The organism is Escherichia sp. MOD1-EC5433 (assembly GCF_002966005.1).
GTDB classification, from domain to species: domain Bacteria; phylum Pseudomonadota; class Gammaproteobacteria; order Enterobacterales; family Enterobacteriaceae; genus Escherichia; species Escherichia ruysiae.
In genome coordinates, this window is record NZ_PTRL01000003.1 from 115,343 (window position 1) to 172,278 (window position 56,936).

Genomic DNA, 56,936 nt, shown 5'->3' on the forward strand with positions numbered 1-56,936 from the left:
TTATCTTTTTCTTTAGTGGCCTGCTCGCGCCGTTGCTGGTGGCTATTGTGTTGGCCTATTTGCTGGAATGGCCAACCGTGCGCCTGCAATCTATTGGCTGTTCCCGTCGTTGGGCGACGTCGATTGTGCTGGTTCTGTTTGTTGGCATTCTGCTACTGATGGCATTCGTGGTACTGCCTATCGCGTGGCAGCAGGGTATTTACTTAATCCGCGATATGCCGGGGATGCTCAATAAACTGTCTGATTTTGCCGCCACGTTGCCGCGCCGTTATCCGGCGTTAATGGATGCGGGCATTATTGATGCGATGGCCGACAATATGCGCAGCCGGATGCTCACCATGGGCGATTCGGTGGTGAAAATCTCTCTCGCCTCGCTGGTGGGCCTGCTGACCATTGCCGTCTATCTGGTGCTGGTGCCGCTGATGGTCTTTTTCCTTCTGAAAGATAAAGAGCAAATGTTGAATGCTGTCCGTCGGGTGCTTCCGCGTAACCGTGGGCTGGCAGGCCAGGTCTGGAAGGAGATGAATCAGCAAATCACCAACTACATCCGTGGCAAGGTGCTGGAGATGATTGTGGTGGGGATCGCCACCTGGCTGGGGTTCTTGCTTTTCGGACTGAACTATTCGCTGCTGCTGGCGGTGCTGGTCGGCTTCTCAGTGCTTATTCCGTACATTGGCGCATTTGTGGTGACTATTCCGGTGGTCGGCGTGGCACTATTCCAGTTTGGTGCTGGCACTGAATTCTGGAGCTGTTTCGCGGTATATCTGATTATCCAGGCGCTGGATGGCAACCTGTTAGTACCGGTGTTGTTCTCCGAAGCGGTTAACCTGCATCCGCTGGTGATTATTTTATCGGTGGTGATCTTCGGTGGGTTGTGGGGATTCTGGGGCGTGTTCTTTGCCATTCCTCTGGCTACGCTAATTAAAGCGGTAATCCATGCCTGGCCCGATGGCCAAATCGCGCAAGATTAACCTTCATTCCGCTACATCGCCGGATGTGAGGTGTGCTGGCCGCAAGCGCAGCCAGCACGGAATGGAGCAAAGTAATCAGGCGTGTTCTTTCAGCCAGTTAATCACTACGTCGTGGTGATTGCTGGTTTTGAAATCGTCAAATACATGTTCGATTTTGCCGTCAGCATCGATCAAGAAGCTGATGCGGTGAATACCATCGTAAGTTTTGCCCATGAAGGACTTCTCTCCCCAGACGCCGAATTGTTCGCACACCTGGTGGTCCTCATCAGACAGAAGCGTAAAGTTGAGCAGCTCTTTTTCCGCAAAACGGAAGAGTTTTTCGGGTTTATCGGTGCTAATACCCAGTACATCAACACCGGCTTTTTTCAACTCATCCATGTTATCGCGTAAGCCACAAGCTTGTACGGTACAGCCGGGGGTCATGGCTTTCGGGTAGAAATAAACCAGAACACGCTGTCCCTGGAAGTCGGTCAAATTAACTTGTTCTCCGTCTTGATCCGGCAAGCTAAATTTCGGTGCGATGTCACCGGCTTTCAGTGGATTCATTACTTAACTCCATCCTGTTCATCATGTTGGGAATAATTGACGACGCTAATACTGCCTTGCGCATTGAGTTCTGTACATAGTGCTTTGAAGGCTTGTTCAATATTTGCTGAGTCCGCAGACGCCGGGCTGTGGGCGGTTATCTGAATATGTAGTTGCGCAGCTCGTTCGTTTTCAGCAGGTTGCGTGCGAGATACTAGCTCCGCAATGTTCATATGGTGCGCGTCAAAAAGTGCGGTAAAGCGTTCAATTAAATGCGGTGAATCTGCCACATCGATCTGAACCCAGACAGATGCGGGCATCGGCGGACGCGGACGAGCCGTCGTGCGCTTCATCACGATTAAAAGATCCAGTTCGGCACCTTTCAACGGTAACGTTGATTCGATCAAGGTGATTGCGTTCCATGAACCGGAAAGCAGCATGATAAAGGTGAACTCTTCTCCCAGCATCGCCAGGCGACTGTCTTCAATATTACAGCCGCAACTACTGACATGACGGGTGATAGTGTTCACAATTCCTGGGCGATCGGCACCCAGCGCAGTGATCACCAGATAATGTTGCGATGACAGTGTCAAACCGGTTATTCCTTCAAGGGGGAGAGTAGCTCTTAAGGAAAGCATAAAAAAAACATGCATACAACAATCAGAACGGTTCTGTCTGCTTGCTTTTAATGCCATACCAAACGTACCATTGAGACACTTGTTTGCACAGAGGATGGCCCATGTTCACGGGAAGTATTGTCGCGATTGTTACTCCGATGGATGAAAAAGGTAATGTCTGTCGGGCTAGCTTAAAAAAACTGATTGATTATCATGTCGCCAGCGGTACTTCGGCGATTGTTTCTGTTGGCACCACTGGTGAGTCCGCTACCCTGAATCATGACGAACATGTTGATGTGGTGATGATGACCCTGGAGCTGGCTGATGGGCGTATTCCGGTAATTGCCGGAACTGGCGCTAACGCTACTGCGGAAGCCATTAGCCTGACACAGCGTTTCAATGACAGTGGCATTGTTGGCTGCCTGACGGTGACCCCTTATTACAACCGCCCGTCGCAGGAAGGTCTGTATCAGCATTTCAAAGCCATCGCTGAACATACTGACCTGCCGCAAATCCTGTATAATGTGCCGTCCCGTACTGGCTGCGATCTGCTACCAGAAACGGTGGGCCGTCTGGCGAAAGTAAAAAATATTATCGGAATCAAAGAGGCAACAGGGAACTTAACGCGTGTTAACCAGATCAAAGAGCTGGTTTCAGACGATTTTGTTCTGCTGAGCGGCGATGATGCGAGCACGCTGGACTTCATGCAGTTAGGTGGTCATGGCGTTATTTCCGTTACGGCTAACGTCGCAGCGCGTGATATGGCTCAGATGTGCAAACTGGCGGCAGAAGGGCATTTTGCCGAGGCACGCGTTATTAACCAGCGTCTGATGCCATTACACAACAAACTATTTGTCGAACCCAATCCAATCCCGGTGAAATGGGCATGTAAGGAACTGGGTCTTGTGGCGACCGATACGCTGCGCCTGCCAATGACTCCAATCACCGACAGTGGTCGTGAGACGGTCAGAGCGGCGCTTAAGTATGCCGGTTTGCTGTAAAGTTTAGGGAGATTTGATGGCTTACTCTGTTCAAAAGTCGCGCCTGGCAAAGGTTGCGGGTGTATCGCTTGTTCTGTTACTCGCAGCCTGTAGTTCTGACTCACGCTATAAGCGTCAGGTGAGTGGTGATGAAGCCTATCTGGAAGCGGCACCGCTTGCGGAGCTTCATGCCCCGGCAGGAATGATTTTGCCGGTGACCTCCGGTGATTATGCAATACCGGTGACCAACGGTAGCGGTGCTGTCGGTAAGGCGCTGGACATTCGTCCACCTGCCCAGCCGTTGGCGCTGATTTCCGGCGCACGTACCCAGTTTACGGGCGACACCGCCTCGCTGCTGGTAGAAAATGGTCGTGGCAATACTTTGTGGCCGCAGGTTGTTAGCGTGTTGCAGGCGAAAAACTACACCATTACCCAACGCGATGATGCTGGTCAGACGCTGACTACCGATTGGGTGCAATGGAACCGTCTTGACGAAGACGAGCAGTATCGCGGTCGTTATCAAATCTCTGTTAAACCGCAGGGTTATCAGCAGGCGGTAACGGTGAAACTGCTGAACCTGGAGCAGGCGGGCAAACCGGTTGCAGACGCGGCTTCCATGCAGCGTTACAGCACGGAGATGATGAACGTCATTTCTGCCGGTCTGGATAAATCCGTGACCGACGCGGCTAATGCGGCGCAAAACCGTGCTTCCACCACCATGGACGTACAAAGTGCTGCTGATGACACAGGCTTACCAATGCTGGTCGTTCGCGGGCCGTTCAACGTGGTTTGGCAACGTCTGCCAGCGGCGCTGGAAAAAGTGGGCATGAAAGTGACCGACAGCACCCGTTCGCAGGGCAGTATGGCCGTGACCTATAAGCCGTTGTCTGACAACGGCTGGCAGGAACTGGGCGCGAGCGATCCAGGTCTTGCATCCGGTGACTATAAACTGCAGGTCGGTGATTTAGATAACCGCAGCAGCTTGCAGTTCATCGATCCGAAAGGTCATACGCTGACTCAAAGCCAAAACGACGCACTGGTATCTGTCTTCCAGGCAGCGTTTAGCAAGTAAAAATACAGGGCTGGAGTAATCCGGCCCTTTTTTCTGATATGATACGCAAACGTGTGCGTCGACAGAAAAACGCGATTTTAGCGTTAATTCGCACGAAATTTGTTTGTCGGACACAGGTCGGGTAAGGCGTTCGCGCCGCATTCGGCAAAACTTCCGGCACACCAGACAGCAAAAGATTTTAAAACGTTAATTCACACCCAGGAGTGATAAAGATGCAAAAGCAAGCTGAGTTGTATCGTGGTAAAGCGAAAACCGTATACAGCACGGAAAACCCGGATCTGTTGGTGCTCGAATTCCGCAATGATACGTCAGCAGGTGATGGCGCGCGCATTGAGCAGTTTGATCGCAAAGGTATGGTGAACAACAAGTTCAACTACTTCATTATGAGCAAACTGGCTGAAGCGGGTATCCCGACTCAAATGGAGCGTCTGCTCTCCGATACCGAATGTCTGGTGAAAAAGCTGGATATGGTGCCGGTTGAGTGTGTCGTACGTAACCGTGCTGCTGGCTCTCTGGTGAAACGTCTTGGAATTGAAGAAGGTATTGAGCTGAACCCGCCGCTGTTCGATCTGTTCCTGAAAAACGACGCCATGCATGACCCGATGGTTAACGAATCTTATTGCGAAACTTTTGGCTGGGTAAGCAAAGAGAATCTGGCGCGTATGAAAGAGCTGACTTACAAAGCGAACGACGTGCTGAAAAAACTGTTCGATGATGCCGGTCTGATTCTGGTCGACTTCAAGCTGGAGTTTGGTCTGTACAAAGGCGAAGTCGTGCTGGGCGATGAGTTCTCCCCGGACGGTAGCCGCCTGTGGGACAAAGAAACGCTGGAGAAAATGGACAAAGACCGTTTCCGCCAGAGCCTCGGTGGCCTGATTGAAGCCTATGAAGCCGTCGCCCGCCGCTTGGGTGTACAGCTGGACTGATTTTTCTGATTGCTTATTTTTCAGCCGGAGGATGCTCCGGCTAAATGTCTTCGTTACTCCCGCTACAATAATTCGCATTATCTCCCTTTGACAGAAAAGTAATACCAAGCCAATATGTATATACATAACGTATATCCCAAAGAGGGGGGGCTATGGAAACTACTGTATTTTTAAGTAATCGCAGTCAGGCTGTCAGATTACCTAAAGCGGTCGCTCTGCCAGAAGACGTTAAGAAAGTAGAAATTATTGCGATTGGTCGTACAAGAATCATTACTCCCGTTGGTGAGTCCTGGGACAGTTGGTTTGATGGCGAAAATGTGAGTGCGGATTTTATGGATATCCGTGATCAACCCGCAATGCAGGAAAGGGAATCATTCTGATGCTGAAATTCATGCTGGATACCAATATCTGTATTTTCACTATTAAGAATAAACCAATACATGTCAGGGATCGCTTTAACCTGAATTCTGGCCGGATGTGTATAAGTTCTGTAACATTGATGGAGCTTATCTATGGGGCAGAAAAAAGTCAGATGCCAGAACGCAATTTAGCGGTGATTGAAGGTTTCGTATCTCGTTTGGAAGTGCTTGATTATGATAGTGCTGCTGCGACGCATACTGGGCAAATCAGAGCCGAGCTTGCCCGGCAGGGAAGGCCCGTTGGACCTTTTGACCAGATGATAGCGGGACATGCTCGCAGTCGCGGTTTGATTGTGGTTACCAACAATACCCGAGAGTTTGAGCGAGTAGCGGGAATCAGACTAGAAGACTGGAGCTAACATTCTCTTTTACTTCTAACATTCGTAAATTATATAACGAGGAATGAAGCCTTAATTCCTCCATCATTTCCTCCCGTTTTTCTGTGGTAATCTTCCTCTGAAGCACCTACGATCATCACTATAATGAATATATTGTTGAGGTATCTATGCGCTGGCAAGGGCGTCGTGAAAGTGACAATGTTGAAGACAGGCGAAACAGCTCTGGTGGTCCGTCAATGGGCGGTCCCGGTTTCCGTCTGCCAAGCGGTAAAGGTGGGCTGATTTTACTGGTAGTGGTGCTGGTCGCTGGCTACTATGGTGTTGATTTAACTGGGTTGATGACCGGACAGCCGATTTCCCAACAGCAATCAACGCGCTCAATTAGCCCAAATGAAGACGAAGCGGCAAAATTCACCTCGGTAATTCTGGCAACCACGGAAGACACCTGGGGGCAGCAATTCGAGAAAATGGGTAAGACTTATCAGCAACCGAAGCTGGTGATGTATCGCGGAATGACGCGCACCGGTTGCGGCGCCGGACAGTCCATTATGGGGCCGTTCTATTGCCCGGCGGATGGTACGGTCTATATCGATCTCTCTTTCTATGATGACATGAAAGACAAACTGGGCGCGGATGGTGATTTCGCTCAGGGATACGTTATCGCCCATGAAGTCGGTCATCATGTGCAGAAACTGTTAGGCATTGAGCCGAAAGTTCGTCAATTGCAACAAAACGCGACGCAAGCGGAAGTGAACCGCTTGTCTGTGCGTATGGAACTCCAGGCTGATTGCTTTGCCGGTGTCTGGGGGCACAGTATGCAGCAACAAGGCGTTCTGGAAACTGGCGATCTGGAAGAGGCGCTGAATGCGGCACAAGCCATCGGCGATGACCGCTTACAGCAGCAAAGTCAGGGGCGGGTAGTGCCGGACAGCTTTACTCATGGTACATCCCAACAACGCTATAGCTGGTTTAAACGTGGTTTCGACAGCGGCGATCCGGCACAATGCAATACTTTCGGTAAAAGCATTTAACTTTCGGGGCAGGGATGGCTGAACTGACCGCGCTACACACATTAACAGCGCAAATGAAACGCGAAGGGATTCGCCGCCTGTTGGTGTTGAGCGGGGATGCGTGCTGGTGTTGTGAACATGCGCTCAAATTGCGTGACGCATTACCTGGCGACTGGCTGTGGGTATCGCCGCAGCCAACTTCTGAAAACCACTGTACGCCAGCGGCGCTACAAACTTTACTTGGACGCGAGTTCCAGCATTCGGTATTCGATGCCCGCCAGGGCTTTGATGCCGCAGCCTTTGCGGCGCTTGGTGGAACGCTGAAAGCGGGCAGTTGGCTGGTTTTGTTACTTCCTGTATGGGAAGAATGGGAAAACCATCCCGATGCTGATTCGCTGCGCTGGAGTGATTGCGCCAGTCCCATCGCTACACCGCATTTTGTCCAGCATCTCAAACGCGTATTTGCGGCAGATGACGACGCTATTCTCTGGCGACAAGAGCAGCCACTAATGCTGGCGGATTTTGCTCCCCGTTCTGACTGGCAATCCGCTACCGGCGCACCGCAACCGAAACAACAACAGATACTACAGCAGCTTCTGACTATGCCACCGGGCGTGGCAGCGGTAACTGCTGCGCGCGGACGCGGTAAGTCGGCGCTGGCAGGGCAACTCATTTCCCGTATTGCGGGCAGTGCGATAGTCACTGCGCCTGCGAGAGCCGCAACGGATGTGCTGGCCCAGTTTGCCGGAGATAAGTTTCGTTTTGTTGCGCCGGATGCATTGCTGTTCAGTGAAGAAAAAGCCGACTGGCTGGTCATCGATGAAGCTGCTGCAATACCCGCCCCACTATTACATCAACTGGTATCACGCTTTCCGCGTACTTTGTTAACCACTACGGTGCAGGGCTATGAAGGCACCGGACGGGGTTTTTTGCTGAAATTTTGCGCCCGCTTCCCGCATTTGCAGCATTTTGAATTGCAACAGCCGATCCGTTGGGCACAGGGATGCCCGCTGGAAAAAGTGGTTAGCGAGGCACTGGTTTTTGACGATGAAACCTTCACGCGCGTACCCCAAGGCAACATCGTCATTTCTGCATTTGAACAGACTTTATGGCGAAGCGAGCCAGAAACGCCGTTAAAGGTTTACCAGTTATTGTCTGGTGCGCACTACCGGACTTCGCCGCTGGATTTACGACGGATGATGGACGCGCCGGGGCAACATTTTTTACAGGCGGCAGGCGAAAACGAGATTGCCGGGGCGCTGTGGCTGGTGGATGAAGGGGGATTATCTGAAGAACTGAGTCAGGCGGTCTGGGCAGGTTTTCGTCGCCCGCGTGGCAACCTGGTAGCTCAGTCGCTGGCGGCACACGGCAGCAATCCACTGGCGGCGACGTTACGCGGGCGGCGTGTCAGCCGCATTGCAGTCCATCCGGCGCGTCAGCGGGAAGGCACAGGGCAGCAACTTATTGCTGACGCAGTGCAATACATGCATAGCTTCGACTATCTTTCAGTGAGTTTTGGCTACACCGAGGAATTATGGCGTTTCTGGCAACGCTGCGGTTTTGTGCTGGTACGGATGGGCAATCATCGCGAAGCCAGCAGCGGCTGTTATACGGCGATGGCGCTGTTACCAATGAGCGAAGCGGGTAAACAACTGGCACAACGTGAGCATCATCGTTTACGCCGCGACGTGCAAATTCTCATGCAGTGGAATGGTGAAAGCATCCCGGTTGATCCGTTAAACGACATCATGCTTTCTGATGATGACTGGCTTGAACTGACCGGTTTTGCTTTCGCTCATCGTCCCCTTTTAACGTCGTTAGGTTGTTTAACACGCCTGCTGCAAACCAGTGAACTGGCATTACCGGCGCTGCGAGGACGGTTGCAGAAAAACATCAGCGACGCGCAGTTATGTACCACACTTAAACTTTCAGGCCGTAAGGCATTGCTGGTTTGCCAACGCGAAGAAGCCGCGCAGGCGCTATTCGCACTTGATGATGTCCGCACTGAACGCCTGCGCAATCGCATAACACAATGGCAATTTTTCCACTGACTCCTTCAATTTTCTCCCATGGTCATTGTGAGTCAGCGGCGTAAAATTAATGACATCAGTTAAGGAGTTCGCCATGAAACATGACCATTTTGTTGTTCAAAGCCCGGATAAACCTGCCCAACAGTTGTTACTGCTTTTCCACGGTGTCGGGGATAACCCGGTGGCAATGGGGGAAATCGGTAGCTGGTTTGCACCGTTGTTTCCAGATGCGCTGGTGGTAAGTGTCGGTGGTGCTGAGCCGAGCGGTAATCCGGCGGGGCGTCAATGGTTTTCGGTGCAGGGCGTAACGGAAGAGAATCGCCAGGCACGGGTGGATGCCATCATGCCGACGTTTATTGAGACGGTACGCTACTGGCAGAAACAGAGCGGAGTAGGGGCTAACGCTACGGCGCTGATCGGTTTCTCACAAGGCGCGATTATGGCGCTGGAGAGCATTAAAGCCGAACCGGGTCTTGCCTCACGCGTCATCGCCTTTAACGGACGCTATGCCAGCCTGCCGGAAACAGCTTCTACTGCTACAACAATTCACCTGATCCACGGTGGTGAAGATCCGGTTATCGATCTGGCTCATGCGGTCGCGGCACAGGAAGCGTTAATTAACGCCGGTGGAGATGTGACGCTGGATATCGTGGAGGATTTAGGTCATGCGATCGATAATCGCAGTATGCAATTTGCCCTGGATCACTTGCGTTATACCATTCCGAAACATTACTTCGACGAAGCGTTAAGCGGCGGTAAGCCCGGCGATGATGATGTGATTGAAATGATGTAAAAGACAGGTGCCGGATGCGTAGGCCGGATAAGGCGTTCACGCCGCATCCGGCTATGATGCCTGATGCGACGCTGACGCGTCTTATCAGGCCTACGGTTGAGCGCCAGACATTATCCGGCCCCTCCAGCTTACTTCTTCGGTTGATCCTTCTTCGGCCAGTCGTCGTCATCGTCCCATTTATCGTTGAAATCACGATGTGGGGGAAGCTCCGGCTTGTTGGCGAGAAATTTCTTATGGTCGACGCGCTTGAGATCTTTGATCACATTCAGCAGGACGCCTACCAAAAAGACAATCACCAGAATCCACCAATATTTAGCCAGCCAGTCCATGCTTATTTCCTCTTGCAGAACCACTCATCAGGCGACGAGCTGTTCCATGATTCGTTGATACATACGGGCAAGTAGCTGCAGGTCGGCAGCGTTCACACATTCATTAATTTTATGAATAGTGGCATTGACCGGCCCAAGTTCCACCACCTGCGCCCCCATGCGGGCAATAAAGCGCCCATCGGACGTTCCGCCAGTGGTCAGTAGCTGCGGTTTAATTTCATTATAGTGCTCAACCGCGTTGACGACCGCATCCACCAGTTTACCGCGTGCAGTCAAAAATGGCTGCCCGGAAAGCCACCAATCGACCGTATAACGCAGTTGATGTTTTTCCAGCAGGGCAAGCACCTGTGCTTTGATCATCTCATCAGTAAGTTCGGTGCTAAAGCGGAAGTTAAACTGTACAAACAGCTCACCCGGAATGACATTATTACTGCCAGTACCTGCCTGAATATTGGCTATTTGCATACTGGTTGCCGGGAAAAATTCATTGCCCTGATCCCACTCGATAGCCACTAACTCATTGAGGAAAGGGGCTGCACGATGTACAGGGTTATCTGCAAGGTGTGGGTAGGCCACATGCCCCTGCACGCCATGAATAGTAAGGTTACAGGTCAACGATCCGCGACGGCCATTTTTCACTACATCACCGACCACTTCGATACTCGACGGTTCGCCAACCAGGCAGTAATCCAGCCGTTCACGGCGTGCCATTAAGGTTTCCACCACTTTGACCGTGCCGTTGTGGGCGCTGGCTTCTTCGTCTGAGGTGATCAGAAACGCCAGTCGACCTTTATGGTTGGGATGTTGCGCGACAAAGCGTTCTGCTGCTACCACCATCGCCGCCAGCGACCCTTTCATATCTGCCGCGCCGCGCCCGAATAACATACCGTCGCGAATGGTCGGTTCAAATGGTGGATTGATCCAACGGTCGGCATCGCCAGGCGGTACAACGTCGGTATGTCCGGCAAAGGCTAACGTTTCTCCCTGTCCACGCCACGCCCAAAAATTCTGCGTATCCGCAAAGTCCATGCGTTCGATGGTAAAACCGATCGCCTGTAAACGTTCGGTAATGATTGCCTGACATCCTGCGTCATCAGGACTTAAGGATGGGCGGCGAATAAGCTGCTGTGTCAGCTCAATAACCGGACACGACATAGACTACACCTCATAGGAAAAATTGCTGATAACTGGATTCACTGAAAACCAGCAGCATAGGCTTCCCTGGCGCGCAGAGCAATGGGCGTTTGATAATAGCAGGCATTTCAGTCATTAATGCCGCCGCAGAAGCCGCATCGGTGATTTTATTGCGCGTGGTATCATCCAGTTTACGCCAGGTAGTACCACGGGTGTTGAGTAACGCTTCCCAACCTAATTCGTTGATAAAACCGTTCAATAATTCGCTGTCCAGCCCATCAACGCGATAATCATGGAAACGATAGTCGATGTTATTGGTTTCCAGCCAACGGCGAGCCTTTTTAATGGTGTCACAATTTTTAATGCCGTAAAGTGTAACCATAATGAATCCTTTTTCGATTTATAAGAATAAATACTCATTTAACGGTCAATACATTTTCCCGGCAAATGAATATCAGGGAATATAACATTATTAAGGTGTTTCACTTAACAATTATTAAATAACTGTGAGCATTTTGAATGCAATTATTAAGAATATTCCCCTAGGTATCTGTATGTATTTCAAACAGAATTAAGCAAGTATTAGAATCCGTATGAATCTGTTGAAATGTTGCTTTGCATCACATAAAAATCCCTGTCTCAGGGCCATAGTATTTACATAGGTTTTGCCCCGGAGGTAGTAATCACTGCAATCGAATAAATTAGCTTCACCACGGTATATTGTTTCCGTAGAATACCCATAATTATAAGAGAGGTTGTTATGATTGAACGTGAACTGGGGAACTGGAAAGACTTTATCGAAGTTATGCTTCGCAAGTAATTGCCAGGACAGAAGGTAAAATGAAAGAACCTGATGAACAGGTTCTTTATCAGAAAGTTGAAAAAGGCGACACGTTGGCATGTCGCCTTTTTTATTACTTATTCCGGGCGTGGTTTCAGAGGGAAACGACGGCGTACCAGCACAAAGAACAGCGGCACGAAGTAAATCGCCAGAATGGTGGCGGAGATCATTCCCCCCATTACGCCAGTACCCACCGCATGTTGACCACCGGAGCCAGCACCGCTGCTGATTGCCATCGGCAGTACGCCGAAGATAAACGCCAGCGAGGTCATCAGTATCGGGCGTAAACGCTGGCGGCAGGCATAAAGCGTCGCTTCAAACAGGTCGTGACCTTTTTGGTTCATCTCGTTAGCGAACTCGACAATGAGGATGGCGTTTTTCGCCGATAAACCAATGACCGTTAATAGACCCACCTGGAAGTAAACGTCGTTTTCCAGCCCGCGCATCCAGGTTGCCAGCAGCGCGCCGATGACCCCCAGCGGCACGACCAGCATTACGGAGAACGGCACCGACCAGCTTTCATACAGCGCCGCCAGACACAGGAATACCACCAGTAATGAAATGGCGTACAGCGCCGGAGCCTGCGCGCCAGAAAGCCGTTCCTGATACGACATCGCCGTCCACTCCAGGCCAAAGCCGTTTGGCAACTGCTTCACTAACGATTCCATAATATCCATCGCCGTACCGGTACTGACGCCAGGTGCGGCCTCCCCGACAATTTCAACTGCGGAATAGCCGTTATAACGTTCCAGACGGGGCGAACCTGTCTCCCAGCGGGAGGTCGCGAAGGCAGAGAAGGGCACCATCCCACCGTCTTTGTTACGCACATACCACAGGTTGATATCATCCGGCAGCATCCGATACGGCGCGGCGGCCTGCACATAGACTTTCTTCACGCGACCGCGATCCATAAAGTCATTTACATAGCTCGAACCCCACGCGGTTTGCAGCGTGTCGTTAATATCGTCAATAGCAACGCCCAGCGCCTGAGCTTTACGCTGGTCGATATCAATCTGTAACTGCGGACTGTCATCAAGACCGTTATGGCGCACGCGGGTTAATTCCGGATTTTCCGCCGCCAGCGCCAGCAACTGGTTACGTGCAGCCATCAGCGCATCGTGACCCGCTCCGGCGTGATCCTGCAACTCCATATCAAAACCCGCAGAACTGCCAAGACCGCTGATTGCCGGCGGGCTGCTGGCGATAACGCGGGCTTCTTTAATCTTATTAAATTCTTTCGTTGCACGTTCGATAATGGCAAACGAAGTGCCGGTTTTACTGTCGCGCTCACTCCAGTCTTTCAGGCGGATAAACATACGCGCCACGTTTTGCCCGTTGCCGCCAGGGCCTGAACCGACCGTGGCAAATACCGACGTGATGTTGTCTTTCTCATGAGTGAAGTAATACTTCTCGATCTGTTCCACCACTTTCAGCGTCTGTTGCTGGGTCGAACCGCTGGGTAGCTGCACCGAGGTGGTGAACATGCCACGGTCTTCCAGTGGCAGGAAGGACGTCGGCAAACGCAGGAACAGAAACACCATACCGCCAAGCAGCAGGACATAAATCACAATCCAGCGCAGGCTGCGGTGGAGAATTTTCGCCACCCCTTTCTCGTAGCGTTCGGCGTTACGGTTGAACATCTGGTTAAACCAGGCAAAAAAGCCTTTCTGCCCGTGATGCTCACCTTTTTTCAGTGGCTTAAGTAGCGTGGCACACAGCGCCGGAGTGAGGATCATCGCCACCAGCACCGACAGCACCATCGCCGCAACAATGGTAATAGAGAACTGGCGATAGATAGCTCCGGTGGTGCCGCCAAAGAAGGCCATTGGCACAAATACCGCCGACAGCACCATCGCAATACCGACCAGTGCCCCCTGGATCTGCCCCATCGATTTACGTGTAGCTTCGCGAGGAGTGAGTCCTTCCTCACTCATAATACGTTCGACGTTTTCCACCACCACGATGGCGTCATCCACCAGCAGACCGATCGCCAGCACCATCGCAAACATGGTTAAGGTGTTGACGCTGTAACCGAAGGCGTAAAGCACGGAGAAAGTGCCCATTAACACCACCGGCACGGCAATAGTTGGAATCAGCGTAGCGCGGAAGTTTTGCAGGAACAGATACATGACGAGGAAAACCAGCGCGATAGCTTCTAACAGGGTTTTCACCACGTCTTCAATGGAGGCTTTAACAAACGAGGTGGTTTCATACGCCACCTTATATTCCAGCCCGGGAGGGAAGTATTGCGCCAGTTCGTCGAGCCGGTTCAGTACCAGCTTCGCTGTGGCCATTTCGTTCGCGCCGGAAGCCAGTTTTACCCCCAGACCGGAGGCTGGCTTGCCATTAAAGCGGCTAAGATAATCGTATTTCTCCGCCCCCATTTCGACGGTGGCGACATCGCCCAGTTTCACTTCCGAACCGTCCTGATTTACCCGCAAGGTGATATCGCGGAACTGTTCAGGCGTTTGCAACAGCGACTGGGCGTTAATGGTAGCGTTCAATGCCTGTTTATCGACAGAAGGTGTACCGCCAAGCTGTCCGACCGCAATCTGCGCGTTCTGTGATTCAATGGCGTCGGTTACATCTTTAGCCGTCATCTGGAAGCTGTTCAGTTTTGCCGGATCAAGCCAGATACGCATCGAATACTGTGAACCGTAGGCGTCGATATCACCAACGCCGTTAACGCGACTTAACGGGTCCTGAATATTACTGGCAACGTAGTCGGCAATATCCTGCTTATCCATCGAACCATCGGTAGAGACGAAGGCAATGGTCAGGATGTTAGTATCGCCGGTTTTACGTACTGTCACGCCCTGGTTTTGTACTGCCTGTGGGAGTTTACGCATGGCCGATTGCAGCTGGTTTTGCACCTGCTGCACCGCCTCGTCCGGGTCGGTTCCGGCTTTAAAACTTAAGGTGACTGATGCCTGACCAGTGCCGCTGCTTTGTGACGACATATACATCAGGTTGTCGAGGCCAGTCATATTCTGCTCGATAACCTGGGTCACGGTGTTTTCCAGCGTCTGGGCCGATGCGCCGGGATAGTTAGCGGTCACTCGCACGTTCGGAGGCGCGAGATCCGGGTATTGTTCAACGGGCAATGAAAAAATCGCCAGGGTTCCTGTCAGACATAACAGGATTGCCAGTACCCAGGCAAAAATGGGGCGATCAATAAAGAAATTCGCCATTAAAAGAGGACCTCGTGTTTCTGCGTATCGTTGTAGGCTTGACTTGCTTCACTGTAGCGGCAAGGTACGAGCCAATCGTGGAGAAAAAAAGGAGATAATGTAAATTATCATTCCCTTTTATACTGAACCTTAAGTGCCCGTATTCTTTGGTCAACAAGAGGTATTACATCAGTTGACTTTCCTCACCCGCCGCAGAGCGAAAGCTAATACTCACTAACGTGCCGCCACCGGAAGGTTGTGAAAAAGTCAGCGTTCCGCCCAGTCGTTCCGCGCGCTCGCGCATAATATTCAGGCCATAATGGCCTTCAGGTTCTTTCGGTTCACCGATGCCGATCCCGTTATCACGAATATAGACCGTGTGATTGCCGTCCGGCGCAGTGACGCAGCTAACGGCGATTTCGCTGGCATTGGCGTGCTTCATCGCATTCAGCACCGCTTCACGAATAATTTGCAACAAATGCACCTGCATTTGCGCATCCAGCGCCAGGGTTGGCAGACGGCAGTCGAGGGTCAGTTTGGCGCTGGTTTGATTTTGTAACGTATCCAGCATTTCCCGCAGCGCGGAGGGAAGATCCGCCTGCTGCAGCGTCAGGCGGAAAGTGGTCAACAGTTCGCGTAACTGCCGATACGCATCATTCAATGCCTGAGAAAAATCGGCCATGATACTTTGTGCGGTGGCGTTATCTTCCGGTATCGAACGTTTCAGTAATGTTAACTGGATACGCAAATAAGAAAGCACCTGAGCCAGTGAGTCGTGCAATTCGCGGGCGATGGTCGCGCGTTCTTCCATCAGCAGCAACTGCTGAAAATGCTTCTGTGCCTGGTTAAAGTACAAACCGCGCCCCAGCATCGATGAAACGCTATTAAGCAGCGGTTCGGAGGCCGACACGTTGCTGTTTTGCCAGTGCAGCTCGCCGTAAACCGTCTCTTGCATGGTCACCGGTAAAATCTGCATCGGCAGTTGCGGGTTGGGCTTTCCTTCGCTAATCCGCCAGTTTTCACCGACATTTAACTCCAGATATTCAGCCGCTTCATTGTCGCGAACAATCTGCAAAATATGGCGGAAACAATGCACATCAATCTGGCTGGTGTTCAGCGCCTGAGAACACTGATACAACACCTCCAGACGGCGCTTGGCCTCGTGGAGATCGCGGGTTTTTTCTTCTACTGACGCTTCCAGCGAACGGTACAATTTATGCAGTTCGCTCGACATCTGGTTAAAGGTTTTGGCCAGCAGTCCCAGCTCATTGGGCAGGCTGGTATCCAGCGGCGGTGAGCCGAACTGCCCGTGTTCAATACGCTGACTGGCGGTAACCAGCTGATTCAGTGGGGCAACGACCTGATGGCGTATGCGGCGCAGAGTAAAAAAGACCAGTGTGAAAATACCGATGCCGCCAGCCAGCGAAATCGCCACCACCAGCAACATTTTGCGCTCAGCGTAGTGCTGTAAAGCCAGCACGAACAGGTCTATCTGATTGACATAATTATCGATATTGGCCTGATACCACGGCAAATCACCCTTGCTGAGCCGATTATTCATCTCCAGCCAGTTGGCATTCAGATGCGCATAGCGGGTTTTTACTGCCTCTGGCACATACCAGACGTTGAGATTGGTTAATACCGGTGAATGCAGTGCCTGCTGGAACAGCTGACGATGCGCATTGAGTTGTGGACTGCCACTTTGCAAGTCGTAGCCCAGGCGGTAACTCTGCATACGCAGCGATCCGGCAATATTGATCGCCTCAGCGTCGCGCAAACTGCTCGCCAGAGTTAGCAGAGCGATACCCGTGGAAAGAATCGACAGCAGCACAATGTAAAAAAAGGCCCTGGCCAGACTGGCCGAGACGGGTCGTTTAACAATCACACGCGTCTTCTCCACATAAAATCATTAATGTTCCAGATTGTTGAAACGCAATTTAGTCAGTGATGGGATTATTTGATCTGCCACAGTTTATAGCGAAATAGTTACTTGTTCTGGGCACATGGACATTGCCGATTCCCCTGCAAGTCGGGTAATAACAACACTCATATAAAGAATAAGGTTTTTACAACCAAAAAAGAAGGTCGTTATGAATCGTTTTATTATGGCCAACAGTCAGCAATGTCTGGGTTGTCATGCTTGTGAAATCGCCTGTGTCATGGCTCACAATGATGAGCAACATGTCCTGAGCCAACACCATTTTCATCCCCGAATTACGGTTATCAAACATCAGCAGCAACGTAGTGCAGTGACCTGTCACCATTGCGAAGATGCGCCCTGTGCCCGTAGCTGCCCCAATGGCGCTATCAGCCATGTTGATGACAGCATTCAGGTCAATCAGCAAAAGTGTATTGGCTGTAAATCCTGCGTGGTGGCCTGTCCGTTTGGCACCATGCAGATTGTCCTGACACCCGTCACAGCGGGTAAAGTGAAAGCCACGGCACATAAATGCGACCTGTGTGCAGGGCGAGAAAACGGCCCCGCCTGTGTCGAAAACTGCCCTGCGGATGCGCTGCAACTGGTCACCGACGCCGCACTCTCCGGCATAGCGAAATCCCGCCGCTTGCGTACTGCACGTCAGGAACATCAACCGTGGCATACCAGTACAGCGGCACAAGAAATGCCGGTAATGAGTAAAGTCGAGCAAATGCAGGCAACGCCCGCGCGCGGCGAGCCGGATAAACTGGCAATTGAAGCGCGCAAAACCGGCTTTGATGAAATTTATCTGCCGTTTCGCGCCGACCAGGCACAGCGGGAAGCCTCGCGCTGCCTGAAGTGCGGCGAGCACAGCGTTTGTGAATGGACCTGTCCGCTGCATAACCATATTCCGCAGTGGATAGAACTGGTGAAAGGCGGAAATATCGACGCAGCCGTCGAGCTTTCTCACCAGACCAACACCCTGCCGGAAATTACCGGACGCGTTTGTCCGCAAGACCGTTTGTGTGAAGGTGCCTGCACTATTCGCGACGAACACGGTGCGGTGACTATCGGCAATATTGAACGCTACATTTCAGATCAGGCGCTGGCGAAAGGCTGGCGTCCTGACTTAAGCCATGTCACCAAAGTGGACAAGCGAGTGGCGATTATCGGTGCGGGTCCGGCAGGGCTGGCCTGTGCGGACGTCCTGGCACGCAACGGCGTGGAGGTGACGGTATACGATCGCCATCCAGAAATCGGTGGCTTGCTCACCTTTGGCATTCCTTCTTTCAAACTGGATAAATCGCTGATGGCGCGCCGTCGGGAAATCTTCAGCGCAATGGGGATCCACTTCAAACTCAATTGTGAAGTGGGTAAAGATGTCTCTTTGGATTCGCTGCTCGAACAGTACGACGCAGTCTTCGTTGGCGTCGGCACTTACCGTTCCATGAAAGCGGGCTTACCCAATGAAGATGCGCCGGGCGTTTATGACGCTCTGCCGTTCCTTATTGCCAACACCAAACAGGTGATGGGGCTTGAAGAGCTACCGCAAGAGCCGTTTATCAATACAGCCGGGCTAAATGTCGTGGTACTGGGCGGTGGCGACACCGCGATGGACTGTGTGCGCACCGCACTGCGCCACGGCGCAAGTAACGTCACCTGTGCCTATCGTCGTGACGAAGCTAACATGCCCGGTTCGAAAAAAGAGGTGAAGAACGCCCGCGAAGAGGGGGCTAACTTCGAATTTAACGTCCAGCCAGTGGCGCTTGAGCTGAATGAGCAAGGTCACGTCTGCGGGATTCGTTTCCTGCGTACGCGTCTTGGCGAGCCGGATGCACAAGGGCGTCGGCGTCCGGTGCCGGTGGAAGGCAGTGAATTTGTCATGCCAGCCGACGCGGTGATTATGGCGTTTGGTTTTAATCCGCATGATATGCCGTGGCTTCAGTCACACGGTGTAACGGTGGATAAATGGGGGCGCATCGTGGCTGATGTTGAAAGTCAGTACCGTTACCAGACGACGAACCCGAAAATCTTCGCTGGTGGCGATGCCGTGCGCGGTGCGGATCTGGTGGTGACTGCAATGGCGGAAGGGCGCCATGCGGCGCAGGGAATTATTGACTGGCTGGGGATAAAATCAGTCAAATCTCACTAATTCCATCCGCAGACAAACCCGACTTCACAGCGTAAGATACTTGTTCATTTCGCGCTGTGGAGTCGGTATGACGCAACAAATCACCCTCATCAAAGACAAAATTCTCTCCGATAACTATTTCACCCTACACAACATTACCTACGATCTCACCCGCAAAGATGGCGAAGTTATCCGCCATAAACGTGAAGTTTACGATCGCGGCAATGGCGCGACGATCCTCCTGTACAACGCGAAGAAAAAGACTGTAGTTCTGATTCGTCAGTTCCGCGTCGCTACCTGGGTTAATGGCAATGAAAGCGGGCAATTGATTGAAACTTGTGCCGGGTTGCTGGACAACGACGAACCCGAAGTGTGCATTCGCAAAGAAGCGATTGAAGAGACGGGCTATGAGGTTGGCGAAGTACGCAAATTATTTGAACTGTACATGTCGCCTGGTGGTGTGACCGAGCTAATCCACTTTTTTATCGCCGAATACAGTGACAGTCAGCGTGCTAACGCGGGGGGCGGCGTCGAAGATGAAGATATTGAAGTGCTCGAGCTGCCGTTCAGCCAGGCGCTGGAGATGATCAAAACCGGCGAGATACGTGACGGTAAGACGGTGTTATTGCTTAACTATTTGCAATCTTCACATTTAATGGACTGAAAAATAACAATAATATTTCGTTGTTTATTATTGGCTCAATCCGATAAATCCGATTGAGCCGCGCTACCTGCGCAACGAAGATACGACTTGTGCTGTTTGTTTGAACTTCTGGGGTCGTACCGTCCATGCGCTATCGCATTTTCCTTCTCTTTTTTTTCGCTTTGTTGCCGACGTCTTTAGCGTGGGCAGCACCAGCGCAACGGACGTTTTCTGACTGGCAGGTCACCTGTAACAACCAAAATTTCTGCGTAGCGCGCAACACAGGCAATCATAATGGACTGGTGATGACTCTCAGTCGCAGTGCCGGGGCGCATACCGATGCCGTTTTGCGTATTGAGCGCGGCGGGTTGAAGTCGCCGGATGCGTCGGAAGAGGCGATAGCGCCACGACTGCTGTTAGATGGCGAGCCGCTGGCGTTAAGCGGGGACAAGTGGCGGATTTCACCGTGGTTATTAGTGACCGATGATACGGCGACCATCACCGCGTTTTTGCAGATAATTCAGGAAGGGAAGGCAATTACCTTACGCGACGGCGCTCAGACCATTTCTCTTAATGGATTAAAAGCGGCGTTGTTGTTTATTGATGCCCAGCAAAAGCGCGTGGGTAGTGAAACTGCGTGGATCAAGAAAGGAGACGAGCCGCCACTCAGCGTACCGCCTGCGCCTGCGCTGAAAGAGGTTGCGGTAGTTAACCCAACGCCGACACCACTCTCACTCGAAGAACGTAACGATTTGCTGGATTATGGAAACTGGCGGATGAATGGTCTGCGTTGTTCGCTTGATCCGTTGCGTCGTGAGGTGAATGTCACTGCGCTGACCGATGATAAAGCATTGATGATGATTAGCTGTGAGGCGGGCGCCTATAACACCATTGATCTGGCGTGGATAGTGTCGCGTAAAAAGCCGCTGGCCTCGCGTCCGGTACGGTTACGTTTGCCGTTCAACAACGCTCAGGAAACGAATGAACTGGAGCTGATGAACGCGACATTTGATGAAAAATCGCGTGAACTGGTGACGTTAGCGAAAGGCCGTGGATTAAGTGATTGTGGTATTCAGACTCGCTGGCGCTTTGACGGCCAGCGTTTTCGTCTGGTGCGTTACGCCGCCGAACCGACCTGCGATAACTGGCATGGGCCAGACGCCTGGCCCACGCTTTGGATCACGCGTTGAGTGCCATCTGGCGGATGCGGCGTAAACGCCTTATCCGCCCTACGGTCCGGCGCGGTTTGTAGGCCTAATAAGACGCGTTAGCGTCGCATCAGGCAAACCGGCATCAGGCACCTTTCACTCCCAGTACCTTATGCGCTTTTGCCACAATATTCTCGGCGGTAAAGCCAAAGAACGGGAACAATTTATCCGCCGGAGCAGATTCGCCATAACCCGTCATCCCGACAATCGCACCTTTCAGGCCGACGTATTTGTACCAGTAGTCGGCGATGCCTGCTTCCACTGCCACGCGAGCCGCAACGTTAGAAGGCAACACCGACTCCCGATATTCCTCATCCTGGGCGTCGAAAATATCGGTCGAGGGCAGGGAAACCACGCGAACATTGCGACCTTCTCCCGCTAATTTCTCCGCCGCTTGCAGGGTGATTTCCATCTCTGAACCGGTAGCAATCAAAATAATATCCGGCTTGCCGCCGCTGTCTTTCAGCACATAACCGCCACGGGCAATCTCTTTTACCTGATCCGGCGTACGTTCCACCTGCGCCAGATTCTGCCTTGAGAGGATCAGCGCCGTCGGCCCGTTGTGGCGCTCAACCGCCAGCTTCCAGCCCACCGCTGCTTCCACCTGATCGCACGGTCGCCAGGTACTGAAATTCGGTGTTAAGCGCAAACTGGCCAGTTGCTCAACCGCCTGGTGCGTCGGGCCATCTTCGCCCAGACCAATCGAGTCATGGGTATAAACCATAATCTGCCGCGCTTTCATCAGCGCCGCCATCCGCGCGGCGTTGCGGGCGTATTCAACAAACATCAGGAACGTCGCGGTATACGGTACAAATCCACCGTGGTGCGCGATACCGTTGGCGATGGAGGTCATACCAAATTCACGCACTCCGTAGTGAATATAATTCCCTGCCAGATCTTCCTTCAGCGACACAGAACCTTTCCAGATGGTGAGGTTACTGGGCGCCAGATCCGCCGAACCGCCGAGCAGCTCCGGCAGCATAGGGCCGTAAGCGTTAAGCGTATTTTGCGACGCCTTACGGGTAGCGATTTTCGCCGGATTTGCCTGCAACTCATTGATATATTTCTGAGTCGTTTTCTCCCAGTCTTTCGGCAAACCACCACTCATCCGGCGGGTAAACTCTTCTGCCAGTTGCGGATGAGCCTTTTTATACGCGGCAAACTTCTCATTCCAGCTCTGCTGCGCTTTTTCGCCTTTTTCGCGGGCATCCCAGGCGTGATAAATCTCTTTGGGGATCTCAAATGGCGGATGGTGCCAGCCCAGTTTTTGCCGTGCCAGCGCCACTTCTTCTTCACCCAACGGTGCGCCGTGCGCCTCTTCCTTACCCGCTTTATTAGGCGAACCAAAGCCAATTACCGTGCGGCAGATAATCAACGACGGCTTATCTTTCACGCTTTGCGCTTCGAGAATCGCTTCCTTCACCGCCTGCGGATCGTGACCGTCGATTTCATGGATCACATGCCAGTGATAGGCTTCAAAGCGTTTTGCCGTATCGTCGGTAAACCAGCCTTCGGTTTCACCATCAATGGAAATACCGTTGTGGTCGTAAAAGCCAATCAACTTGCCCAGCCCCAGCGTGCCCGCCAGCGAACAGACTTCGTGGGAAATACCTTCCATCAGGCAACCGTCACCCATAAACACATAAGTGAAGTGATCGACAATCTCATGGTTCGGCTGGTTAAACTGCGCCGCCAGCGTACGTTCTGCTATCGCCAGTCCAACCGCGTTCGCCAGCCCTTGCCCCAGCGGTCCCGTGGTGGTTTCAACGCCTGGCGTATAGCCAAGCTCCGGATGTCCAGGGGTTTTCGAATGCAACTGACGGAAGTTCTTCAGCTCTTCCAGCGGCAGGTCGTAACCGGTCAGATGCAGCAAACTGTAGAGCAGCATCGACGCGTGACCGTTGGAGAGAATAAAGCGGTCGCGATCATACCAGGTCGGGTCGGTGGGGTTATGTTTAAGAAAGTCGTTCCACAGCACTTCGGCAATATCGGCCATGCCCATTGGCGCGCCGGGATGACCGGAATTGGCTTTTTGCACCGCATCCATACTGAGTGCGCGAATCGCGTTGGCAAGATCTTTTCGGGACATATAACACTCCATGGCTGGTTTATAGTTTGGCGGCAAGAAGATCTTCCAGTTTGCGTTGATCGACGGCGAACAGGCGGATGCCTTCAGACAGTTTTTCTACTGCCATCGCATCCTGATTGTGCTCCCAACGGAACTCCGCTTCGCTCATGGGGGTAGGGCGTGGGAATGTCTGAGAAGGCGGGATCAATTTGCGGACGACTGGCGAGACTTTTTCCTGCAACTCTTTCAGCAAGTTCGGTGCGATAGTCAGACGATCGCAACCGGTTAAAGCGAGGATTTGCTCGGTACGGCGGAAACTTGCGCCCATCACAATGGTTTCATAGCGGTGCTGCTTGAAATAGTCGTAGATATTACGCACCGATTTGACGCCCGGATCTTCTTCCACCACATACGGGTCCAGCGGCTTGCGCGCCTGATACCAGTCATAAATACGCCCGACAAACGGCGAAATCAGAAAAACGCCAGCTTCTGCACAGGCGCGCGCCTGTGCAAAGGAAAACAGCAGCGTCAAATTGCAATTAATACCTTCTTTTTCCAGCTCTTCTGCCGCGCGAATTCCTTCCCAGGTTGAAGCCAGTTTGATCAGAATGCGTGATTTCTCAACGCCCTGCTGCTGGTACAAATCAACCAGATGACGCGCTTTCTCAATACTCTTTTCTTTATCAAAAGAGAGGCGTGCGTCAACTTCTGTCGATACACGACCGGGTACGATTTTGAGAATTTCTGTACCGAAATTGACCGCCAGCTTATCGCAGGCAGCTACCACTTGTTGTTCCTGCGTTTGACCATTTTTTTTACCCCAGGCGATAGCATCGTCTATTAAATGCTCATATTGTGATAATCCGGCAGCCTTGAGTAATAACGAAGGATTGGTGGTGGCATCCTGAGGATGATAATGGCGAATGGACTCAATATCGCCGCTGTCTGCCACGACAGTGGTGAACTGTTTGATGCCGTCTAACTCGTTCATAGGAAATACTCCTTGAAAAGTAAAGTGTTAGGTGAGTGCGTTAATTCACACTTCTGAGAAATTTCGCTAATCGCATCAAAAAAGCATAGCAGACAGGCATGGTATTGCTGGATTAAGCAGGTAACATCAGTGTTATAGGATTATTGCCAAAATATTATTTTGATGAGGAGAGTTTGGACTTGCTCAAAGTCTGAAAGCTCCGGCAAGGTAATAATGTGCGCCATGTTGTGGGCTGAGGCAGTTGCCCGCTCATTTTTGTGAACGTTACGTGAAAGGAACAACCAAATGGATGACCAGTTAAAACAAAGTGCACTTGATTTCCATGAATTTCCAGTTCCAGGAAAAATCCAGGTTTCTCCTACTAAACCTCTGGCAACGCAGCGCGATCTGGCGCTGGCCTACTCACCTGGCGTCGCCGCGCCTTGTCTTGAAATCGAGAAAGATCCGTTAAAAGCCTACAAATATACTGCGCGCGGTAACCTGGTGGCGGTGATCTCCAACGGTACGGCGGTGCTGGGGTTAGGCAACATTGGCGCGCTGGCAGGCAAACCGGTGATGGAAGGCAAGGGCGTTCTGTTTAAGAAATTCGCCGGGATTGATGTGTTTGACATTGAAGTCGATGAGTTGGACCCGGACAAATTTATCGAAGTGGTCGCTGCGCTGGAACCGACCTTTGGCGGCATCAACCTCGAAGACATTAAAGCGCCAGAATGCTTCTATATTGAGCAAAAACTGCGCCAGCGAATGAACATTCCGGTATTCCACGACGACCAGCACGGAACGGCAATCATCAGCACCGCCGCTATCCTCAACGGATTGCGCGTGGTAGAGAAAAACATCTCCGACGTGCGGATGGTGGTTTCCGGCGCGGGGGCGGCCGCAATCGCCTGTATGAACCTGCTGGTGGCACTGGGGCTGCAAAAACATAACATCGTGGTTTGTGACTCGAAAGGCGTTATCTATCAGGGGCGAGAGCCGAACATGGCGGAAACCAAAGCCGCTTACGCGGTGGTGGATGACGGTAAACGTACCCTCGACGATGTAATTGAAGGCGCGGATATTTTCCTTGGCTGTTCCGGTCCGAAAGTGCTGACACAGGAGATGGTGAAGAAAATGGCTCGCGCGCCGATGATCCTGGCGCTGGCGAATCCGGAACCGGAAATTCTGCCGCCGCTGGCGAAAGAAGTGCGCCCGGATGCCATCATCTGTACTGGTCGTTCCGACTACCCGAACCAGGTTAACAACGTCCTTTGCTTCCCGTTCATTTTCCGTGGCGCACTGGACGTTGGCGCAACCGCTATTAATGAAGAGATGAAACTGGCGGCGGTACGTGCGATTGCTGAACTGGCTCATGCGGAACAGAGCGAAGTGGTTGCTTCTGCCTATGGCGATCAGGATCTGAGCTTTGGCCCGGAATACATCATTCCTAAACCGTTCGATCCGCGTCTGATCGTCAAGATTGCGCCAGCGGTGGCAAAAGCGGCAATGGAGTCTGGTGTGGCGACGCGTCCGATTGCCGATTTTGACGTCTACATCGACAAACTGACCGAGTTCGTTTACAAAACCAACCTGTTTATGAAGCCGATCTTCTCCCAGGCTCGCAAAGCGCCGAAGCGCGTGGTGCTGCCGGAAGGGGAAGAGGCGCGCGTTTTGCACGCGACTCAGGAACTGGTAACGCTGGGACTGGCGAAACCGATTCTTATTGGTCGTCCGAACGTAATCGAAATGCGCATTCAGAAGCTGGGCTTGCAGATCAAAGCAGGCGTTGATTTTGAGATCGTCAATAACGAATCCGATCCGCGCTTTAAAGAGTACTGGAGCGAATACTTCCAGATCATGAAACGTCGTGGGGTCACTCAGGAACAGGCGCAGCGTGCGCTGATCGGTAACCCGACAGTGATCGGCGCGATTATGGTTCAGCGTGGTGAAGCCGATGCGATGATCTGCGGTACGGTGGGGGATTATCACGAACACTTCGGCGTGGTGAAAAATGTGTTTGGTTATCGCGATGGCGTTCACACCGCTGGCGCAATGAACGCGCTGCTGCTGCCGAGTGGTAACACCTTTATTGCTGACACTTACGTCAACGATGATCCAGACGCAGAAGAGCTGGCGGAGATCACGCTGATGGCGGCAGAAACTGTCCGTCGTTTCGGTATTGAGCCTCGCGTTGCCTTACTGTCGCACTCCAACTTCGGTTCTTCAAACTGCCCGTCGTCCAGCAAAATGCGTAAAGCTCTGGAACTGGTCAGGGAGCGTGCGCCAGAACTGATGATTGATGGCGAAATGCACGGTGATGCGGCGCTGGTGGAAGCGATTCGCAACGACCGGATGCCGGACAGCCCCCTGAAAGGTTCCGCCAATATTCTGGTGATGCCGAATATGGAAGCTGCCCGTATTAGTTACAACTTACTACGTGTTTCCAGCTCAGAAGGCGTTACCGTCGGCCCGGTGCTGATGGGCGTGGCGAAACCGGTTCACGTATTAACGCCAATCGCATCGGTACGTCGTATCGTCAACATGGTGGCGCTGGCCGTGGTTGAAGCGCAAACCCAGCCGCTGTAATTCTTTCTTAACTCTTACGCTTACCCTGAATATTCAGGGTAAGCGGTTTATCGCAATATATCAGAAGGGATTATTACTTGTTTTTCGAATAATAAAGCGCGCCCTATAAAAATAAATCAATATCAATTTAATTATATTCATGTGCTGTACATGAAAATTTATGCATTAGATAAAATATCTCTCCATTCTTAGTGATCTACCTCACCTTTTAAACTCCCTTGCCGAATTTTGTTATTTACTCTGACGAAAAATTGTCACGATAGCGCCAGATTTTTCACAGGCGGCGACTCATGGATAAAGAACGCATCATTCAGGAATTTGTTCCCGGTAAACAGGTCACGCTGGCGCATTTAATTGCGCATCCCGGCGAGGAGCTGGCGAAGAAAATCGGTGTTCCCGATGCTGGCGCAATCGGCATTATGACGCTAACTCCCGGTGAAACAGCGATGATTGCCGGCGATTTAGCACTGAAAGCCGCCGATGTGCATATCGGTTTTCTTGACCGTTTTAGCGGCGCACTGGTGATTTATGGCTCGGTGGGCGCGGTAGAAGAAGCGTTATCACAAACCGTCAGTGGTTTAGGGCGCTTATTAAATTATACGCTTTGTGAAATGACCAAAAGTTAATGCGAGGCATTCATGAAACGAATTGCGTTTGTGGGTGCTGTCGGGGCAGGAAAGACAACGTTATTTAATGCGTTGCAGGGAGATTATACCCTCGCGCGAAAAACGCAGGCTGTGGAATTTAATAATAAGGGTGATATTGATACGCCAGGTGAATATTTTAGCCATCCCCGCTGGTATCACGCCTTAATTACCACGCTACAGGATGTGGACATGCTGATATATGTCCATGGCGCGAATGACCCGGAAAGTCGATTACCTGCCGGGTTGCTGGATATTGGCGTCACTAAACGGCGAATCGCCGTCATCAGTAAAACGGACATGCCGGATGCTGACGTCGCCGCAACGCGACAGTTATTGCGCGAGACTGGCTTTGAAGAGCCGATTTTCGAGTTAAACAGCCACGACCCGCAAAGCGTGCAGCAACTGGTGGATTATCTGGCATCTCTCACCGAACAGGAGGAAGCAGGTGAAAAAACTCATCACAGCGAATGATATTCGTGAAGCACATGCGCGCGGCGAACAGGCACTGTCCGTGGTTCTGCGCGCCAGCATTATTACCCCGGAAGCGCGAGAAGTAGCGGATATACTGGGGTTTACCATCAACGAATGCGATGAATCGACACCGGTAACGGCGTCCGTTCCTGCCAGCGCGCCTGCCGATAAAACCGAAAGCCAGCGTATCCGCGAAACCATCATCGCCCAGCTACCAGAAGGCCAGTTTACCGAAAGCCTGGTTGCGCAGCTGATGGAAAAAGTGATGAAGGAAAAGCAGTCGCTGGAGCAGGGCGCAATGCAGCCGAGCTTTAAATCAGTGACCGGCAAAGGCGGCATCAAAGTTATTGATGGCGGTAGCGTGAAGTTTGGTCGTTTTGACGGCGCGGAACCTCAATGCGTCGGGTTGACCGATCTGGTTACCGGAGATGACGGCAGCAGCATGGCTGCGGGTTTTATGCAGTGGGATAACGCCTTCTTCCCGTGGAAGCTGAACTATGACGAAATCGATATGGTACTGGAAGGTGAACTGCACGTTCGCCACGAAGGCGAAACCATGATCGCCAAAGCAGGTGACGTGATGTTTATCCCGAAAGGCTCCAGCATCGAATTTGGTACGACATCCAGCGTGAAATTCCTGTATGTCGCCTGGCCGGCGAACTGGCAATCCCTATGAAAGATTTCATTACCGAAGCATGGCTAAGAGCGAACCATACGCTCAGCGAAGGCGCAGAGATCCATCTCCCTGCGCACAGTCGCCTGACGCCCTCTGCCCGGGAGTTACTGGAAAGCCGCCATCTGCGCATCAAGTTCATTGATGAGCAGGGCAGCCTGTTTGTTGACGATGAACAGCAGCAGCCGCAGCGCGTTCACGGGCTGACCAGTAGCGATGAACATCCGCAGGCGTGCTGCGAACTGTGCCACCAGCCGGTGGTGAAAAAGCCAGACACGCTGACTCATCTGTCGGCGGAAAAAATGGTCGCTAAAAGCGATCCGCGCCTCGGTTTTCGCGCTGTTCTCGACAGCACCATTGCGCTGGCCGTGTGGCTGCAAATTGAACTGGCGGAACCGTGGCAGCCGTGGCTGGCGGATATCCGTTCGCGTCTTGGCAACATTATGCGCGCCGATGCGCTGGGAGAACCGCTGGGCTGCCAGGCGATTGTCGGGCTTTCTGACGAAGACCTGCATCGGCTTTCCCATCAGCCGCTGCGTTATCTCGACCACGATCATCTGGTGCCGGAAGCCAGCTACGGACGCGATGCGGCGTTGCTGAATCTTCTACGCACCAAAGTGCGGGAAACCGAGACGGTAGCGGCGCAGGTGTTTATCACCCGCAGTTTTGAAGTATTACGCCCGGACATCTTGCAGGCGCTGAACCGCCTTTCCAGCACGGTTTACGTGATGATGATCCTGAGCGTAGCGAAACAACCGCTAACGGTGAAGCAGATCCAACAACGACTGGGAGAGACGCAATGATTATTGAACGTTGCCGTGAACTGGCGTTGCGAGCGCCCGCCAGAGTGGTTTTTCCGGATGCGTTAGACCAGCGTGTGCTGAAAGCTGCGCAATATTTACATCAACAAGGTCTGGCGACACCTGTTCTGGTCGCCAATCCGTTTGAACTTCGTCAGTTTGCACTCAGTCACGGCGTAGCGATGGACGGGCTACAGGTGATTGATCCACATAGCAATTTTGCGATGCGGGAAGAATTTGCCCACTGCTGGCTCGCCCGTGCAGGCGATAAAACGCCGCCGGATGCGCTGGATAAACTCACCGACCCGCTGATGTTCGCCGCCGCAATGGTCAGCGCCGGTAAAGCGGATGTCTGTATCGCGGGCAATCTCTCTTCCACGGCGAATGTGCTGCGTGCTGGATTACGCATTATTGGTTTGCAGCCGGGCTGTAAAACGCTTTCCTCCATTTTCCTGATGCTGCCGCAGTACAGCGGCCCCGCGTTGGGCTTTGCCGATTGTAGTGTGGTGCCACAGCCGACGGCAGCGCAACTGGCGGATATCGCCCTTGCCAGCGCCGAAACCTGGCGTGCCATCACCGGAGAAGAGCCGCGCGTGGCGATGCTGTCGTTTTCCAGTAACGGCAGCGCCCGTCACCCTTGCGTTGCTAACGTTCAGCAGGCGACCGAAATCGTCCGGGAACGCGCGCCACAACTGGTGGTGGATGGAGAATTACAGTTTGACGCCGCCTTCGTGCCGGATGTCGCGGCGCAAAAAGCGCCTGCCAGCCCGTTACAGGGCAAAGCGAATGTAATGGTTTTTCCGTCGCTGGAGGCAGGAAATATTGGCTACAAAATCGCACAACGACTCGGCGGATATCGTGCCGTCGGACCGTTGATACAAGGACTTGCCGCGCCGCTGCACGATCTCTCTCGTGGTTGTAGCGTGCAGGAAATTATCGAGCTGGCGCTGGTGGCAGCCGTACCGCGCCAGACAGAAGTGAACCGCGAAAGCAGTTTACAAACACTGGTTGAATGAACGGTCCCGTTCTGGACCCTTATAAAGAGGAAAACACAATGGAAGCATTAGGAATGATCGAAACCCGGGGCCTGGTTGCACTGATTGAGGCTTCTGACGCGATGGTGAAAGCTGCGCGCGTCAAACTGGTCGGCGTGAAGCAGATTGGCGGCGGCCTGTGTACTGCAATGGTTCGCGGTGATGTTGCAGCCTGTAAAGCGGCGACCGATGCCGGTGCCGCAGCGGCACAGCGTATTGGCGAGCTGGTATCTGTCCACGTTATCCCGCGTCCTCATGGTGACCTGGAAGAAGTCTTCCCGATCGGCCTGAAAGGCGACAGCAGCAACCTGTAATCACCCTGTGTGACGTCGACTCGGGCGTCACGCTCTCTCCTTTTTCATTTTACCTTCCACGGAGGGTAGGGGGAGCTTTTACCTGAAATACGCCACGGAGGCGGGTATGAAACTGGCAGTCGTCACTGGACAAATTGTTTGTACCGTACGCCATCACGGACTGGCGCATGACAAATTGCTGATGGTGGAAATGATTGATCCACAAGGTAATCCTGACGGGCAGTGTGCCGTCGCCATTGACAATATCGGTGCGGGAACCGGGGAGTGGGTGTTGCTGGTGAGCGGCAGTTCCGCCCGCCAGGCGCATAAAAGCGAAACGTCACCGGTCGATCTGTGTGTGATTGGCATCGTCGATGAAGTGGTGTCTGGCGGTCAGGTAATTTTCCACAAATAAGGCAGAACATCATGAATCAACAGGATATTGAACAGGTGGTGAAAGCGGTACTGCTGAAAATGCAAAGCAGTGACTCGCCGTCCGCCGCCATTCATGAAATGGGCGTTTTTGCTTCCCTGGATGACGCCGTTGCGGCAGCTAAAGTTGCCCAGCAAGGCTTAAAAAGCGTGGCGATGCGCCAGTTAGCCATTGCTGCCATTCGTGAAGCTGGCGAAAAACACGCCAGAGAGTTAGCGGAACTTGCCGTCAGTGAAACAGGCATGGGTCGCGTTAAAGATAAATTTGCCAAAAACGTTGCTCAGGCGCGCGGTACGCCGGGCGTAGAGTGCCTCTCTCCGCAGGTGCTGACGGGCGACAACGGCCTGACGTTAATTGAAAACGCGCCCTGGGGCGTGGTGGCTTCGGTGACGCCTTCCACTAATCCGGCGGCAACCGTGATTAATAACGCCATCAGCCTGATTGCTGCGGGCAACAGCGTCATTTTTGCCCCGCATCCGGCGGCGAAAAAAGTCTCTCAGCGGGCGATTACGCTGCTCAACCAGGCGATTGTCGCCGCAGGCGGGCCGGAAAACTTACTGGTGACTGTGGCAAATCCAGATATCGAAACCGCGCAACGCTTGTTTAAGTTTCCGGGCATTGGCCTGCTGGTAGTGACCGGCGGCGAGGCGGTGGTGGAAGCGGCGCGTAAACACACCAATAAACGTCTGATAGCCGCAGGTGCAGGCAACCCGCCGGTAGTGGTGGATGAAACCGCCGACCTCGCCCGTGCCGCTCAGTCCATCGTCAAAGGCGCTTCTTTCGATAACAACATTATTTGTGCCGATGAAAAGGTACTGATTGTCGTCGATAGCGTAGCCGATGAACTGATGCGTCTGATGCAAGGCCAGAACGCGGTGAAACTGACCGCAGAGCAGGCGCAACAGCTACAACCGGTGTTGCTGAAAAATATCGACGAGCGTGGAAAAGGCACCGTCAGCCGTGACTGGGTAGGTCGCGATGCGGCGAAAATCGCGGCGGCAATCGGCCTGAACGTGCCGCAAGAAACACGATTGCTGTTTGTGGAAACCACCGCAGAACATCCGTTTGCCGTGACCGAACTGATGATGCCGGTGCTGCCGGTGGTGCGTGTCGCCAACGTGGCGGATGCCATTGCGCTGGCGGTGAAACTGGAAGGCGGTTGCCACCACACGGCGGCAATGCACTCGCGCAACATCGACAATATGAACCAGATGGCGAACGCCATTGATACCAGCATTTTCGTCAAGAACGGACCGTGCATTGCCGGGCTGGGGTTGGGTGGGGAAGGCTGGACCACCATGACCATCACCACGCCAACCGGTGAAGGGGTAACCAGCGCACGGACGTTTGTCCGTCTGCGTCGTTGTGTATTAGTCGATGCGTTTCGCATTGTTTAAGGAGTAACCGATGGCGCACGACGAACAATGGCTCACCCCTCGACTGCAAACTGCGGCAACGCTGTGTAACCAGACGCCTGCTGCGACGAAATCTCCGCTGTGGCTGGGGGTGGATCTGGGCACCTGCGATGTGGTGTCGATGGTCGTTGACCGCGAAGGTCAGCCGGTGGCGGTGTGCCTCGACTGGGCTGATGTGGTTCGCGACGGCATCGTCTGGGATTTCTTCGGTGCGGTCACCATTGTTCGTCGCCATCTCGACGCCCTCGAGCAGCAATTCGGTCGCCGTTTTAGCCATGCGGCGACGTCATTTCCTCCGGGTACTGACCCGCGTATTTCCATCAACGTGCTGGAATCTGCCGGACTGGAAGTGAGCCATGTGCTGGATGAGCCAACGGCGGTGGCGGATTTGCTGCAACTGGATAACGCCGGCGTAGTGGATATCGGTGGCGGCACCACCGGTATTGCCATCGTGAAACAGGGCAAAGTGACCTACTCGGCGGATGAAGCCACCGGCGGGCATCACATCTCTCTGACTCTCGCCGGAAATCGTCGTATTCCGCTGGAAGAGGCGGAGCAGTACAAGCGGGGTCACGGCGAAGAGATTTGGCCTGCGGTGAAACCGGTGTACGAAAAAATGGCGGACATTGTCGCGCGGCATATCGCGGGGCAGGGCATTACTGATTTATGGCTGGCAGGCGGCTCCTGTATGCAACCGGGCGTGGCGGAACTGTTTCGCAAACAATTCCCGGCGTTACAGGTGCATTTACCGCAGCACAGTTTGTTTATGACCCCGCTGGCGATTGCCAGTAGCGGGCGAGAGAAGGCGGAGGGGATCTATGCATGAATTGCAAACGGCGCTCTTTCAGGCGTTCGATACCCTGAATCTGCAACGGGTAAAAACATTTAGCGTCCCGCCGGTGACGCTTTGCGGCTCTGGTGCGGTGAGCAGTTGCGGACAGCAAGCGCAAACGCGCGGGTTGAAACATCTGTTCGTGATGGCAGACAGCTTTTTGCATCAGGCGGGGATGACCGCTGGGCTGACGCGTAGCCTGGCGGTAAAAGGTATCGCCATGACGCTCTGGCCGTGTCCGGTGGGCGAACCGTGCATTACCGACGTGTGTGCGGCTGTAGCGCAACTGCGTGAATCAGGTTGCGATGGGGTGATTGCGTTTGGCGGTGGATCGGTGCTCGATGCGGCGAAAGCCGTGGCGTTGCTGGTGACGAATCCCGATAGCACGCTGGCAGAGATGTCAGAAACCAGCGTTCTGCAACCGCGCCTGCCGCTGATAGCCATTCCTACTACCGCCGGAACCGGCTCTGAAACGACCAACGTAACGGTGATTATCGACGCGGTGAGCGGGCGCAAGCAGGTGTTAGCACATGCCTCGCTGATGCCGGATGTGGCGATCCTCGACGCCGCGCTAACCGAAGGCGTGCCGTCGCATGTGACGGCGATGACCGGCATCGACGCGTTAACCCATGCCATTGAAGCGTATAGCGCACTGAACGCCACACCGTTTACCGACAGTCTGGCGATTGGCGCTATTGCGATGATTGGTAAATCGTTGCCGAAAGCGGTGGGTTACGGTCATGACCTTGCCGCGCGCGAGAGCATGTTGCTGGCTTCATGTATGGCGGGAATGGCGTTTTCCAGTGCGGGGCTTGGGTTATGCCACGCGATGGCGCATCAGCCGGGGGCGGCGCTGCATATTCCGCACGGTCTGGCGAATGCCATGCTGCTGCCAACGGTGATGGAGTTTAACCGGATGGTATGCCGCGAACGTTTTAGCCAGGTAGGCAGGGCGCTGCGAACTAAAAAATCCGACGAGCGTGATGCTATTAACGCGGTTAGTGAGCTGATTGCAGAAGTCGGGATTAGTAAACGACTGGGCGATGTTGGTGCGACATCTGCGCATTACGGCGCATGGGCGCAGGCCGCACTGGAAGATATTTGTCTGCGCAGTAATCCGCGTACCGCCAGCCTGGAACAGATTGTCGGCCTGTACGCAGCGGCGCAATAAATGCCGGATGCGACGCTTGCCGCGTCTTATCCAGCCTACGGGATTGCACATGTAGGGCGGATAAGGCGTTTACGCCGCATCCACCAATAAATAACAACTAACAGGGAGTAAAGGCGATGGGAATTAACGAAATCATCATGTACATCATGATGTTCTTTATGCTGATAGCTGCCGTAGACAGGATCCTGTCGCAGTTCGGTGGTTCTGCTCGTTTCCTCGGTAAGTTCGGTAAAAGTATCGAAGGATCCGGCGGTCAGTTTGAAGAAGGATTTATGGCAATGGGCGCGCTTGGCCTGGCAATGGTCGGTATGACCGCGCTGGCACCGGTACTGGCGCATGTACTTGGGCCGGTAATCATCCCCGTTTATGAAGTGCTCGGCGCAAACCCTTCCATGTTTGCCGGAACACTGCTGGCGTGTGATATGGGCGGCTTCTTCCTCGCCAAAGAGCTGGCGGGCGGTGACGTAGCAGCGTGGCTATACTCTGGGTTAATTCTCGGATCGATGATGGGGCCAACGATTGTGTTTTCCATTCCGGTGGCGCTCGGCATTATCGAACCCTCAGATCGTCGTTACCTGGCGCTCGGCGTGCTGGCGGGCATTGTGACTATTCCGATTGGCTGTATTGCCGGTGGCTTGGTGGCAATGTACTCCGGCGTACAGATCAACGGTCAGCCGGTGGAGTTCACCTTCGCGCTGATCCTGATGAACATGATCCCGGTACTTATCGTTGCGGTGCTGGTGGCGCTGGGGCTGAAGTTCATCCCGGAAAAAATGATCAACGGCTTCCAGATCTTCGCCAAATTTCTCGTTGCATTAATCACCCTCGGTCTTGCCGCTGCGGTGGTGAAATTCCTGCTTGGCTGGGAACTGATCCCCGGTCTTGATCCGATCTTTATGGCGCCTGGCGACAAACCTGGCGAAGTGATGCGCGCGATTGAAGTTATCGGCTCGATCTCCTGCGTCCTGCTTGGCGCGTATCCGATGGTACTGCTGCTGACCCGCTGGTTTGAAAAACCGCTGATGAGCGTCGGTAAAGTGCTGAATATGAACAATATCGCGGCAGCAGGCATGGTGGCGACGCTTGCCAACAATATCCCGATGTTCGGCATGATGAAGCAGATGGATACTCGCGGCAAAGTCATCAACTGCGCCTTCGCCGTTTCCGCAGCCTTCGCCCTGGGCGACCATTTAGGCTTCGCGGCTGCCAACATGAACGCCATGATCTTCCCGATGATTGTCGGCAAGTTGATTGGCGGCGTCACGGCGATTGGCGTGGCGATGATGCTGGTGCCAAAAGAAAACGCGGCAACGGCTAAAAACGCAGCGGAGGCGCAATCGTGAGCACTCGCCAGCTACTGAGCGTCGGTATCGATATCGGCACCACTACCACTCAGGTGATCTTCTCCCATCTGGAACTGGTTAACCGTGCGGCGGTGTCGCAGGTGCCGCGCTACGAATTTATCAAACGCGAAATTAGCTGGCAAAGCCCGGTGTTCTTTACCCCTGTCGATAAACAGGGCGGTTTAAAAGAAGCGGAACTGAAAACCTTAATCCTCGAGCAATATCAGGCTGCGGGCATCGCGCCGGAAAGCGTCGATTCCGGAGCCATCATCATCACCGGCGAAAGCGCGAAAACCCGCAACGCCCGTCCGGCGGTGATGACGCTCTCCCGGTCGCTGGGCGATTTTGTCGTCGCCAGCGCCGGACCGCATCTCGAATCGGTGATTGCAGGCCACGGTGCCGGGGCGCAAACCCTCTCTGAACAACGGCTGTGTCGGGTACTGAATATCGACATCGGCGGCGGCACCGCGAACTACGCCTTGTTCGAAGCTGGAAAAATCAGCGGGACTGCCTGCCTGAACGTTGGCGGTCGCCTGCTGGAAACCGACAGCCAGGGACGCGTGGTTTACGCCCATAAACCGGGGCAGATGATTGTGGATGAGTGCTTCGGCGCAGGCACCGACGCCCGTTCGCTGACTGGCGCGCAGCTGGTGCAGGTCACCCGGCGGATGGCAGAACTGATTGTCGAAGTGATTGACGGAACGCTCTCGCCGCTCGCGCAGGCATTGATGCAAACCGGTTTGCTGCCGGCAGGTGTTACGCCCGAAATCATTACGCTCTCCGGCGGAGTTGGCGAATGTTATCGCCACCAGCCCGCTGACCCGTTCTGTTTTGCCGATATTGGCCCGCTTCTGGCAACGGCGCTGCATGAGCATCCCCGCCTGCGTGAAATGAATGTGCAGTTTCCGGCGCAAACCGTGCGCGCCACGGTGATTGGCGCGGGCGCGCATACCCTTTCGCTCTCGGGCAGCACTATCTGGCTGGAGGGCGTACAACTGCCGCTGCGCAATCTGCCGGTGGCGATCCCCATTGATGAAACGGATCTGGTGAATGCCTGGCAACAGGCGCTGATTCAGCTTGATCTTTGCCCCAAAACTGACGCGTACGTGCTGGCGCTTCCCATCGGGCTTCCGGTGCGTTACGCCTCGGTACTGACGGTCATCAACGCGCTGGTCGATTTCGTCGCGCGTTTTCCGAATCCGCATCCCCTGCTGGTGGTAGCCGGGCAGGACTTTGGTAAAGCTCTGGGCATGTTGTTGCGCCCACAGCTACAACAACTCCCGTTGGCAGTCATTGACGAAGTGATTGTCCGCGCGGGGGACTATATCGACATTGGTACGCCTCTTTTTGGCGGATCGGTTGTGCCGGTGACGGTGAAATCACTCGCATTTCCTTCCTGAGGGAACGACTTATGAAACTAAAGACCACATTGTTCGGCAATGTATATCAGTTTAAGGATGTAAAAGAGGTGCTGGCTAAAGCCAACGAACTGCGTTCGGGGGATGTGCTGGCGGGCGTTGCTGCGGCAAGCTCGCAGGAGCGCGTGGCGGCAAAGCAGGTGTTGTCGGAAATGACGGTAGCGGATATCCGCAATAATCCGGTGATTTCTTATGAAGAGGACTGCGTCACGCGGCTGATTCAGGATGACGTTAACGAAACGGCCTACAACCAGATTAAAAACTGGAGTATCAGCGAGCTGCGCGAGTATGTGCTGAGCGACGAGACCAGCGTTGACGACATTGCTTTTACCCGCAAAGGGCTGACCTCGGAAGTGGTCGCAGCGGTTGCGAAGATTTGCTCCAACGCGGATCTGATCTACGGCGCGAAGAAAATGCCGGTGATCAAAAAGGCCAATACCACCATCGGTATCCCAGGCACTTTCAGCGCCCGTTTGCAGCCAAATGATACCCGTGACGATGTGCAAAGTATCGCCGCGCAAATCTACGAAGGGCTTTCCTTTGGGGTAGGCGATGCGGTGATTGGCGTCAACCCGGTGACGGACGACGTGGAAAACTTAAGCCGTGTGCTGGATACCATTTACGGTGTGATCGACAAATTCAATATTCCAACCCAGGGCTGCGTGCTGGCGCATGTCACCACCCAGATAGAAGCGATTCGTCGCGGCGCGCCGGGCGGGCTGATTTTCCAGAGTATTTGCGGCAGTGAAAAAGGGCTGAAAGAGTTTGGCGTGGAACTGGCGATGCTTGACGAAGCGCGCGCAGTGGGCGCGGAGTTCAACCGTATTGCTGGGGAAAACTGCCTCTACTTCGAAACCGGACAAGGTTCTGCGCTCTCCGCTGGCGCGAACTTCGGCGCAGACCAGGTGACGATGGAAGCGCGTAACTACGGGCTGGCGCGTCATTACGACCCCTTTATCGTCAACACCGTGGTCGGCTTTATTGGGCCAGAGTATCTCTACAACGACCGGCAGATTATTCGTGCGGGCTTAGAAGATCACTTTATGGGCAAGCTGAGCGGCATCTCTATGGGCTGTGACTGCTGCTACACCAACCACGCTGACGCTGACCAGAACCTCAACGAAAACCTGATGATCCTGCTTGCTACCGCAGGCTGCAACTACATCATGGGGATGCCGCTGGGCGATGACATCATGCTCAACTATCAGACCACCGCCTTCCATGACACCGCCACAGTGCGTCAGTTACTCAACCTGCGTCCGTCACCGGAGTTTGAACGCTGGCTGGAAAGCATGGGCATTATGGCAAACGGTCGCCTGACCAAACGGGCGGGCGATCCGTCACTGTTCTTCTGATGACGCGGAGATAACACATCATGGATCAAAAACAGATTGAAGAAATTGTACGCAGCGTGATGGCGTCAATGGGACAGGCGGATGCCGCGCCAGCGGAAACAAAATGCGCCACCACAACGTGCGCTGCGCCGGTGACCTCTGAAAGCTGCGCGCTGGATTTAGGTTCCGCTGAAGCGAAGGCATGGATTGGCGTGGAAAATCCGCATCGCGCAGACGTCCTGACGGAACTGCGCCGCAGCACCGTGGCTCGCGTCTGTACCGGTCGTGCCGGTCCGCGTCCGCGTACTCAGGCGCTGCTGCGTTTCCTGGCCGACCACTCGCGTTCGAAAGACACCGTCCTGAAAGAAGTGCCGGAAGAGTGGGTGAAAGCGCAGGGGCTGCTGGAAGTACGCTCTGAAATCAGCGACAAAAATCTCTACCTGACTCGCCCGGACATGGGGCGTCGTCTGTGTGCGGAAGCCGTTGAAGCCCTGAAAGCACAGTGCGTTGCTAATCCGGACGTACAGGTCGTTGTCTCCGATGGCCTGTCTACTGACGCGATCACCGTGAACTATGAAGAGATCCTGCCGCCGCTGATGGCGGGTCTGCAACATGCGGGACTGAAAGTCGGTACGCCGTTCTTTGTTCGTTATGGTCGCGTGAAGATTGAAGACCAGATTGGCGAACTTCTCGGCGCGAAAGTGGTGATTCTGCTGGTGGGCGAACGCCCGGGGTTAGGACAGTCGGAAAGTCTTTCCTGCTACGCCGTTTACTCACCGCGTATGGCGACCACCGTTGAGGCCGATCGCACCTGTATCTCTAACATTCACCAGGGCGGTACGCCGCCGGTTGAAGCCGCAGCCGTCATTGTGGATTTGGCGAAACGTATGCTGGAGCAGAAAGCATCCGGCATCAACATGACCCGATAAGGAGGCATCATGCCAGCTTTAGATTTGATTCGACCGTCGGTCACCGCCATGCGGGTGATAGCCTCCGTTAACGCTGATTTTGCGCGTGAACTGAAATTGCCGCCGCATATTCGTAGCCTCGGGCTGATTTCTGCTGATTCTGATGACGTAACTTACATTGCGGCTGACGAAGCGACCAAGCAGGCGATGGTCGAAGTGGTTTATGGCCGCTCGCTGTATGCCGGGGCGGCGCACGGGCCGTCACCGACTGCCGGTGAAGTGCTAATTATGCTCGGCGGGCCAAACCCAGCGGAAGTGCGTGCCGGTCTGGATGCGATGGTTGCGCATATTGAAAATGGCGCGGCGTTCCAGTGGGCGAACGATAAGCAAGATACGGCATTCCTCGCTCATGTGGTTTCGCGTACCGGCTCTTATCTCTCATCAACCGCCGGAATTACGCTCGGTGATCCGCTGGCGTATCTGGTGGCACCGCCGCTGGAAGCGACCTACGGCATTGATGCGGCGCTGAAATCTGCCGACGTGCAACTGGTGACCTATGTCCCGCCACCGTCAGAAACCAACTATTCAGCGGCATTTTTAACCGGTAGCCAGGCCGCGTGTAAAGCAGCCTGCAACGCCTTTACCGATGCCGTGCTGGAAATCGCGCGTAATCCAATCCAGCGTGCGTAACGGAGGTTGCCGATGATCAATGCACTGGGATTGCTGGAAGTGGACGGCATGGTCGCCGCGATAGATGCGGCAGATGCCATGCTGAAAGCGGCTAACGTGCGTCTGCTCAGTCACGAAGTGCTTGACCCTGGTCGCTTAACGCTGGTGGTGGAAGGTGATCTGGCGGCGTGTCGTGCGGCGCTGGACGCAGGTTGTGCCGCCGCGATGCGTACCGGGCGCGTCATCAGCCGTAAGGAAATCGGTCGGCCTGATGATGACACCCAGTGGCTGGTTACTGGCTTTAACCGCCAGCCGAAGCAACCTGACGCGTCCGCTATTGCCGAGGGATCTGCTGACGAGTTGTTGGCGCTGTTAACATCAGTACGTCAGGGAATGACGGCAGGAGAAGTGGCTGCCCACTTTGGCTGGCCGCTGGAAAAAGCCAGAAATGCGCTCGAACAGCTCTTTTCTGCCGGGACGTTGCGTAAACGCAGTAGTCGTTATCGTCTCAAGCCCCATTAACCTGTCGGAGGTGCCGGATGTCATACAACATCCGGCATTAACATCATGAAAAAGACCCGTACAGCCAATTTGCACCATCTTTATCATGAACCCTTACCCGAAAACCTGAAGCTCACGCCGAAGGTCGAAGTGGATAATGTTCATCAACGACAGACAACGGATGTCTATGAACATGCTTTAACGATTACCGCCTGGCAGCAGATTTACGATCAGCTCCATCCGGGCAAGTTTCATGGTGAATTTACGGAAATCCTGCTTGATGATATTCAGGTTTTCCGTGAATACACCGGTCTGGCGCTGCGTCAGTCGTGCCTGGTCTGGCCGAACTCTTTCTGGTTTGGCATTCCGGCGACGCGTGGCGAACAGGGATTTATCGGTTCGCAATGTCTGGGAAGCGCAGAAATTGCCACACGCCCTGGTGGCACTGAGTTTGAATTAAGTACGCCTGACGATTACACGATCCTTGGCGTGGTGCTTTCTGAAGATGTCATTACCCGGCAGGCTAACTTTTTGCATAATCCTGATCGGGTATTACATATGCTGCGTAGCCAGTCGGCGCTTGAAGTGAAAGAGCAGCATAAAGCCGCTCTGTGGGGTTTTGTCCAGCAGGCGCTGGCGACGTTTTGCGAGAATCCCGAGAATTTGCATCAGCCTGCGGTGCGTAAAGTGCTGGGGGATAATTTGCTTATGGCGATGGGGACGATGCTGGAAGAAGCGCAGCCAATGGTGACGGCGGAAAGCATTAGTCATCAGAGTTACCGCCGTTTGCTTTCCCGCGCCCGCGAATATGTGCTGGAAAACATGTCCGAACCGGTGACTGTGCTGGACTTGTGCAATCAACTGCATGTCAGTCGCCGCACGCTACAAAACGCGTTTCACGCTATTTTAGGCATCGGCCCGAACGCGTGGCTGAAACGCATTCGCCTGAACGCTGTGCGCCGCGAACTGATAAGCCCGTGGTCGCAAAGCACAACGGTAAAAGACGCCGCCATGCAGTGGGGATTCTGGCATCTGGGGCAATTTGCCACGGATTATCAGCAACTGTTTGCTGAGAAGCCGTCACTGACGCTGCATCAGCGGATGCAGGAGTTGGGGTGAGGAAATCATACCCAATCCCTGACCTTAATAAACTCGCTCAACGCCGCTTCCGCGCTGCCTTCTTCCGGTTGATAATCGTACTCCCAGCGTACCAGCGGCGGCATTGACATCAGGATTGATTCGGTGCGCCCGCCGGTTTGCAAGCCAAACAGCGTGCCGCGATCCCAGACCAGGTTGAATTCGACATAACGCCCGCGACGGTAGAGCTGGAAATTACGCTCGCGCTCGCCGTATTCCATCGCTTTACGTCGCTCAACAATAGGCAAGTATGCGTCGGTGTAGCCTTTGCCTACCGCCTGCATAAAGGCGAAACAGTGGTCGAAGTCTGGTGTGTTCAGATCATCAAAGAACAGCCCGCCAATGCCGCGCTGTTCGTTACGATGTTTGAGGTAGAAGTAATCGTCGCACCACTTTTTATAACGTGGATAAACGTCTTCACCAAATGGCAGGCACAGGTCGCGGGCGGTGCGGTGCCAGAGAATGGCGTCTTCTTCAAAGCCATAGAAGGGGGTTAAGTCGAAGCCACCGCCAAACCACCAGACAGGATCGGCGCCTGGTTTTTCGGCAATAAAAAAGCGCACATTCGCGTGGCTGGTGGGGACATACGGGTTATGCGGATGCACGACCAGCGAAACGCCCATCGCCTCAAAACTGCGCCCGGCAAGTTCCGGGCGATGAGCGGTGGCGGAAGCCGGCATCGCATCACCGTGGACGTGAGAAAAGTTAACGCCCGCCTGTTCGAAAACTCCACCATTACGCAACACCCGACTACGCCCGCCGCCACCAGCTTCGCGCTGCCAGCTATCTTCGACAAACTCTGTGCCATCGACGGCGCTTAGCTGCTGGCAAATTGTGTCCTGAAGGTTGAGCAGGAACTGTTTAACCTGGTGTGCGTCGGGCTTCATAACTTACCGCTTTTTCGAGTGTGCTTTCTGGTTGTCAAACCAGTGGAAATAACTGATCACGCCTTCGGCAATGGCAGAGGCAATTTTCTGACGAAACGCCGGCGTGCCTAACAGTCGCTCTTCTTCCGGGTTGGTGATAAACGAAGTTTCCACCAGCACTGAAGGAACCGACGGTGATTTCAACACCACAAACGCGGCTTGTTCAGTGTTGCGGCTGTGAAGTTTATGCACCGGCTTAATCTTCTTCAGGATATGCGAGCCAAGCGTCAGGCTGTTTTTAATGGTATCTGTTTGCACCAGATCAAACAGCACTTGTTGCAATAGATGATCCCTGTCAGTCGCTTTTTTCCCGGCAACTTCATCGGCGCGGTTTTCGCGTTCCGACAAATATTTTGCCATCGCACTACTTGCGCCACGGTTAGAGAGGGCAAAGACTGATGCACCAGCGGCTTTTGGGTTGGTAAAGCCGTCGGCGTGAATTGACATAAACAGATCCGCGCCATGTTTATGGGCGATTTCAACGCGATCGTACAGTGGGATAAACGTATCGCCAGAACGCGTTAAACGCGCATCAATGCCATGATTGCGCAAAATGGAACGGACGTTTTTAGCAATCGCCAGCACCACGTGTTTTTCTTTCGAACCGTTGCGACCGATCGCTCCGGTATCAATCCCGCCGTGGCCTGGATCGAGAACAACGACACGTTTGCCGCCAGCTTTTTTGGCTTTTGGCTTGCTATGTCCGTTACTGGTTTTTAAAGGTTCTTCTTTGGCGATGGCTTGCGACATTCCTGACAACGTCAGGGCAGCCAATCCGGCTTTCAGCACCTGGCGGCGCGAAGTGAGTGTTTTTAGTGGTTTAAAAGTGCTCATACGGCCTGAGTTGTAATAATAAAGTTCCAGATGTTATATCGTATCGCGTAATCCGTTACGACCGTTTGCTGTTGAGAATTGTTTTACTTTTCATTTCAATAGTTGACAACTCCCCATTATGCCACTTTTTCAACCGATTTTCGTCAGATATTGGCTAATTCAACCGTTCACGCCATAATCACCCTTTTAACCCGCAAAAAGGTAACGAATACCATGGAGATACGCGTATTTCGCCAGGAAGATTTCGAAGAGGTCATCACCCTTTGGGAGCGTTGCGACTTGCTGCGTCCGTGGAATGATCCGGAAATGGACATCGAGCGCAAGATGAACCATGACGTCAGTTTGTTTCTGGTCGCTGAGGTGAACGGTGAAGTGGTCGGAACGGTGATGGGGGGTTATGACGGGCATCGCGGATCTGCTTATTATCTTGGCGTGCATCCTGAGTTTCGCGGGCGTGGGATTGCCAATGCGCTGCTTAATCGGCTGGAGAAAAAGCTGATTGCTCGTGGTTGCCCGAAAATTCAGATCAACGTGCCGGAAGATAACGACATGGTGCTTGGGATGTATGAACGTCTGGGATATGAACACGCCGATGTGCTGAGTCTGGGTAAGCGTTTGATTGAAGATGAAGAGTACTGAGTTTCATCCTGTCCATTATGATGCGCACGGACGCCTGCGTTTACCTTTTCTCTTCTGGATTGTGCTTTTGCTACAGGCGCGAACCTGGGTACTGTTTGTGATTGCCGGTGCATCGCGCGAGCAGGGGACTGCGCTGCTGAATCTGTTTTATCCCGATCACGATAATTTCTGGCTGGGGTTGATTCCCGGCATTCCGGCGGTGCTGGCGTTTTTGCTGAGTGGTCGGCGGGCTACGTTTCCTCGCACCTGGCATGGGCTCTATTTTCTGTTGCTGTTAGCGCAAGTGGTTTTACTTTGCTGGCAACCGTGGCTGTGGCTGAACGGCGAATCGGTTAGCGGTATCGGTCTGGCGCTGGTAGTGGCGGATATTGTGGCGTTAATCTGGCTTTTGACCAATCGACGTTTACGCGCTTGTTTTAATGAAGAAAAAGAATAACGGCACTTTTTGGTGAATTTGCACTCCAAGCAACGTTATTGAATAACCAAAGGAAGTGACATGAAATCGCTGCGTTTATTGTTATGCGCTATGCCGTTGATGCTGACCGGCTGTTCCACCATGTCGTCAGTTAACTGGTCTGCCGCTAACCCGTGGAACTGGTTTGGGTCGTCCACCAAAGTGAGCGAGCAGGGGGTGGGTGAATTAACGGCGTCTACGCCGCTACAAGAACAAGCCATTGCCGATGCGCTTGATGGTGATTATCGCCTGCGCAGCGGAATGAAAACTGCGAACGGTAATGTTGTGCGCTTTTTCGAAGTGATGAAAGGCGACAACGTGGCGATGGTGATTAATGGCGATCAGGGCACAATCAGCCGCATTGATGTGCTTGATAGCGATATTCCTGCTGACACGGGTGTTAAAATCGGAACACCGTTTAGCGACCTTTACAGCAAAGCATTTGGCAATTGCCAAAAAGCCGACGGTGATGATAATCGTGCTGTGGAATGTAAAGCCGAAGGCAGCCAACATATTAGCTACCAGTTCAGCGGTGAGTGGAGTGGTCCTGAAGGGTTAATGCCTTCAGACGATACCCTGAAAAACTGGAAAGTCAGTAAAATTATCTGGCGGCGTTAATTTGCGTCTGAACAAACCGCCGCCGCAAAAAAACACGTAAGATAGCGCCCAACAATGCCACGGATTGCGTGGCATTCTTATTTTCAGGAGGAACAATGTCTCAGGTTCAGAGTGGCATTTTGCCAGAACATTGCCGCGCAGCGATTTGGATTGAAGCCAACGTTAAAGGGGAAGTTGATGCCCTGCGTGCGGCCAGTAAAACCTTTGCCGATAAACTGGCAACCTTTGAAGCAAAATTCCCGGATGCGCATCTCGGCGCGGTGGTTGCCTTTGGCAACAACACCTGGCGTGCTCTGAGCGGCGGCGTGGGTGCCGAAGAGCTGAAAGATTTTCCGGGTTACGGTAAAGGTCTTGCGCCAACGACCCAGTTTGATGTGTTGATCCACATTCTTTCTCTGCGTCATGACGTAAACTTCTCTGTCGCCCAGGCGGCGATGGAAGCCTTTGGTGACTGCATTGAAGTGAAAGAGGAGATCCACGGCTTCCGTTGGGTTGAGGAACGTGACCTGAGCGGCTTTGTTGACGGTACAGAAAACCCGGCGGGTGAAGAGACGCGTCGCGAAGTGGCGGTTATCAAAGACGGCGTGGATGCAGGCGGTAGTTACGTGTTTGTACAGCGTTGGGAACATAACCTGAAGCAGCTTAACCGTATGAGCGTTCATGATCAGGAGATGATGATCGGTCGTACTAAAGAAGCCAACGAAGAGATTGACGGCGACGAACGCCCGGAAACCTCGCACCTGACCCGCGTTGATCTGAAAGAAGACGGCAAAGGGCTGAAGATTGTTCGCCAGAGCTTGCCATACGGCACCGCCAGCGGTACGCACGGTCTGTACTTCTGCGCTTACTGCGCACGTCTGCACAACATTGAGCAGCAGCTGCTGAGCATGTTTGGCGATACCGATGGCAAACGTGACGCAATGTTACGTTTCACCAAACCGGTCACTGGCGGCTATTACTTCGCGCCGTCGCTGGACAAACTGATGGCGCTGTAAGTTTTACTCACGCACCTGTAGCGTCTTGCCGGAGCGGCGTAAATGCTTTATCCGGCTTGTATGATCGTTCAAATTCAATAAATTGCAGTTAACCTGCAGGCCCGATAAGCGTAGCGTATCGGGCTGTTTTGTTTCTAAGTTACGGCTTAGTCCAGATTGACGTTACGGCAGCCAAAGAGCGTGGTGAAAATGAACCCGCTAATCCATGCCACCAGGATCCCGCCAGCGTAAACCGCCATTGCCGGAAGGATACCTTGTGCCGAAGTCATCAGCGGCAACGCCACCAGGCCAGACGGCCCAAAGGCGCTGTTTAAACCCATCGGCAGACCCCACCATGCGACCAACCCGATAAACAATCCACCCGCCGCGCCGCCTAAACAAGCGGTAACAAACGGTTTCATGCGGGGCAGGGTTACACCGTAAATCAACGGTTCACCCACGCCCAGCAAACCAGGAATAATCGCCCCGCGCACCTGGCTGCGTAAGGCACTGTGCGGCTGCGCGCGCCAGTAAAGCGCCAGTGCCGCACCCACCTGACCCGCGCCTGCCATTGAAAGGATCGGGAATAGACTGTTGAAACCCTGGCTGTCCATTAAGGCAAGATAAACGGGAATAAAGCCCTGATGCACGCCAAACACCACGGCAATCAGGAACAGCCCGGCAAGTACAGCACAACCAAGTGGATTACTGTTCAGATGCATAAACAGCCAGGACATGCCTTCGAATAACCAGCCTCCCAGCGGCATAATCACCAGATATGCCAGCGTGGCGGTGATCAGCAGAGTGATTAACGAGGTTAGCAGCATGTCGAGATCGTCCGGCATAAATTGACGCACCATACCTTCAATGCGGGCGCAGACCCAGGCGGCAATCAGTACGCCGATAATATTGCCGCGCGGATCGATAGGCAGGCCGAAGAAATCGTGAAAACCAGCGTAGTAACCGGTGGTGGCTGCTGGGTTATAACCGAGCAGAAAGAGTGCGGCGATAATTGCGCCATTTACACCCGTGCCGCCGAAGGCCTGAGCGGCGTTATAGCCCACCAGAATCACCAGGAAGGTGAATAAGCCTTTGCTGAATACCTTCATAAAATTCAGTGCGTCGGGCAGCGTTCCCTGGGCATCTGCCGGAACGTGCATCACCGTAGCAATTAACGTCGCAATCCCCAGCAATAGACCGGCGGCAATAAATCCAGGAATTAGCGGCGTAAAGATAGTGGCGAATTTGGCGAGAAATTGCTGCACGCCAGAGGTTTGTCTGGCTTTTAACTGACGTTTGTTCTGGGCGGCGATTTCTGCGGCATCCTGCACAGGTGTTTCACCCAACAACTCGCTCATTGCTTTTGCGGCACGATGCGCTTTGCCCGACCCAAATACCACCTGTACTTGATCGCTGGTCAAAATGACACCCTTCACCCCTTCCAGCGTTTTGATATCAGGATCAACCAGTGAACTGTCATGTACACCGAGACGCAGACGCGTCATACAGTGACCACAACTGGCGATATTTCCCGCGCCGCCGACGCGGGTAAGAATGGTGTTCAGAAGCTCACTGCTGATCTCTTTAGCCATAGGTTATTCCTTTTCCAGAGCCTTACGAATAAAACCCCCATGCTGCGCCAGGCGTTTTTTCGCTTCTGCGGCATCGAGATTTTTCAAGACCATTACAATCGCTGTTTTGCAGTGGCGATCGCAGGCAATTAGCGCCGCTTCCGCCTGTTCCGCGCTACATCCGGTCGCGTTTTTGACAATATTGACCTGGCGCACGTGTAGTTTTTCGTTGGTGGCGACCACATCGACCATCAGGTTGCCGAACACTTTTCCTGACTTAATCATCAGCCCGGTGGAGAGCATGTTGAGCACTAGTTTCTGCGCCGTACCTGCTTTCATCCGCGAAGAACCGGTAACCACTTCAGCCCCGACGACTGGCGTAATAGCAAACTCTGCGGTTGTTGAAACAGCACTACCGGGATTACAGGAAATACCGACCGTGCGGCAGCCTAACTGGCGAGCGTATTCCAGCCCGGCAATCACATACGGCGTGCGACCACTGGCAGCAATACCGACAACCACATCCTGCGCCGTTAAAGCAATATTTTTCAGATCGTTGACGCCGCCTTCCCGGCTGTCTTCCGCGCCTTCCACCGCGTGCTGAATGGCATATTCGCCGCCAGCAATCAAACCAACCACCAGACCAGGTTTCACGCCGTAGGTTGGGGGGCACTCGCTGGCATCCAGAATCCCCAGCCGACCGGAAGTCCCGGCACCGAGATAAATCAGACGACCACCACCGCTCACCTGGGCGTGGATGACATCAATCGCCGCTGCGATATCCGGCAGTACTCGCTCAACGGCCAATGGAACGGTTTTATCTTCATCATTGATAATTCGGCACATTTCCAGCGTCGATACGCGGTCGATTTCAGCCGAGGCACTGTTCGAACCTTCAGTAATCATTTTTTCAAGTTGCATATACAATCACCTTAAATATTTGCCTTCGAATAATTTCATATGGAGTGAATCATATCTCCCTGCCTGATTATGTACAGCAGGGAATGCATACAATGACAGAGTTGTGGTTATGGGAGATTTTACTTAAGATTTTCCTGAATTTAGATCCACTCCTCAGCATTGATCTGTTATTCAGGTATGGTAGGGACAATAGAGCGTAATGCTCTGTATTCAAAAGGAGAAACTTGAAATGGGTAAACTCACGGGCAAGACAGCACTGATTACGGGCGCATCGCAAGGCATTGGTGAAGGAATTGCCAGAACCTTTGCGCGTCATGGCGCAAACCTAATCTTGCTGGATATCTCCCCTGAGATTGAAAAGCTGGCGGATGAGCTGTGTGGTCGTGGTCATCGCTGTACGGCGGTAATTGCTGATGTACGCGACCCGGCGTCAGTTACGGCAGCGATCAAGCGCGCGAAGGAAAAAGAAGGGCGCATTGATATTCTGGTGAATAACGCAGGTGTTTGCCGTCTGGGTAGTTTTCTTGAAATGAGCGATGACGATCGCGATTTCCATATTGATATCAATATTAAAGGCGTGTGGAACGTCACGAAAGCGGTGCTGCCGGAAATGATTGCCCGCAAAGATGGTCGCATTGTGATGATGTCTTCGGTCACCGGCGATATGGTGGCCGATCCGGGCGAAACGGCGTATGCCTTAACGAAAGCGGCGATTGTGGGGCTGACCAAATCGCTGGCAGTGGAGTACGCGCAGTCGGGGATTCGCGTTAACGCAATCTGCCCTGGATACGTTCGCACACCAATGGCGGAAAGCATTGCCCGCCAGTCAAATCCGCAAGATCCGGAATCGGTACTGACTGAAATGGCGAAAGCAATCCCGCTGCGTCGCCTCGCCGATCCGCTGGAAGTCGGTGAGCTGGCGGCCTTCCTCGCGTCGGATGAATCCAGCTATTTAACCGGTACACAGAATGTGATCGATGGTGGCAGCACACTGCCGGAGACGGTCAGCGTCGGCATCTGATTCACCTCTGTTTCCTCCCTGCATGTGTGGGGAGGATTTCGTCTTATTCCCTTTTCAACTTCCAAATCACCAAACGGTATATAAAACCGTTACTCCTTTCATGCCCGTTATAAATATGATGGCTATTAGAAAGTCATTAAATATATAAGGGTGCGCAATGGCCGTTAACTTACTGAAAAAGAACTCACTCGCGCTGGTCGCTTCTCTGCTGCTGGCTGGTCACGTGCAGGCAACGGAACTGCTGAACAGTTCTTATGACGTCTCCCGCGAGCTGTTTGCCGCCCTGAATACCCCGTTTGAACAGCAGTGGGCAAAAGATAACGCTGGCGACAAACTGACGATTAAACAATCTCATGCCGGGTCATCAAAACAGGCGCTGGCAATTTTGCAGGGCTTGAAAGCAGACGTTGTCACTTATAACCAGGTGACCGACGTACAAATCCTGCATGACAAAGGCAAACTGATCCCGGCCGACTGGCAGTCGCGTTTGCCGAATAACAGTTCGCCGTTCTACTCCACGATGGGATTCCTGGTGCGTAAGGGCAACCCGAAGAATATCCACGACTGGAACGATCTGGTGCGAACTGATGTGAAGCTGATTTTCCCGAATCCGAAAACTTCAGGGAATGCGCGTTACACCTATTTAGCCGCGTGGGGCGCAGCGGATAAAGCCGACGGTGGCGATAAAGCCAAAACCGAACAGTTTATGACCCAGTTCCTGAAGAACGTCGAAGTGTTCGATACCGGAGGTCGTGGCGCGACCACCACCTTTGCCGAGCGCGGTCTGGGCGATGTGCTGATCAGCTTCGAATCGGAAGTGAACAACATCCGTAAGCAGTATGAAGCGCAGGGCTTTGAAGTGGTGATTCCGAAAACCAACATTCTGGCGGAATTCCCGGTGGCGTGGGTGGATAAAAACGTGCAGGCCAACGGCACGGAAAAAGCAGCAAAAGCCTATCTGAACTGGCTCTACAGCCCGCAGGCGCAAACCATCATCACCGACTACTACTATCGCGTAAATAACCCGGAAGTCATGGACAAACTGAAAGACAAATTCCCGCAGACCGAGCTGTTCCGCGTGGAAGATAAATTTGGCTCCTGGCCGGAAGTGATGAAAACCCACTTCACCAGCGGCGGCGAGTTAGACAAGCTGTTAGCGGCGGGGCGTAACTGATGTTTGCCGTCTCCTCCAGACGCGTGCTGCCGGGCTTTACCTTAAGCCTCGGCACCAGTCTGCTGTTTGTCTGCCTGATTTTGCTGCTGCCGCTCTCCGCGCTGGTGATGCAGCTTTCTGAGATGAGCTGGGCGCAGTACTGGGAGGTGGTCACCAACCCGCAGGTGGTCGCGGCCTACAAAGTAACATTGCTGTCGGCGTTTGTGGCGTCGATTTTTAACGGTGTTTTCGGTCTGCTGATGGCGTGGATCTTAACCCGCTACCGCTTTCCGGGGCGCACTCTGCTTGATGCACTGATGGATTTACCCTTTGCGCTACCGACGGCGGTCGCGGGTTTAACGCTGGCCTCGCTCTTTTCCGTGAACGGCTTTTACGGCGAGTGGCTGGCAAAATTTGATATCAAAGTCACCTACACCTGGCTTGGGATTGCGGTGGCGATGGCCTTTACCAGCATCCCGTTTGTGGTGCGCACGGTGCAGCCAGTGCTGGAAGAGTTAGGCCCGGAATATGAAGAAGCGGCGGAAACGCTCGGTGCAACGCGCTGGCAGAGTTTCTGCAAAGTGGTGCTGCCGGAACTTTCTCCGGCGCTGGTGGCGGGCGTGGCGCTGTCGTTTACCCGCAGTCTTGGTGAGTTTGGCGCGGTGATTTTTATCGCCGGGAATATCGCCTGGAAGACGGAAGTGACGTCGCTGATGATTTTTGTGCGGTTACAGGAGTTTGATTACCCGGCGGCGAGCGCGATTGCCTCGGTGATCCTCGCGGCATCACTGCTGCTGCTGTTCTCAATTAACACTCTGCAAAGTCGCTTTGGTCGGCGTGTGGTAGGTCATTAATGGCGGAAGTGACACAGTTGAAGCGTTATGACGCGCGCCCGATTAACTGGGGCAAATGGTTTCTGATTGGCACCGGGATGCTGGTTTCGGCGTTCATCCTGCTGGTGCCGATGATTTATATCTTCGTGCAGGCGTTCAGCAAAGGGCTGATGCCGGTATTACAGAATCTGGCCGATCCGGACATGCTGCACGCCATCTGGCTGACGGTGATGATTGCACTGATTGCCGTGCCGGTAAACCTGGTGTTCGGCATTCTGCTGGCCTGGCTGGTGACGCGTTTTGATTTTCCGGGACGTCAGTTGCTGCTGACGCTGCTGGACATCCCGTTTGCCGTGTCGCCGGTGGTTGCTGGTCTGGTTTATCTGCTGTTCTACGGTTCCAACGGCCCGCTGGGCGGTTGGCTCGACGAGCATAACCTGCAAATTATGTTCTCCTGGCCGGGAATGGTACTGGTGACGATTTTCGTCACCTGCCCGTTTGTGGTACGCGAATTGGTGCCGGTGATGTTAAGCCAGGGCAGTCAGGAGGACGAAGCGGCGATTTTGCTTGGTGCATCCGGCTGGCAGATGTTCCGGCGCGTCACGCTGCCGAATATTCGCTGGGCGCTGCTCTACGGCGTGGTGCTGACCAACGCCCGCGCAATTGGTGAGTTTGGCGCGGTGTCGGTCGTTTCTGGCTCGATTCGCGGCGAAACCCTGTCGCTGCCGTTACAGATTGAATTGCTGGAGCAGGACTATAACGCAGTTGGCTCCTTTACCGCTGCGGCGTTATTGACGCTGATGGCGATTATCACCCTGTTTTTAAAGAGTATGTTGCAGTGGCGCCTGGAGAATCAGGAAAAACGCGCGCAGCAGGAGGAACATCATGAGCATTGAGATTGCCAGGATTAAGAAGTCTTTTGGTCGCACCCAGGTGCTGAACGATATCTCACTGGATATTCCTTCAGGTCAGATGGTCGCGCTGCTGGGGCCGTCCGGTTCCGGGAAAACCACGCTGCTGCGCATTATTGCCGGGCTGGAACATCAAACCAGCGGGCATATTCGCTTCCACGGCACCGACGTCAGCCGCCTGCACGCGCGCGATCGTAAAGTCGGTTTTGTGTTCCAGCATTACGCGCTGTTCCGCCATATGACCGTGTTCGAAAACATCGCTTTCGGCCTGACGGTGCTGCCGCGTCGTGAGCGCCCGAATGCAGCAGCCATCAAAGCAAAAGTCACGCAGTTGCTGGAGATGGTTCAGCTTGCGCATCTGGCGGATCGTTATCCGGCGCAGCTTTCCGGCGGTCAGAAGCAGCGTGTGGCACTGGCGCGCGCACTTGCCGTTGAACCGCAAATTCTGCTGCTCGATGAACCGTTTGGCGCGCTGGATGCGCAGGTGCGTAAAGAGCTACGTCGCTGGCTGCGTCAACTGCATGAAGAATTGAAATTCACCAGCGTATTCGTCACCCACGACCAGGAAGAGGCGATGGAAGTCGCCAACCGCGTGGTGGTGATGAGCCAGGGCAATATCGAACAGGCCGATGAGCCGGATCAGGTATGGCGCGAACCTGCGACCCGTTTTGTGCTCGAATTTATGGGCGAAGTGAACCGCCTGCAGGGAACCATTCGCGGCGGGCAGTTCCACGTTGGCGCACATCGCTGGCCGCTGGGATATACGCCTGCGTATCAGGGGCCGGTGGATCTCTTCCTGCGCCCGTGGGAAGTGGATATCAGCCGCCGTACCAGCCTCGATTCGCCGCTGCCGGTTCAGGTACTGGAAGCCAGCCCGAAAGGCCACTACACCCAATTAGTGGTGCAGCCGCTGGGATGGTATGACGACCCGCTAACTGTGGTTATGCGTGGTGACGATGCTCCGCAGCGCGGCGATCGTTTGTTCGTCGGGCTGCAACATGCGCGGCTGTATAACGGCGACGAGCGTATTGAAACCCGCGATGAGGAACTTGCCCTCGCACAAAGCGCCTGATAGGTTGAGTGAATGTTAAACGCCCGGAGGCGCTTCCCGCGATCCGGGCTTTTTAATGGCAAGGTTTGTAACCTGTAGGCCTGATAAGACACGCAAGCGTCGCATCAGGCAACACCACGTATGGACAGAGATCGTGAGTACATTAGAACAAACAATTGGCAATACGCCTCTGGTGAAATTACAGCGAATGGGGCCGAATAACGGCAGTGAAGTCTGGTTAAAGCTGGAAGGTAATAATCCGGCAGGTTCGGTGAAAGATCGCGCGGCACTATCGATGATTGTCGAGGCGGAAAAACGCGGAGAAATTAAACCGGGCGATGTGTTAATTGAAGCCACCAGCGGTAACACCGGCATTGCGCTGGCAATGATCGCCGCGCTAAAAGGCTATCGCATGAAATTGCTGATGCCTGACAACATGAGCCAGGAACGCCGTGCGGCGATGCGTGCCTACGGTGCTGAGCTGATTCTGGTGACCAAAGAACAAGGCATGGAAGGTGCGCGCGATCTGGCGCTGGAAATGGCGAACCGGGGCGAAGGCAAGTTGCTTGATCAGTTCAACAACCCCGATAACCCCTACACCCATTACACCACCACCGGGCCGGAAATCTGGCAGCAGACCGGTGGGCGCATTACCCATTTTGTTTCCAGCATGGGGACAACCGGCACCATTACCGGTGTGTCACGGTTTATGCGTGAACAATCCAAACCGGTGACCATTGTTGGCCTGCAGCCAGAAGAGGGCAGCAGCATTCCGGGGATTCGCCGCTGGCCAGCGGAATATCTGCCGGGGATTTTCAACGCCTCGCTGGTGGATGAGGTGCTGGATATTCATCAGCGCGATGCGGAAAACACCATGCGCGAACTGGCGGTGCGGGAAGGTATTTTCTGCGGTGTTAGCTCCGGCGGTGCCGTTGCAGGCGCGCTACGCGTGGCAAAAGCCAACCCTGGCGCGGTGGTGGTAGCGATCATCTGCGATCGCGGCGATCGCTACCTTTCCACTGGCGTATTTGGCGAAGAGCACTTTAGCCAGGGGGCGGGGATTTGAGTTTATTGCGCAGGTACTGTTTTATCCGTCTGGGCAATTAACGTATGTAAAAAAGGTTGCGCGTTTTCATCGCTCTTACCAGTGATCTTCACAATGTAAGGCTTTCCGGTAATCGATGATGACGAGGCAACCTTATCAATAAATTGCTCGGCAGTATCAATACGATTACGGGTATTGCCCAGCTTCAGACGCAGATGGGAAACCGCTTCATCGCAGGTGTGTTCATCGCCGTTGCGCACAAATATCAAATCCTTTTTCTGTGCTAATCCCTCGAGCATGGCGTTGATGCGGGCTTCTTCATGGGCTGTTAACTTCGCGTAAGCGGGGAGTGCCATTAACAGCGTAATGACCAGACAAATGATTTTCTTCATTGAATTACCTTATCCTTGTTTTGTGTTAGCCGATTTGACTGCCAGAATCAGGTAAAGTTTCGGTTGGAATACGATGGGGATCATCGGCAAGGAGAAAAAACTAAATGAGTAGTTTGTTGTTGTTTAACGATAAGAGCAGGGCGCTGCAGGCGGATATCGTCGCCGTGCAGTCGCAGGTGGTGTATGGCAGCGTAGGCAACAGCATCGCCGTGCCTGCGATTAAACAGAACGGCCTGAATGTCTTTGCCGTGCCGACAGTTTTGCTGAGCAATACGCCGCATTATGATACGTTCTACGGTGGTGCGATTCCGGACGAGTGGTTTAGCGGCTATTTGCGTGCGCTTCAGGAGCGTGATGCGCTGCGCCAACTTCGCGCTGTTACCACGGGCTATATGGGGACAGCATCGCAAATCAAAATCCTTGCCGAATGGCTGACAGCCTTACGCGAAGAGCATCCTGACTTGCTGATTATGGTTGATCCGGTGATTGGCGATATTGATAGCGGTATTTACGTCAAAGCTGATCTTCCCGATGCGTATCGGCAATATTTACTGCCGCTGGCGCAGGGGATTACGCCAAATATCTTTGAGCTGGAAATCCTGACCGGTAAAAATTGTCGTGACCTCGACAGCGCCATTGCTGCCGCAAAAAGTCTGCTTTCAGAGACATTAAAATGGGTGGTTGTTACCAGCGCCTCCGGTAATGAAGAACATCAGGAGATGCAGGTGGTGGTGGTCAGTGCCGATAGCGTGAATGTCATTTCCCATTCACGGGTAAAAACCGACCTGAAAGGTACTGGCGATCTGTTTTGTGCCCAGCTTATCAGTGGATTACTGAAAGGGAAGGCGTTAACCGACGCGGTACACAGCGCGGGCTTACGTGTGCTGGAGGTAATGCGTTATACCCAGCAGCATGAGAGCGATGAATTGATTTTGCCGCCGCTGTTAGAAGCATAAAAAAATGGCGCCGATGGGCGCCATTTTTCATTGCGGCAAGAATTACTTCTTGATGCGGATAACCGGGGTTTCACCCACAGTTACGCTACCGGACAGTTTGATCAGTTCTTTGATTTCGTCCATGTTGGAGATAACAACCGGAGTCAGGGTAGACTTGGCTTTCTCTTCCAGCAGCGGCAGATCGAATTCAATAACCGTATCGCCAACTTTCACGCGCTGACCTTCTTCAGCAATACGCTTGAAGCCTTCGCCTTTCAGTTCAACGGTGTCGATACCGAAGTGGACGAACAGCTCAACGCCGCTATCGGATTCGATAGAGAACGCGTGGTTGGTTTCAAAGATTTTACCAATGGTGCCGTCAACCGGAGCGACCATTTTGTTACCAGTCGGTTTGATAGCAATGCCATCACCAACGATTTTTTCCGCAAAAACGACATCCGGCACGTCTTCGATATTGACGATCTCGCCAGAGAGCGGAGCAATGATCTCAATAGTTCCGGTATCCTTTTTGTCATCGGAAACCAGAGATTTCAGTTTATCGAACAAACCCATGATCTTCTCCTAAGCAGTAAATTGGGCCGCATCTCGTGGATTAGCAGATTGTTTTTTCTTCAATGAACTTGTTAACCAGCGTCATTAACTCGTCCGTTGTCGGTTGAGCAAGAGCCTGCTCTGCTAACACCTTCGCATCTTCGAAGTTCGTGTTACGGATAATCTTCTTAATGCGCGGGATAGAAATGGCGCTCATAGAGAATTCGTCCAGACCCATCCCCAGCAACAGAAGTGTAGCACGTTCATCGCCAGCAAGCTCACCACACATGCCAGTCCATTTGCCTTCAGCATGAGAAGCATCAATAACTTGCTTGATCAAGTTCAGCA

Annotated in this window: 58 protein-coding genes (2 of these 58 running past the window's edge); 42 read left to right on the top strand and 16 right to left on the bottom strand. The window is 53.4% G+C overall.

The genetic code is table 11. From position 1 onward, the window contains the following. Positions 1-971, top strand: the 3' portion of a protein-coding gene (locus C3D30_RS07415) for an AI-2E family transporter (RefSeq protein WP_000892035.1). 91 nt of this gene lie to the left of the window's left edge; 971 of the gene's 1,062 nt are visible here — the last part of the coding sequence; its start codon lies beyond the left edge, outside the window; its stop codon occupies positions 969-971. A 75-nt stretch (positions 972-1,046) separates the two neighbouring features. Here the strand turns inward: C3D30_RS07415 and bcp are convergent, their stop codons facing one another. Together bcp and C3D30_RS07425 are read right to left on the bottom strand one after the other, a co-directional pair. Next, positions 1,047-1,517: a thioredoxin-dependent thiol peroxidase gene (bcp, locus tag C3D30_RS07420; protein WP_001068678.1), complete on the bottom strand. Its 471-nt coding sequence runs from the start codon at positions 1,515-1,517 to the stop codon at positions 1,047-1,049. Continuing rightward, positions 1,517-2,089, bottom strand: coding sequence for a glycine cleavage system transcriptional repressor (locus tag C3D30_RS07425; RefSeq protein ID WP_000176182.1), 573 nt, complete (start codon positions 2,087-2,089; stop codon positions 1,517-1,519). Before C3D30_RS07425 ends, bcp begins: the two co-directional genes overlap by 1 nt. Positions 2,090-2,235: 146 nt before the next feature. Between C3D30_RS07425 and dapA the strand changes: the two genes are divergently transcribed. The 8 genes from dapA (at position 2,236) to ypfH (ending at position 9,681) form a co-directional block, all read left to right on the top strand. Further along, complete coding sequence (gene dapA, locus C3D30_RS07430; protein WP_010349870.1) at positions 2,236-3,114, top strand: 4-hydroxy-tetrahydrodipicolinate synthase; 879 nt, start codon at positions 2,236-2,238, stop codon at positions 3,112-3,114. Between the two features lie 16 nt (positions 3,115-3,130). Continuing rightward, a complete protein-coding gene (gene bamC, locus C3D30_RS07435; RefSeq protein ID WP_105286681.1) occupies positions 3,131-4,165 on the top strand; it encodes an outer membrane protein assembly factor BamC in 1,035 nt (344 codons plus the stop codon). Positions 4,166-4,377: 212 nt separating this feature from the next. Continuing rightward, entirely contained in the window at positions 4,378-5,091 is a 714-nt protein-coding gene (purC, locus tag C3D30_RS07440; protein WP_001295467.1) for a phosphoribosylaminoimidazolesuccinocarboxamide synthase, read from the top strand. Positions 5,092-5,243: 152 nt separating this feature from the next. Continuing rightward, positions 5,244-5,471 (top strand): toxin-antitoxin system antitoxin VapB, encoded by a 228-nt coding sequence (vapB, locus tag C3D30_RS07445; protein ID WP_000450525.1) that lies wholly within the window; start codon positions 5,244-5,246, stop codon positions 5,469-5,471. Next, on the top strand, positions 5,471-5,869 hold the full coding sequence (gene vapC / locus C3D30_RS07450; RefSeq protein ID WP_105286682.1) for a type II toxin-antitoxin system tRNA(fMet)-specific endonuclease VapC: 399 nt from the start codon (positions 5,471-5,473) through the stop codon (positions 5,867-5,869). The genes vapB and vapC overlap by 1 nt, the downstream gene beginning before the upstream one ends. A 146-nt stretch (positions 5,870-6,015) precedes the next feature. Then, entirely contained in the window at positions 6,016-6,879 is an 864-nt protein-coding gene (ypfJ, locus tag C3D30_RS07455; protein ID WP_001267512.1) for a KPN_02809 family neutral zinc metallopeptidase, read from the top strand. 14 nt (positions 6,880-6,893) lie between these two features. Further along, on the top strand, positions 6,894-8,909 hold the full coding sequence (gene tmcA / locus C3D30_RS07460) for a tRNA cytosine(34) acetyltransferase TmcA (RefSeq protein WP_105286683.1): 2,016 nt from the start codon (positions 6,894-6,896) through the stop codon (positions 8,907-8,909). A 73-nt stretch (positions 8,910-8,982) separates the two neighbouring features. Further along, positions 8,983-9,681, top strand: a complete 699-nt coding sequence (gene ypfH / locus C3D30_RS07465) for an esterase (protein WP_000679838.1) — start codon at positions 8,983-8,985, stop codon at positions 9,679-9,681. Positions 9,682-9,809: 128 nt separating this feature from the next. On the opposite strand, the gene C3D30_RS07470 is transcribed toward ypfH, so the two are convergent. From C3D30_RS07470 to C3D30_RS07480, 3 genes are read right to left on the bottom strand one after another with little or no spacing between them, the layout of a single operon-like run. Further along, on the bottom strand, positions 9,810-10,010 hold the full coding sequence (locus C3D30_RS07470; protein WP_000383836.1) for a YpfN family protein: 201 nt from the start codon (positions 10,008-10,010) through the stop codon (positions 9,810-9,812). A gap of 27 nt (positions 10,011-10,037) precedes the next feature. After that, positions 10,038-11,165: a succinyl-diaminopimelate desuccinylase gene (gene dapE, locus C3D30_RS07475; protein ID WP_001277781.1), complete on the bottom strand. Its 1,128-nt coding sequence runs from the start codon at positions 11,163-11,165 to the stop codon at positions 10,038-10,040. A 10-nt stretch (positions 11,166-11,175) separates the two neighbouring features. Then, entirely contained in the window at positions 11,176-11,526 is a 351-nt protein-coding gene (locus C3D30_RS07480; protein ID WP_105286684.1) for an ArsC family reductase, read from the bottom strand. A 378-nt stretch (positions 11,527-11,904) separates the two neighbouring features. Between C3D30_RS07480 and ypfM the strand changes: the two genes are divergently transcribed. Further along, positions 11,905-11,964: a protein YpfM gene (gene ypfM, locus C3D30_RS07485; protein ID WP_001386977.1), complete on the top strand. Its 60-nt coding sequence runs from the start codon at positions 11,905-11,907 to the stop codon at positions 11,962-11,964. 98 nt (positions 11,965-12,062) lie between these two features. Here the strand turns inward: ypfM and acrD are convergent, their stop codons facing one another. Together acrD and narQ are read right to left on the bottom strand one after the other, a co-directional pair. Continuing rightward, on the bottom strand, positions 12,063-15,176 hold the full coding sequence (gene acrD, locus C3D30_RS07490) for a multidrug efflux RND transporter permease AcrD (RefSeq protein ID WP_001263109.1): 3,114 nt from the start codon (positions 15,174-15,176) through the stop codon (positions 12,063-12,065). Between the two features lie 163 nt (positions 15,177-15,339). Next, positions 15,340-17,040, bottom strand: a complete 1,701-nt coding sequence (gene narQ, locus C3D30_RS07495; RefSeq protein WP_105286685.1) for a nitrate/nitrite two-component system sensor histidine kinase NarQ — start codon at positions 17,038-17,040, stop codon at positions 15,340-15,342. Positions 17,041-17,245: 205 nt separating this feature from the next. Here narQ and aegA point away from each other — a divergent pair, with 205 nt between their 5' ends. From aegA to C3D30_RS07510, 3 genes are all read left to right on the top strand, one after another. Beyond that, positions 17,246-19,225 (top strand): formate-dependent uric acid utilization protein AegA, encoded by a 1,980-nt coding sequence (gene aegA, locus C3D30_RS07500; RefSeq protein ID WP_105286686.1) that lies wholly within the window; start codon positions 17,246-17,248, stop codon positions 19,223-19,225. A gap of 67 nt (positions 19,226-19,292) precedes the next feature. After that, a complete protein-coding gene (gene nudK / locus C3D30_RS07505) occupies positions 19,293-19,868 on the top strand; it encodes a GDP-mannose pyrophosphatase NudK (protein ID WP_010350316.1) in 576 nt (191 codons plus the stop codon). Positions 19,869-19,993: 125 nt separating this feature from the next. Continuing rightward, positions 19,994-21,037 carry a DUF1176 domain-containing protein gene (locus C3D30_RS07510; protein WP_105286687.1) on the top strand — a complete coding sequence of 348 codons (1,044 nt, stop codon included), beginning with the start codon at positions 19,994-19,996 and terminating at the stop codon, positions 21,035-21,037. 103 nt (positions 21,038-21,140) lie between these two features. On the opposite strand, the gene tkt is transcribed toward C3D30_RS07510, so the two are convergent. Together tkt and tal are read right to left on the bottom strand one after the other, a co-directional pair. After that, positions 21,141-23,144, bottom strand: coding sequence for a transketolase (gene tkt, locus C3D30_RS07515; protein WP_105286688.1), 2,004 nt, complete (start codon positions 23,142-23,144; stop codon positions 21,141-21,143). A gap of 19 nt (positions 23,145-23,163) precedes the next feature. After that, positions 23,164-24,114 carry a transaldolase gene (gene tal, locus C3D30_RS07520; RefSeq protein ID WP_105286689.1) on the bottom strand — a complete coding sequence of 317 codons (951 nt, stop codon included), beginning with the start codon at positions 24,112-24,114 and terminating at the stop codon, positions 23,164-23,166. Positions 24,115-24,399: 285 nt separating this feature from the next. Here tal and maeB point away from each other — a divergent pair, with 285 nt between their 5' ends. The 18 genes from maeB (at position 24,400) to eutR (ending at position 41,740) form a co-directional block, all read left to right on the top strand. Further along, positions 24,400-26,679, top strand: a complete 2,280-nt coding sequence (gene maeB / locus C3D30_RS07525; RefSeq protein WP_105286690.1) for an NADP-dependent oxaloacetate-decarboxylating malate dehydrogenase — start codon at positions 24,400-24,402, stop codon at positions 26,677-26,679. 290 nt (positions 26,680-26,969) lie between these two features. Then, entirely contained in the window at positions 26,970-27,305 is a 336-nt protein-coding gene (gene eutS / locus C3D30_RS07530; RefSeq protein ID WP_000356956.1) for an ethanolamine utilization microcompartment protein EutS, read from the top strand. A 12-nt stretch (positions 27,306-27,317) separates the two neighbouring features. After that, entirely contained in the window at positions 27,318-27,797 is a 480-nt protein-coding gene (eutP, locus tag C3D30_RS07535) for an ethanolamine utilization acetate kinase EutP (protein WP_000820742.1), read from the top strand. After that, the gene (gene eutQ, locus C3D30_RS07540; RefSeq protein WP_105286691.1) at positions 27,772-28,473 is read left to right on the top strand and encodes an ethanolamine utilization acetate kinase EutQ; all 702 of its coding nucleotides are present in this window, start codon (positions 27,772-27,774) and stop codon (positions 28,471-28,473) included. The genes eutP and eutQ overlap by 26 nt, the downstream gene beginning before the upstream one ends. Further along, positions 28,470-29,273: an ethanolamine utilization cob(I)yrinic acid a,c-diamide adenosyltransferase EutT gene (gene eutT / locus C3D30_RS07545; RefSeq protein ID WP_105286692.1), complete on the top strand. Its 804-nt coding sequence runs from the start codon at positions 28,470-28,472 to the stop codon at positions 29,271-29,273. The genes eutQ and eutT overlap by 4 nt, the downstream gene beginning before the upstream one ends. Further along, positions 29,270-30,286, top strand: coding sequence for a phosphate acetyltransferase (gene pta, locus C3D30_RS07550; RefSeq protein WP_105286693.1), 1,017 nt, complete (start codon positions 29,270-29,272; stop codon positions 30,284-30,286). The genes eutT and pta overlap by 4 nt, the downstream gene beginning before the upstream one ends. Positions 30,287-30,324: 38 nt before the next feature. Beyond that, positions 30,325-30,618, top strand: coding sequence for an ethanolamine utilization microcompartment protein EutM (eutM, locus tag C3D30_RS07555; RefSeq protein ID WP_000387713.1), 294 nt, complete (start codon positions 30,325-30,327; stop codon positions 30,616-30,618). Positions 30,619-30,724: 106 nt separating this feature from the next. Then, positions 30,725-31,012: an ethanolamine utilization microcompartment protein EutN gene (gene eutN, locus C3D30_RS07560; RefSeq protein ID WP_000762196.1), complete on the top strand. Its 288-nt coding sequence runs from the start codon at positions 30,725-30,727 to the stop codon at positions 31,010-31,012. Between the two features lie 11 nt (positions 31,013-31,023). Next, positions 31,024-32,427 carry an aldehyde dehydrogenase family protein gene (locus tag C3D30_RS07565; RefSeq protein WP_105286694.1) on the top strand — a complete coding sequence of 468 codons (1,404 nt, stop codon included), beginning with the start codon at positions 31,024-31,026 and terminating at the stop codon, positions 32,425-32,427. A 10-nt stretch (positions 32,428-32,437) separates the two neighbouring features. Further along, the gene (gene eutJ / locus C3D30_RS07570) at positions 32,438-33,271 is read left to right on the top strand and encodes an ethanolamine utilization protein EutJ (RefSeq protein ID WP_000929743.1); all 834 of its coding nucleotides are present in this window, start codon (positions 32,438-32,440) and stop codon (positions 33,269-33,271) included. Next, positions 33,264-34,448, top strand: coding sequence for an ethanolamine utilization ethanol dehydrogenase EutG (eutG, locus tag C3D30_RS07575; protein ID WP_105285176.1), 1,185 nt, complete (start codon positions 33,264-33,266; stop codon positions 34,446-34,448). The genes eutJ and eutG overlap by 8 nt, the downstream gene beginning before the upstream one ends. A 116-nt stretch (positions 34,449-34,564) precedes the next feature. After that, positions 34,565-35,791, top strand: coding sequence for an ethanolamine utilization protein EutH (eutH, locus tag C3D30_RS07580; protein WP_105286695.1), 1,227 nt, complete (start codon positions 34,565-34,567; stop codon positions 35,789-35,791). Continuing rightward, positions 35,788-37,191 (top strand): ethanolamine ammonia-lyase reactivating factor EutA, encoded by a 1,404-nt coding sequence (gene eutA, locus C3D30_RS07585; protein ID WP_105286696.1) that lies wholly within the window; start codon positions 35,788-35,790, stop codon positions 37,189-37,191. Before eutH ends, eutA begins: the two co-directional genes overlap by 4 nt. A gap of 11 nt (positions 37,192-37,202) precedes the next feature. After that, the gene (gene eutB / locus C3D30_RS07590; RefSeq protein WP_000769998.1) at positions 37,203-38,564 is read left to right on the top strand and encodes an ethanolamine ammonia-lyase subunit alpha; all 1,362 of its coding nucleotides are present in this window, start codon (positions 37,203-37,205) and stop codon (positions 38,562-38,564) included. Between the two features lie 20 nt (positions 38,565-38,584). Continuing rightward, positions 38,585-39,472, top strand: a complete 888-nt coding sequence (eutC, locus tag C3D30_RS07595) for an ethanolamine ammonia-lyase subunit beta (RefSeq protein WP_000372334.1) — start codon at positions 38,585-38,587, stop codon at positions 39,470-39,472. A gap of 9 nt (positions 39,473-39,481) precedes the next feature. After that, on the top strand, positions 39,482-40,141 hold the full coding sequence (gene eutL / locus C3D30_RS07600) for an ethanolamine utilization microcompartment protein EutL (protein ID WP_001111028.1): 660 nt from the start codon (positions 39,482-39,484) through the stop codon (positions 40,139-40,141). A 12-nt stretch (positions 40,142-40,153) separates the two neighbouring features. Further along, positions 40,154-40,642 carry an ethanolamine utilization microcompartment protein EutK gene (gene eutK, locus C3D30_RS07605; RefSeq protein ID WP_010350327.1) on the top strand — a complete coding sequence of 163 codons (489 nt, stop codon included), beginning with the start codon at positions 40,154-40,156 and terminating at the stop codon, positions 40,640-40,642. Positions 40,643-40,687: 45 nt separating this feature from the next. Further along, positions 40,688-41,740, top strand: a complete 1,053-nt coding sequence (gene eutR / locus C3D30_RS07610) for an HTH-type transcriptional regulator EutR (RefSeq protein WP_105286697.1) — start codon at positions 40,688-40,690, stop codon at positions 41,738-41,740. A 5-nt stretch (positions 41,741-41,745) separates the two neighbouring features. Here the strand turns inward: eutR and hemF are convergent, their stop codons facing one another. Then, the gene (gene hemF, locus C3D30_RS07615; RefSeq protein ID WP_105286698.1) at positions 41,746-42,645 is read right to left on the bottom strand and encodes an oxygen-dependent coproporphyrinogen oxidase; all 900 of its coding nucleotides are present in this window, start codon (positions 42,643-42,645) and stop codon (positions 41,746-41,748) included. A 3-nt stretch (positions 42,646-42,648) separates the two neighbouring features. Continuing rightward, entirely contained in the window at positions 42,649-43,518 is an 870-nt protein-coding gene (amiA, locus tag C3D30_RS07620; protein WP_000102903.1) for an N-acetylmuramoyl-L-alanine amidase AmiA, read from the bottom strand. 213 nt (positions 43,519-43,731) lie between these two features. Here amiA and C3D30_RS07625 point away from each other — a divergent pair, with 213 nt between their 5' ends. From C3D30_RS07625 to yfeX, 4 genes are all read left to right on the top strand, one after another. After that, positions 43,732-44,157, top strand: a complete 426-nt coding sequence (locus C3D30_RS07625; protein ID WP_000406000.1) for a GNAT family acetyltransferase — start codon at positions 43,732-43,734, stop codon at positions 44,155-44,157. Continuing rightward, entirely contained in the window at positions 44,144-44,593 is a 450-nt protein-coding gene (locus C3D30_RS07630; RefSeq protein ID WP_024212565.1) for a DUF2919 domain-containing protein, read from the top strand. The genes C3D30_RS07625 and C3D30_RS07630 overlap by 14 nt, the downstream gene beginning before the upstream one ends. Positions 44,594-44,653: 60 nt before the next feature. Beyond that, positions 44,654-45,229, top strand: a complete 576-nt coding sequence (locus C3D30_RS07635; protein WP_000838931.1) for an RpoE-regulated lipoprotein — start codon at positions 44,654-44,656, stop codon at positions 45,227-45,229. A 95-nt stretch (positions 45,230-45,324) separates the two neighbouring features. Beyond that, positions 45,325-46,224, top strand: coding sequence for a porphyrinogen peroxidase (gene yfeX / locus C3D30_RS07640; protein ID WP_000084590.1), 900 nt, complete (start codon positions 45,325-45,327; stop codon positions 46,222-46,224). A 146-nt stretch (positions 46,225-46,370) separates the two neighbouring features. On the opposite strand, the gene murP is transcribed toward yfeX, so the two are convergent. Both murP and murQ read right to left on the bottom strand, forming a co-directional pair. Then, positions 46,371-47,795 carry a PTS N-acetylmuramic acid transporter subunit IIBC gene (gene murP, locus C3D30_RS07645; protein ID WP_001040440.1) on the bottom strand — a complete coding sequence of 475 codons (1,425 nt, stop codon included), beginning with the start codon at positions 47,793-47,795 and terminating at the stop codon, positions 46,371-46,373. A 3-nt stretch (positions 47,796-47,798) separates the two neighbouring features. Further along, a complete protein-coding gene (gene murQ, locus C3D30_RS07650; protein WP_001175639.1) occupies positions 47,799-48,695 on the bottom strand; it encodes an N-acetylmuramic acid 6-phosphate etherase in 897 nt (298 codons plus the stop codon). Between the two features lie 229 nt (positions 48,696-48,924). On the opposite strand from murQ, the gene ucpA reads away from it, so the two are divergent. From ucpA to cysM, 6 genes are all read left to right on the top strand, one after another. Next, a complete protein-coding gene (gene ucpA, locus C3D30_RS07655; protein ID WP_000517454.1) occupies positions 48,925-49,716 on the top strand; it encodes an SDR family oxidoreductase UcpA in 792 nt (263 codons plus the stop codon). Between the two features lie 157 nt (positions 49,717-49,873). Next, positions 49,874-50,890: a thiosulfate/sulfate ABC transporter substrate-binding protein CysP gene (gene cysP / locus C3D30_RS07660; RefSeq protein WP_105286699.1), complete on the top strand. Its 1,017-nt coding sequence runs from the start codon at positions 49,874-49,876 to the stop codon at positions 50,888-50,890. Beyond that, complete coding sequence (gene cysT / locus C3D30_RS07665) at positions 50,890-51,723, top strand: sulfate/thiosulfate ABC transporter permease CysT (protein WP_000458422.1); 834 nt, start codon at positions 50,890-50,892, stop codon at positions 51,721-51,723. The genes cysP and cysT overlap by 1 nt, the downstream gene beginning before the upstream one ends. After that, a complete protein-coding gene (cysW, locus tag C3D30_RS07670) occupies positions 51,723-52,598 on the top strand; it encodes a sulfate/thiosulfate ABC transporter permease CysW (protein WP_016158740.1) in 876 nt (291 codons plus the stop codon). The genes cysT and cysW overlap by 1 nt, the downstream gene beginning before the upstream one ends. Further along, positions 52,588-53,685, top strand: coding sequence for a sulfate/thiosulfate ABC transporter ATP-binding protein CysA (cysA, locus tag C3D30_RS07675; RefSeq protein WP_105286700.1), 1,098 nt, complete (start codon positions 52,588-52,590; stop codon positions 53,683-53,685). The genes cysW and cysA overlap by 11 nt, the downstream gene beginning before the upstream one ends. A gap of 133 nt (positions 53,686-53,818) precedes the next feature. Continuing rightward, positions 53,819-54,730 (top strand): cysteine synthase B, encoded by a 912-nt coding sequence (gene cysM, locus C3D30_RS07680; RefSeq protein ID WP_105286701.1) that lies wholly within the window; start codon positions 53,819-53,821, stop codon positions 54,728-54,730. 2 nt (positions 54,731-54,732) lie between these two features. Here cysM and C3D30_RS07685 read toward each other — a convergent pair whose 3' ends face one another. Next, complete coding sequence (locus C3D30_RS07685; RefSeq protein WP_105285183.1) at positions 54,733-55,101, bottom strand: YfeK family protein; 369 nt, start codon at positions 55,099-55,101, stop codon at positions 54,733-54,735. Between the two features lie 104 nt (positions 55,102-55,205). Here C3D30_RS07685 and pdxK point away from each other — a divergent pair, with 104 nt between their 5' ends. Beyond that, positions 55,206-56,057: a pyridoxine/pyridoxal/pyridoxamine kinase gene (gene pdxK / locus C3D30_RS07690; protein WP_000096632.1), complete on the top strand. Its 852-nt coding sequence runs from the start codon at positions 55,206-55,208 to the stop codon at positions 56,055-56,057. A gap of 42 nt (positions 56,058-56,099) precedes the next feature. On the opposite strand, the gene crr is transcribed toward pdxK, so the two are convergent. Both crr and ptsI read right to left on the bottom strand, forming a co-directional pair. Continuing rightward, complete coding sequence (gene crr, locus C3D30_RS07695) at positions 56,100-56,609, bottom strand: PTS glucose transporter subunit IIA (protein ID WP_000522247.1); 510 nt, start codon at positions 56,607-56,609, stop codon at positions 56,100-56,102. Positions 56,610-56,649: 40 nt separating this feature from the next. Further along, positions 56,650-56,936, bottom strand: partial view of a phosphoenolpyruvate-protein phosphotransferase PtsI gene (ptsI, locus tag C3D30_RS07700; RefSeq protein ID WP_000623136.1) — the 3' portion only. Its footprint extends 1,441 nt past the window's final position; only the last 287 of its 1,728 coding nucleotides appear in the window; the start codon falls outside the window, past its right edge; its stop codon occupies positions 56,650-56,652.

Excerpts from the sequence above, each read along its gene's own strand:
- bcp (WP_001068678.1), bottom strand. The coding sequence starts at position 1,517 with ATGAATCCACTGAAAGCCGGTGACATCGCACCGAAATTTAGCTTGCCG.
- dapA (WP_010349870.1), top strand. The coding sequence starts at position 2,236 with ATGTTCACGGGAAGTATTGTCGCGATTGTTACTCCGATGGATGAAAAA.
- bamC (WP_105286681.1), top strand. The coding sequence starts at position 3,131 with ATGGCTTACTCTGTTCAAAAGTCGCGCCTGGCAAAGGTTGCGGGTGTA.
- purC (WP_001295467.1), top strand. The coding sequence starts at position 4,378 with ATGCAAAAGCAAGCTGAGTTGTATCGTGGTAAAGCGAAAACCGTATAC.
- vapB (WP_000450525.1), top strand. The coding sequence starts at position 5,244 with ATGGAAACTACTGTATTTTTAAGTAATCGCAGTCAGGCTGTCAGATTA.
- vapC (WP_105286682.1), top strand. The coding sequence starts at position 5,471 with ATGCTGAAATTCATGCTGGATACCAATATCTGTATTTTCACTATTAAG.
- ypfJ (WP_001267512.1), top strand. The coding sequence starts at position 6,016 with ATGCGCTGGCAAGGGCGTCGTGAAAGTGACAATGTTGAAGACAGGCGA.
- tmcA (WP_105286683.1), top strand. The coding sequence starts at position 6,894 with ATGGCTGAACTGACCGCGCTACACACATTAACAGCGCAAATGAAACGC.
- ypfH (WP_000679838.1), top strand. The coding sequence starts at position 8,983 with ATGAAACATGACCATTTTGTTGTTCAAAGCCCGGATAAACCTGCCCAA.
- C3D30_RS07470 (WP_000383836.1), bottom strand. The coding sequence starts at position 10,010 with ATGGACTGGCTGGCTAAATATTGGTGGATTCTGGTGATTGTCTTTTTG.
- dapE (WP_001277781.1), bottom strand. The coding sequence starts at position 11,165 with ATGTCGTGTCCGGTTATTGAGCTGACACAGCAGCTTATTCGCCGCCCA.
- C3D30_RS07480 (WP_105286684.1), bottom strand. The coding sequence starts at position 11,526 with ATGGTTACACTTTACGGCATTAAAAATTGTGACACCATTAAAAAGGCT.
- acrD (WP_001263109.1), bottom strand. The coding sequence starts at position 15,176 with ATGGCGAATTTCTTTATTGATCGCCCCATTTTTGCCTGGGTACTGGCA.
- aegA (WP_105286686.1), top strand. The coding sequence starts at position 17,246 with ATGAATCGTTTTATTATGGCCAACAGTCAGCAATGTCTGGGTTGTCAT.
- nudK (WP_010350316.1), top strand. The coding sequence starts at position 19,293 with ATGACGCAACAAATCACCCTCATCAAAGACAAAATTCTCTCCGATAAC.
- C3D30_RS07510 (WP_105286687.1), top strand. The coding sequence starts at position 19,994 with ATGCGCTATCGCATTTTCCTTCTCTTTTTTTTCGCTTTGTTGCCGACG.
- tkt (WP_105286688.1), bottom strand. The coding sequence starts at position 23,144 with ATGTCCCGAAAAGATCTTGCCAACGCGATTCGCGCACTCAGTATGGAT.
- tal (WP_105286689.1), bottom strand. The coding sequence starts at position 24,114 with ATGAACGAGTTAGACGGCATCAAACAGTTCACCACTGTCGTGGCAGAC.
- maeB (WP_105286690.1), top strand. The coding sequence starts at position 24,400 with ATGGATGACCAGTTAAAACAAAGTGCACTTGATTTCCATGAATTTCCA.
- eutS (WP_000356956.1), top strand. The coding sequence starts at position 26,970 with ATGGATAAAGAACGCATCATTCAGGAATTTGTTCCCGGTAAACAGGTC.
- eutP (WP_000820742.1), top strand. The coding sequence starts at position 27,318 with ATGAAACGAATTGCGTTTGTGGGTGCTGTCGGGGCAGGAAAGACAACG.
- eutT (WP_105286692.1), top strand. The coding sequence starts at position 28,470 with ATGAAAGATTTCATTACCGAAGCATGGCTAAGAGCGAACCATACGCTC.
- pta (WP_105286693.1), top strand. The coding sequence starts at position 29,270 with ATGATTATTGAACGTTGCCGTGAACTGGCGTTGCGAGCGCCCGCCAGA.
- eutM (WP_000387713.1), top strand. The coding sequence starts at position 30,325 with ATGGAAGCATTAGGAATGATCGAAACCCGGGGCCTGGTTGCACTGATT.
- eutN (WP_000762196.1), top strand. The coding sequence starts at position 30,725 with ATGAAACTGGCAGTCGTCACTGGACAAATTGTTTGTACCGTACGCCAT.
- C3D30_RS07565 (WP_105286694.1), top strand. The coding sequence starts at position 31,024 with ATGAATCAACAGGATATTGAACAGGTGGTGAAAGCGGTACTGCTGAAA.
- eutJ (WP_000929743.1), top strand. The coding sequence starts at position 32,438 with ATGGCGCACGACGAACAATGGCTCACCCCTCGACTGCAAACTGCGGCA.
- eutG (WP_105285176.1), top strand. The coding sequence starts at position 33,264 with ATGCATGAATTGCAAACGGCGCTCTTTCAGGCGTTCGATACCCTGAAT.
- eutH (WP_105286695.1), top strand. The coding sequence starts at position 34,565 with ATGGGAATTAACGAAATCATCATGTACATCATGATGTTCTTTATGCTG.
- eutB (WP_000769998.1), top strand. The coding sequence starts at position 37,203 with ATGAAACTAAAGACCACATTGTTCGGCAATGTATATCAGTTTAAGGAT.
- eutC (WP_000372334.1), top strand. The coding sequence starts at position 38,585 with ATGGATCAAAAACAGATTGAAGAAATTGTACGCAGCGTGATGGCGTCA.
- eutL (WP_001111028.1), top strand. The coding sequence starts at position 39,482 with ATGCCAGCTTTAGATTTGATTCGACCGTCGGTCACCGCCATGCGGGTG.
- eutK (WP_010350327.1), top strand. The coding sequence starts at position 40,154 with ATGATCAATGCACTGGGATTGCTGGAAGTGGACGGCATGGTCGCCGCG.
- eutR (WP_105286697.1), top strand. The coding sequence starts at position 40,688 with ATGAAAAAGACCCGTACAGCCAATTTGCACCATCTTTATCATGAACCC.
- hemF (WP_105286698.1), bottom strand. The coding sequence starts at position 42,645 with ATGAAGCCCGACGCACACCAGGTTAAACAGTTCCTGCTCAACCTTCAG.
- amiA (WP_000102903.1), bottom strand. The coding sequence starts at position 43,518 with ATGAGCACTTTTAAACCACTAAAAACACTCACTTCGCGCCGCCAGGTG.
- C3D30_RS07625 (WP_000406000.1), top strand. The coding sequence starts at position 43,732 with ATGGAGATACGCGTATTTCGCCAGGAAGATTTCGAAGAGGTCATCACC.
- C3D30_RS07630 (WP_024212565.1), top strand. The coding sequence starts at position 44,144 with ATGAAGAGTACTGAGTTTCATCCTGTCCATTATGATGCGCACGGACGC.
- C3D30_RS07635 (WP_000838931.1), top strand. The coding sequence starts at position 44,654 with ATGAAATCGCTGCGTTTATTGTTATGCGCTATGCCGTTGATGCTGACC.
- yfeX (WP_000084590.1), top strand. The coding sequence starts at position 45,325 with ATGTCTCAGGTTCAGAGTGGCATTTTGCCAGAACATTGCCGCGCAGCG.
- murP (WP_001040440.1), bottom strand. The coding sequence starts at position 47,795 with ATGGCTAAAGAGATCAGCAGTGAGCTTCTGAACACCATTCTTACCCGC.
- murQ (WP_001175639.1), bottom strand. The coding sequence starts at position 48,695 with ATGCAACTTGAAAAAATGATTACTGAAGGTTCGAACAGTGCCTCGGCT.
- ucpA (WP_000517454.1), top strand. The coding sequence starts at position 48,925 with ATGGGTAAACTCACGGGCAAGACAGCACTGATTACGGGCGCATCGCAA.
- cysP (WP_105286699.1), top strand. The coding sequence starts at position 49,874 with ATGGCCGTTAACTTACTGAAAAAGAACTCACTCGCGCTGGTCGCTTCT.
- cysT (WP_000458422.1), top strand. The coding sequence starts at position 50,890 with ATGTTTGCCGTCTCCTCCAGACGCGTGCTGCCGGGCTTTACCTTAAGC.
- cysW (WP_016158740.1), top strand. The coding sequence starts at position 51,723 with ATGGCGGAAGTGACACAGTTGAAGCGTTATGACGCGCGCCCGATTAAC.
- cysA (WP_105286700.1), top strand. The coding sequence starts at position 52,588 with ATGAGCATTGAGATTGCCAGGATTAAGAAGTCTTTTGGTCGCACCCAG.
- C3D30_RS07685 (WP_105285183.1), bottom strand. The coding sequence starts at position 55,101 with ATGAAGAAAATCATTTGTCTGGTCATTACGCTGTTAATGGCACTCCCC.
- pdxK (WP_000096632.1), top strand. The coding sequence starts at position 55,206 with ATGAGTAGTTTGTTGTTGTTTAACGATAAGAGCAGGGCGCTGCAGGCG.
- crr (WP_000522247.1), bottom strand. The coding sequence starts at position 56,609 with ATGGGTTTGTTCGATAAACTGAAATCTCTGGTTTCCGATGACAAAAAG.